The organism is Corynebacterium sp. H113 (assembly GCF_037572315.1).
In the GTDB taxonomy this organism is placed as follows: Bacteria; Actinomycetota; Actinomycetes; order Mycobacteriales; family Mycobacteriaceae; genus Corynebacterium.
In genome coordinates, this window is the sequence record NZ_JBBHKZ010000005.1 from 57,672 (window position 1) to 115,342 (window position 57,671).

The following is a 57,671-nucleotide window of genomic DNA, read 5'->3' on the forward strand; positions in this document are numbered from 1 at the left end:
CGGGTAGCGGAGATTGCCGCAAGTCGGGATGTCATTCTCACCATCGGTGCTGGTAGCGTCACAATGCTTGCCGACGAGATCCTCGCTGAGCTTGGATCCGTGAAGGAGGACAACGCTGGTGTCTGATCCCACTGATAACGATGAGCAGCTGTTGGATCCAGCAACCGATGACACTGCAGCAGACGATGCAGATGACACTTCGTCGCGTGCTCGCAGCGCCAAGCGAGTAAAGCGATCTGGCACTCGTGGTGGTAGCCGCGTACGGGCGATCGGAGCCGCTGTCGTTGCACTCATCGTGATCATCGCGGCTGTATGGGCCGTGCTGTGGTTCACACCGGTTGCGACAGTGAAGCAGATCAACGTGGAAGGTGTCGTCAATGGCAATGCTGAAGAAATTCGTATTGCCTCGGGGATCTCTGAAGGGACACCAGTAGCTCGCGTAGATACAGTGTCTGCTGCGCGCAATGTCGCCTCGCAACCGTGGGTTGACGCTGTGACTGTTGGACGAAAGTGGCCATCCGCGATCACCGTGAAAGTCACCGAGTTCACACCAGCCCTGATGATTCGGGCTTCCGATGGCGCCCACATCATCGATACTAACGGCGTGGAATTTACGACGATCGACTTTGCAGCACCTGCGCCGGTTGGCGCAGTGGAGTTGACTGGAGCTCCTCAGGTAGATGCACCAGAGCCAGGAAAAGTTGGAATCGACCCAGGCGTGCTGGAATCGGTATTGGGCGTTGTCAACGCGATGCCACAGGTTGTTCGCGAGCAATTGGCACGAGTGGAAGCTCCCGGTGCAGCTGAAGTCACTTTGCAAATGAAGGACGGACGAGAATTCTTCCTGGGTTCATCGGATATGGCAAAGGAAAAGGGTAGAGCTGTGGAACTACTCCTGCCTCGTGAAGAGCAGAAGTGGAATGTCTCGAATCCACATGAACCGACGGTTCGCCTCTAGTACAAAAACTTCGACGACTCTCGTTTGCGATAACGGGAGTCGTCGAAAAGTTTGTGGAGGATTTTCTTGAAATATTTTTCGGTGTCGTAATTCAGACTAACCGTGGCTGTTTGCCCGCAATCGTGTTGCCAGCGTTACTCATGTGAAAATCGCAGCGTATTGATGAGATTAGCCCTCAAGTTTGACTTGAGGCTAGCGACACGCCGGGAGTGTGAGTGACAGACATTTTCGGGTTGAATCAACGAAGATGGACGCAACAGCAAGCAGGGATCGTAAACAATGAAGAAAGGGCGAGAACAACGCAATGACCTCCCCGAATAACTACCTCGCCGTAATTAAGGTCGTCGGAGTCGGCGGTGGCGGTGTCAACGCCGTCAACCGAATGATCGAGGAGGGGCTAAAGGGCGTCGAGTTTATCGCCGTCAATACCGACTCGCAGGCTTTGATGTTCTCCGACGCAGACGTCAAGCTTGATATCGGTCGTGAAGCAACCCGTGGTCTTGGCGCTGGCGCTAACCCAGAGGTCGGCCGTACCTCTGCGGAAGATCACAAGGATGAAATTGAGGAAACCATCAAGGGTGCGGACATGGTGTTCGTTACTGCTGGTGAGGGTGGTGGAACCGGTACCGGCGCTGCTCCTGTTGTCGCGAATATCGCTAAGAAGTCCGGCGCGCTGACCGTTGGCGTTGTTACCCGCCCATTCTCCTTTGAGGGACGTCGTCGCACCAAGCAGGCACTCGAGGGTATCGAGGCTCTCAAGGAAGCTTGTGACACGCTGATCGTTATTCCTAACGATCGCCTGCTGCAGATCGGTGACCCAAACATTGGCATCATGGAAGCCTTCCGCGCTGCTGATGAGGTGCTGTTTAACGGCGTCCAGGGTGTAACCAACCTGATCACCACCCCAGGCGTCATTAACCTTGACTTCGCAGACGTCCGCTCAGTCATGGCTGATGCGGGTTCGGCACTGATGGGCATTGGCTCGTCTCGCGGTGAGAACCGTGCGCGTGAAGCTGTCGAGTTGGCAATCAACTCGCCACTGTTGGAAAACACCATGTCCGGCGCTCGTGGCGTGCTGCTGTCGTTTGCTTCTGGCTCGGACTTGGGTATCCACGAAGTCAATGAAGCTGCAACCATCGTTGAAGAGCTCGCAGACCCAGATGCGAACATCATTTTCGGTACCATCATCGACGACAACTTGGGCGACGAAATTCGCGCCACAGTCATCGCGACCGGTTTCGAAGACCTGCACGGCGACCAGGCGAAGCCAGCTAAGCCAGCGCAGACTGCACGTCCAGCACAGTCCGCTCCACAGGAGCAGCCGACACGAGTTAGCAACGAGATCCCTGGTGGAGACAACCTTCGCTCCACCGAACGCCCAGCTGCACGCCCAGAGCGCAATGAGCCAGCTCCAGCGGATTACCGCGATGAGCGTGAGCGCGAGCCACGTGGCGACCGCAACGAGGACCGCTACGACCAGGATCGTTTCACCCCGCGCACGAACGTAAGCTCCCGTTCCGGTGGCCTGTTCACCGATAACGGCCTGCGTGACCGCGACGAGAACTACCGCGGTGCGCATCGTATGGATGATTCTCGCGACGACCGCCGTTACGACGACCGCCGTGATGACCGTCGTGACGATCGTCGCGATGACCGCCGTGATGATCGTGATGACCGTCGCGGTGGCTACGACCCAAGCAGCGATCTGCCACAGTGGGGCTTCTAAGCTTCAGCGGCGCTAGGCATTCCTAGCTGCGACCTTGCTTGAAGAGCCCGCCAGCTCCTGAAGGGGAGACGGTGGGCTCTTTTTCTGTATATTTCAGCTATGACCTCTCATTCTGATGATCGCCGGCACCGCAAAATCTTTACAACCCGGCACGGCGGTTATTCGACGGCCCCATTCGATTCCTTCAACCTCGGCGACCATGTTGGTGACGATCCGGAAAACGTTGCTAAGAATCGGCGTCGTCTAGCAGAGGGGTTGGGAATTGCGCCTGAAAACTTCGTCTACATGGAGCAAGTCCATTCGAACAATGTCACTGTGATCGACGGCCCTGTTAACGAGCCCGTGGAAACCACAGATGCTCTCATCACCGCAACCCCAGGGCTGGCGTTGGTGGTTCTGGTCGCGGACTGCGTTCCGGTACTGCTTTCCGACGACGATGCCGGCATTGTTGCCGCTGTCCATGCAGGGCGGATGGGTGCGCGAAATGGAGTCGTCCGCAAGACAGTGGAGAAGATGATCGAGCTGGGTAGTAAGCCAGCCAATATTCATTGTCTCCTGGGGCCAGCGGCTTCGGGAGCGCATTACGAGGTTCCCGAGTCGATGGCGATCGATGTAGAAAATCGCCTGCCCGGTTCGCGCACCCGGACTAAAAAGGGAAGCCACGGTATTGATGTCCGTGCTGGGATCATTCATCAACTCGTCGGCATCGGGGTTAGCAACATTAATGCCGACCCGCGGTGCACGATTGATGACCACAGCTTTTTCTCGTACCGCCGTGAAGGAAAAACTGGCCGTCAAGCTGGGGTTATTGTGCTCACCAGCTAAGAGGAAACTGGCGGAGAAAATTCTGTCCTGGGCGTGTCTGCACCGTGAAAGGCATACCTAAACGGTACGTTGGGTGGCAGTACTGATTGAGCCGATCAGATGACACCACCCACGTAAGCCCTACAACGAAAAGAAGGACGTCAACATGGCCAACATGATGCGCAAGGTATCTGACTACTTTGGTCTGACCCCAAGTGACAACGAGCGTTACGAGGCTGAAGGATACGATGACTACGATCGTCGTGAAGTAGATACCTACGCTGACGAGTACCGCAGCGATCGTGACCTGCGTGATCGTGAGGACATGCCACGTCGTGAAGAGCGTGAAAGCCGTTACGAGTCCCGTCGCCCAGTAGATCTGCGTCCGATGGACACGCCAGTTGAGCCACAGCACATTTTCGTTGAGCCAAAGAGCGACTTCCAGGATCGTTACTCCAATGCTCCAGAGATTGGTCGTCACTTCCGTGATGGCGATATTGTCACTTTCGATCTGAGTGAGCTGGATCCAGCACAGCAGAAGCGTTACCTGGACTTCGCTGCAGGCTTGGCATTTGCTTTGCGTGGTCGCATTAAGGCTGACGGCCCAGTGATCTCTCTGCTGCCAGAAGGCGTGTCGCCAGCCGATATCGAGCGCGACCGGATGTCTGTCTAAACTAGCTACCGTGCAATTAATTCTTGGCGTTCTACTAATTCTCGTGCAGGTATTTACCTACCTGCTGCTGATGCGAATTGTGATTGAAATGATTCAATCCTTTTCTAAAGCGTGGCGACCTGGCAGGTTGTTCTCTAGCATTGGTGAGATCATTTTTGTGATCACTGACCCGCCGGTCAAATTGCTGCGTCGGCTCATTCCGCCGTTGCCAATGGGTGGTGTTTCGGTGGATATGTCTGTGCTCGTTTTGTTCTTCATTCTGATGATTCTTCAGATGGTGTTGCAGAGCGTCGCACTTCAAGGCGCACCTTTCTAAGCGCCGGGGGTAATCCGGGGGCATAGACGGCAAGGGATCCTGACCAAATGTGGTCGGGGTCCCTTTTTTGTTGGGCGCAGCTTTCTAAACCCGCAGGGTAATGCAAAGGTTGAGGGGTTCCCAGACGTTCACGTAGATTGAACGTAGCTAACGCCGGTGTTCAATCTGTACGTCAGCCTGAGAGTTTTCACAGGTTATAGGTAACATGGACTCGGTAATAGCTATTATCGCTGAAAACGCTCCACTTGAAGTGAAGGGGAACTCTCCATGCGGCTGACTCCAGCTGATGTGCATAACGTGGCCTTTAGTAAGCCACCAATTGGCAAGCGCGGTTACAACGAGGACGAGGTAGATCAGTTCCTCGACTTGGTTGAAGAAGCTCTCGCAAATCTTCAGGATGAGAATGAAGAGCTCCGCGCCGAGGTCGAAGAGCTGAAGGATCAGGTCAAGAGCGGCGCTGTTGCTGATTCTTCCGATTCTGACTCCACCGGTGCTGTTTCCGACACTGACGCTGTTGACGAAGACAAGCTCCGCGAGGAGATTGAGGCACAGCTGCGCGAGGAATACGAAGCTCGCTTGGCAGAGGACACTGAGCGCATCAAGGCTGACGCTGACGAGCGCGTTCGTTCCGCACAGGAGCGTGTGGAAGAGGCAGAGAAGCGTGCTGAGGAAGCATCTGCAGGCGAGTCCGCACAGCCAATGGCTGCTGTCGCAATGCCAGCTGCTGCACCAGGTGAGCCAGCAACCCCAGAAACCCACATGCAGGCTGCACGCGTGCTTGGTCTCGCACAGGAGATGGCGGATCGCCTGACTTCTGATGCGAAGAACCAGTCGGACTCCATGCTGACTGAGGCACGCACCCTGGCGGACACCACCGTCACCGACGCGAACAACGAAGCAGAGCAGACCCTCACCAGCGCTCGCAAGGAAGCTGAAGAGACTCTGACCAGCGCTCGCAACGAGGCAGAGGAAACTCTGACCAGCGCTCGCCAGGAAGCTGACGAGACCCTGACCAACGCTCGCGAGACCGCTAACAAGCTGGTCACCGACGCTCAGATCGAGGCGGAGAACACCCTCACTGACGCTCGCCAGCGTGCAGATCAGATGGTCACCGACGCGGACAACCGCTCGAACGCAACCATCAAGTCTGCGGAAGAAAAGGCTATCGCACTGCAGGAAGATGCAGAGCGCAAGCACACCGAGATCATGACTACGGTCAAGTCTCAGCAGTCCGCACTCGAGGGTCGTATCGACGAACTGCACACCTTCGAGCGCGAGTACCGCACTCGTTTGAAGACCTTCCTGGAATCGCAGCTGGAGGATCTCCACACTCGCGAATCCGCTGCACCAGCAGAGGGCTACAACAACTAAGGTGCTGATTGCCGAGGGGCGTCGTAAAGCGATGGCGACTCGGCAATAGTACGGACGCAATTTTGCGTTTTCGGCGAATAGCTTTCCTTACCGCACGTGGTACTCCTTTCGGAGTACACGTGCGGTTTGTTGCATTTATGGAAAAGTTGCAGAAGCGGGCTATAATCAAGCGTCATACACGTGTTGATCCGGCTATCACCGGGGAGCGTCCCGGAAGAACGGTCACATTACGCGGACGGATGTAATGCCAGCGCGAGTGTGGCTCAGTAGAACTGGGCGGGTGGAGTCCGGCAGGTAACTCCAGCGATGAGCGGATGTGTCTTCGGGCATATCAAGCGGGGTGGTACCGCGCCGATTGGCGTCCCCGTGGTTGAACTTAAAGAAGCAAACCATGGGAAAGAAGAGAACCACTGTGAATAAGCCGACTCCTGCTGGTGGCGCATACCCACGCTCAACTGAGTTTGGAACAATTTCTGGTAGCCCAAGTTTTCCGCAATTGGAAAGTTCTGTTCTCGACTTCTGGGCCAAAGATCAGACTTTCCAGGAGTCTGTTTCTGCTCGTGATGGCGCAGATGAATACGTCTTCTACGATGGTCCTCCGTTCGCTAACGGTCTGCCACACTACGGTCACCTCCTGACCGGTTACGTAAAGGACATCGTCCCTCGCTACCAGACCATGCAGGGCAAGCAGGTACAGCGTGTCTTTGGTTGGGACTGCCACGGTTTGCCAGCGGAGCTGGAGGCTGAGAAGCAGCTCGGCATCAAGGACAAGGGCGAGATCGAGGACATGGGTCTGGCCAAGTTCAACGACTACTGTGCATCTTCCGTTCTTCGATACACCGAAGAGTGGAAGGACTACGTCACGTGTCAGGCTCGTTGGGTTGACTTTGATGGTGGCTACAAGACCATGGATCTCGATTTCATGGAGTCGGTCATCTGGGCTTTCAAGGCGCTCTACGACAAGGGCCTGATCTACCAGGGCTTCCGTGTCTTGCCATACTCGTGGGCGGAGCACACACCACTGTCGAACCAGGAGACTCGCCTCGACGACTCCTACAAGATGCGTCAAGATCCAACTCTGACCGTGACGCTGCCAATCACCGGCGCCGCAGCTGGTTCTGCTGCAGAAGAAACGCTTGCCGACGGCGGTGAGGTAGCGGAAGCGCTGACCGGTGCTGCTGCTCTCGCGTGGACGACGACCCCGTGGACTCTTCCATCCAACCTGGCCTTGGCTGTTCACCCTGAGATCACGTACGCCGTGGTCAAGGTAGGCGAGGAGGGGCTCGAAGAGTTCCGTGGCAGCAGGTTCTTGTTGGCTGAAGCTCTTGTCGGCCAGTACGCCAAGGAACTGGGCAAGGACTTTGAGGTCGTGGCCACCATGCCTGGTGCTGCGCTTGTCGGCCTGCAGTACACGCCAATCTTCGACTACTTCGCTGATGAACCAAACGCTTTCCGCATCGTTGCTGCCGACTACGTTTCGGTCGAAGACGGTACCGGTATTGTTCACCAAGCTCCGGCCTTCGGTGAGGACGATATGGAGGTCTGTAAGGCCAACGGAATCGGCGTTGTCATTCCTGTCGATATGGATGGCAAGTTCACCTCTCAGGTTCCTGAGTACGAGGGCCAGTTGGTGTTTGATGCAAACAAGAACATCATCAAGGATTTGAAGGCGAAGCAGCGGGTTGTTCGCCACCAGACCATTGAGCACTCGTACCCACACTCGTGGCGCTCGGGTGAGCCTCTCATCTACATGGCGTTGCCTAGCTGGTTTGTTGAGGTCACGAAGTTCCGTGACCGTATGGTCGAGTTGAACCGGGAACAGATCAATTGGATCCCAGAGCACATCCGGGATGGCCAGTTTGGTAAATGGCTTGAAGGTGCACGCGACTGGAATATTTCGCGTAACCGATACTGGGGTGCGCCAATTCCTGTGTGGGTGTCGGACAATCCTGAATACCCTCGCACCGATGTGTACGGTTCGTTGGACGAGCTGGAGCGCGATTTTGGCGTCCGCCCTGAGTCTCTGCACCGTCCATACATCGATGAATTGGTTCGTCCGAACCCGGATGACCCAACGGGCGAGTCCATGATGCGTCGTGTTCCTGAGGTGTTGGACTGTTGGTTCGAATCTGGTTCCATGCCGTTTGCACAGAAGCACTACCCATTCGAGAACAAGGAATGGTTCGACGAGCACTCGCCAGCTGACTTCATCGTCGAGTACTCGGGTCAGTCTCGTGGTTGGTTCTACACCCTCCATGTCTTGTCGACGGCGCTGTTCGATCGACCAGCCTTCAAGACAGTTGTGGCGCACGGCATTGTGCTGGGCAATGACGGTCTGAAAATGTCGAAGTCGAAGGGCAACTACCCGAACGTCAAGGAAGTCTTCGATCGCGATGGTGCTGACGCGATGCGTTGGTTCCTCATGAGCTCGCCTATCTTGCGTGGTGGCAACCTCATTGTCACTGAGCAGGGCATTCGTGAAGGCGTCCGTCAGGCACTGCTGCCAATGTGGAATGCCTACTCGTTCTTGCAGCTCTATGCTTCAAAGCCAGCGGAGTGGTCCACGGATTCCGAGCATGTCTTGGATCGGTACATTCTGGCGAAGTTGGCTGCGACGGTTCGTTCGGTCACGGATAAGTTGAACGAGACGGACATCGCTGGTGCAACCGACGATATTCGTTGGTTCTGTGATGCATTGACGAACTGGTACGTGCGCCGTTCGCGTGACCGTTTCTGGGCTGGCGATGTCGAGCACCCAGAGGCATTCAACACGCTGTACACCGTCTTGGAGACGCTGACCCGTATCGCAGCGCCCCTGCTGCCAATGGCGACCGAAGTCATTTGGAAGTCGCTGACGGGTGGCCGTTCGGTACACCTGACCGATTGGCCAGATGCTGATTCCCTCCCACAGGACGATGCGCTGGTGTCTGCAATGGACATCGTTCGCAACGTGTGCTCGGCAACGTCGCGTGTACGTAAGTCGAAGAAGCTGCGTAACCGTTTGCCACTGCCGAAGCTCACCGTTGCGGTGCCTGAATCAGAGCAGCTGTCCGCATTCGTGGACATTATCCGCGACGAGGTCAATGTCGATGAAGTCGAGCTGACGTCTGACGTCGCTGCTGTCGGTACCTTCGAGGTGTCTGTGAATGCTCGTGCGGCCGGACCTCGGTTGGGCCGTGACGTGCAGCGGGTTATCAAGGCTGTGAAGTCGGGCAACTACGAAGTGGTCGATGGCGTTGTCGTTGCTGACGGTATTGAGTTGCAGGAGGGTGAGTACACTCGCAACCTCGTCGCAACGCATCCGGAAACGACCGCCGAAATCGACGATGTCGATGGTCTGGTTGTGTTGGATATTGACTTCGATGAGTCTCATGAAGCTCGTGGTTGGGCAGCGGACCGCGTGCGTGGTTTGCAGGATGCACGTAAGCAGGCTGGTTTGGACATCAGCGACCGTATCTCGGTGACCATGCAGGTACCTGCGAAGTACGAGGCGTGGGCTAACGAGCACGCTCAGACCATTGCTGGTGAGGTCTTGGCAACGTCATTCAATGTCACCGTTGGTGAAGATGCGTTGACCTACGACTTGGGCGACGCATGCACTGCTGAGGTAGCGAAGGCATAAAATCGGTTTCGGTTCGCTTCACGACGGCCCGCTAACTCTCCTTTGTAGAAAGGGGAGCAGCGGGTCGTTTGTTTTCTGGGAAGGTCGAAGAATCAGACTTATGGCAATCGCGGGTTTTAGAGATTCGCTAGTGCGTAGTCAGCTTCTTCTGTAGTGAACTGCTCGCCGTAGTCAGAAATGAGCTGGTCGTAGATGGCATCTGGAGACATTGCCATTGTGTCTTGGTAGCTACGAGCCTTTTCGAGAGCGTTCCTATTCCAATCTGCTTGGACGTTATCCACGGCATACTGCGCAGCATCCGGTGAGAACTTCTCGCCGTACTCGGAAGTGAGCTGGTCATAAAGGCCAGCCTTAGACATATGCATCATGTTTGCATACGTATCTGCCTTCTTCAGCGCAGATGTGTACTCGGTAGGAACGTTCTGATCAGCCTTGTTAGCGGATTCATCGCTGTCTGTGGCCGCTTCTGTGGTGTCTTCAGCGCCGTCGAGTGCTGGGGCCGTAGCTACGATGCCTGCACTGTCCGTATTGCTCGACGCGGAATCCGTGCTATCGCTACCTCCACCCATCGCAGAGCCAATGGCAGCCAACACGATGATGCCCGCCGCGATGCCGCCCCATTTGAAGCAACCACCCTTCTTCTTTGCTGGCGGTTGTGGCTGCATTGGCTGACCCGCAAATTGCCCTGGCTGCTGCGCATACGGATTCTGCTGACCGTATTGAGGCTGGTTTCCATTCGGGAATTGCTGTGCCTGGAAGTCTCCGGTTGAATTCAACTCCGACATTTTTCTGACTCCAATATTTCGGAAAGAAGGGGCTCGTCGAATTTCGAAGAGCTCAGCATCACTTGCTGATGGTCCACATAGTGACGCATGACGCGGATTGGAGATGTGGAGGTTTCGAACATCTATTTGGCAACGTCGAAAAGCAAGCGAAAGAAAGCGCATTGTGGAGTAGCGATGGCTGTGCCTGAATATGAATATATAGCCGAGAAACAGTCGTGTTTCATCGGTTTTAAATACCAAAAATCCGTTAGAAAATTAGCTCACAGGCGCGTTTCTATCCACAATTGCTGTATTGATTGATGCCATTGCCCCTCTTGAACTCTGCCTATCTTGCTAAAACTGCCAGTGGAAATTGTTAAGTGTCGTTCTGTTGTGAAGTTATTAGCGTCAATGGAGCATTGGGGGATGTTTTCATGCAAGAACTGTCGTTTCCAGTAATGAGCTACGAAGCTGGAGAGCTGGAAAATCTCATGGTTATCGACGAGTGTGTGCATAAGATGACGGAATTGTTGGGGCCCGTTTCTGAATGGGAATGGGCGACATTACGCCGGAATACTTTGGCTGAATGTGTATTGGATGTCGTTTTTTCGATTCGTATGCGACATAGTGTGGTTGACGGAATTATTGAGCGCTGGAATGCGTGGGCTTCGGGGCGAGACATGCCGATGGCGAAATGTGCGTCTGTGCTTTGCGACGTCCACGGTGTGGAAGGTCCTGCGTCTGCAGAGCTGCCGGAGATCCTTGACGGGATTCTGCCGAGGAATCGCGTCGCCGGGCGATTAAAAACTGACGTTGTTGCTGACATTGCCGGAAAGCTGTCACAAGAAGGTATTGAGGACATCGCTGACTTTCGTGACGCGGTTCGGCGCGATTGCGCAACGGTGCGTCACTTGTGGCTAGGCGTGAAGGGATTGGGGGTTGGCAGCTGGAATCAGCTGCGCTTGATCTCCGGGTGCGACGTGGTTGATGTGTCGCCCGCTGTCCGGCGGCAGTTGGGTTGTGTATCAGATGCGCCAATCGAAGAAGTCGAAGGCGTGCTGAATGGGGTTGCACAAGAGCTTGGGGTCTCGGCAGTTGTGGCAGAGTACGGGTTGTCAATGATTGCCAATGCTCGGAAGTCGGTCGCCTAAAGGACACGTATTGCCGTACTTGTGAAATCTCACTCTTTCGCACAAATAGGCGAATCGCCGTAAATCTGGCTACACTTATGCCTTATGCAACGCTGGGTCTTACACATCGATATGGACGCATTTTTTGCGTCGGTCGAACAGCTCACCCGGCCAACATTGCAAGGTCGTCCAGTGCTAGTGGGAGGACTGGGCGGTCGTGGCGTCGTTGCTGGTTGCTCGTATGAGGCCAGAGCCTACGGGGCTCATTCCGCAATGCCGATGATGCGGGCGCGTCGACTCATGCCACCCGGTGCGGTCGTTGTTGCACCTCGAAAGGGCATCTACGGGCATGTCTCCAAGCGGGTGTTTTCAATCATCCGTGAACGGGTTGATGTCGTCGAGCAGCTATCCGTCGACGAAGCATTTATGGAGCCACCCGAACTGGCTGGGGCAACCACCGATGCTGTTATAGCTTGGGCGGAGCAACTCCGCGCAGATATCCGTGAACAAACAGGGCTACCGTCGTCGATAGGTGCAGGGCCGGGGAAGCAGTTTGCGAAAATAGGTTCCGGCCTGGCAAAACCCAACGGTGTCTTCGCGATGCCAGCCGATAAGAAGGCTGAGCTGCTGGATCCGCTGCCCGTCGGAAAGCTGTGGGGTGTGGGGCCGGTGACCGCAGCGAAACTGAATGCGATGGGGATTTCAACGATCGGTGAGTTTGCCTCGCTACCGTTGCGCGATGTCGAGATTTCATTGGGGAAAACTGTCGGTCCCGCATTGTGGTCAATTGCGCAGGGCATTGATGAGCGTCCGGTGAAAGAACGAGATGTCGCGAAGTCTATTTCTTCCGAGTACACGTACCCCGAAGATTTGCATTCGCAGGCCCAAATGGATGCGGCCATCAATCGAGCCCTCGACAAATCCTTCGAGCGATTGTTGAAAGACGGTCGTGGTGCTCGAACAGTTACCGTTAAGGTCCGATTGGCGGATTTGAATATCCATACCCGTTCGGAAACGCTTCTGTATGCAACGCAAGACAAAGCTGTGCTGTCTGCCGTTGCTCATCGACTTGGTTTTTCGCCAACCGTTATCGGCCCAGTGCGACTTGTAGGTGTCGGCTTTTCCGGTTTGGACGAGAACATGCAATCGGTTCTCTTCCCGGAACTGGAGCAACAGGGCGCCGGGAGTGTTGTGACAGAAGATTCCAACACGATCGACACCTCCTTGGCAGACGAACCCGCCGGACTTGTCGAGCTCACCGGCAGCAGCGAACTACCCACATTCCGCGCCACGGACTCGACGTGGCTGCCCACTTCGGATGTTCATCACGCGGAGTATGGACATGGATGGGTGCAAGGCGCAGGACACGGCATCGTCAGTGTCCGATTCGAAAGCCGCAGCACAGGCCCCGGGCGGATGCGAAGCCTCAAAGAAGACGACCCCAATCTTCAACCGTGCACACCAATCTGCAGCCTCGACTGGAACGACTGGTCACCCGTACCCTTAGATTCATGACGGACTCACACGCTAGCGACCACGCCTCCACAGCAACCCCGAAGCTCACTGCATCGCTACGCAACACCGGGCGAACATATGCGCCCACCATCGAAGAACTTGACGACGGCCGCACGCCCTTCGAGCACATGGTCTCAGGCGATTGGTATATCGCGGATAGCGAAGAACTGACTACGCTGCATGCTCGGGCGATGCAACTTGGCCGAGAATTCGCAGATGCCTATGTTAGGGACCAGGTTGCGGCACAGGAGATCGTCGCAAAGCTTGTGGGAAGTTGCGGAGAAGGCACCGTGGTGCGCCCGCCGTTCACTGTTGACTATGGCGTGAACATTCACCTGGGAAAACGGACGTTTATCAACTTTGGTTTGGTAGTACTTGATATTTGTCGCATCGACATTGGTGATGACGTACAAATCGGTCCGAATGTGCAGCTGCTGGGTGCAGTCCACCCCTTGGACCCGGTCGCTCGAAAGAAGTACATTGAAGCCGGCGATCCCATCGCTATTGGCAACAACGTGTGGATCGGTGGTGGAGCCATTGTGCTGTCCGGTGTGAAGGTTGGTGACAACGCAGTCATTGCGGCTGGGGCAGTGGTGACGAAGGATGTTCCCGCCAACGCGATTGTGGGCGGGAACCCGGCGAAAATTATCAAGTACGTCGATTAGTGCCCTGAACGTTCGAGCACGACTGTTGGTTTAAAACAGAGTCTGCGGGTGAGTGCCAGTCGCAATTGCGGCCGCCAGGATTACTCGCGCCTGTGGTGCATGAACGCAGCCCGCGCTGATTACACCCTGCTGTTGCAGCGATGCGCCACCGCCAAGACCGCCATACGCTGCGAAGACATCTCCTCGTGGAACGCGAGTACACATCACCACAGGAATGTCGGCCTGCACTGCACGAGCAACCGCTTCTGCAAACTGGGTGGGGACATTACCTGCGCCGAGACCCTCGATGACCAAACCACGGGCACCCGCAGTGATTGCTGCATCCACCATCGAACCATCCGCACCTGCATAGGCAGGGACAATATCGACTCGGACGTCAGCCAAAGGGTGCACTGGCAACGCTTCCGGACGAAGCGGTTCCTCCGGCGCATTTGTCGCAAATGCGAGCGCGTCAGTAGTGTGCCATTTCGTTGCGCCACGAACAGGCAAAACAGCATGGCCAAACACGATCAGAGTGCCAATGCCACGCGCAGACGCATCGATGGCGATAACACAAGACTCGAACAAATTGCCCGGACCATCAGCTTCTGGATGATCTGCTGCACACTGCGCCCCAGTAAACACAACCGGTCGATGATCCGAATGAAAAACATCGACTGCCATTGCCGACTCTTCCATCGTGTCCGTTCCATGCGTGACGACGACGCCATCAACCTCGGGATCGTCCAATGCATCATGGACAGCCTCGATAATCGCGTCGATATCGGAAAAAGTCACTGCCGATGAATCGATGTTCATGAGTTCGCGAACCTCGATATCGACGACTCCGGCTTCAAATCGAGCAGCGATGGGACGTAGCAGCTCCTCACCACTAATAGTAGGAATGAGCTGTCCCTGCTTGTCCGTGGTGCAAGCAATAGTGCCACCAGTTGTAATGACAACGAGATGAGCGGTCCGAGTCTGCTCCTCAGACTGCTGCTGTGCCTGGTCAGTGGTGGCCTGGTTTTGCGTGCTATCCGCGCTGTTTGTCATGTCTCATACCTTACGGTGATGGTCCGATCGGACTAACTCATGGATGCACCTTGATGGCGTTTCTAGTTTCCCACCTGCAGTGATAGGGATTCTGTGTAATGTTGGTCATGTTAGGCCGAATCCATTCGACCCACATGACGAGGTATGAAATGAAGAATTTGCGAAGCATGACTGCACTTGTCATCGCCGGAATGACTGCTTTGACGTTGGCAGCATGTGGCGATGATGAGCCGGCGACACCAGAATCGTCAAAGGAGACTTCTAAAGAGAAGACTTCAACCAGTGAAGTTGCCGTATTGCCTTCTGCCAAGGAGCTCAACGACCTACTGATGAAGGTCACTGATGGTGCTGCTCCAATTGAGGAACGCACTGCATTGGTGGAAACTGGCGAAGAAATGCCAGATCTATTTCCGGCAATCGTACGTCCACCTGAAGGCGGACCAAGCTTCAACGTCATTGAGCCAGTCATGCCGGGATTCACTGCAGATTCGGCACTCGCTGGTGTGGATGTGAACTACCCCGATCAGGAACCACAGCGCATTGAAGGCGTTGAGTTCATGAGGGTCGACGGTAAGTGGCGTTTGTCCAAGGTCTGGGCGTGTACTTTGGCGCAGACCATGTCTCCAGACAGTGTTCCGCCGGTATGTGCCCCAGAGGGCGAAGTTCCAGCTCCACCAGCTGAGGAACAGCCACCTGCTGAGGTGCCACCTGTGGAAGCTCCGGCTCCAGAGGCGCCACCAGCTCCGGAGGAGCCTGCGCCAGAAGCACCACCTGCACCACCAGCGCCGGAAGCGCCAGCGCCTGAGGCGCCACCAGCTCCACCAGCTCCAGAGGCACCTGCTCCGGAAGCGCCACCAGCACCTCCGGCTGACGCCCCACTGCTGTAGTGAGCAGTCGTGATTAGCGGCTAGCTGGTTGCCAACAGCTAGCCAGCTTTACTGGAACTGCAACGCTCGGTGGGCTTGTTGCACAATTCGGGTATCGCTGGCACCGTCGCCGTAAATCACTTCGGTGACGTAGTCGATGGTGCCTTCAACGGGCAGTGGTTTCGTCACATCGATGACGAGCCTTCCCTCGCGGGTTTCTGTCTTCGCGTCAACGACAGTCAGCTTCGCGCCCTCACCAGCATCAAGCTCCGTCACAGCTGGCGCCTGCTCCACTGCGACGTTGAGAGTCAACACATCTCCTTCGCGTTCTTTTAACGTGTAGGTGATTTTTTGTTGCATCGCGGTGCTGCTGGAAACTTCGTTCTCGACAGTCCATGACGCGCCCTTACCAATTGCCTCATCTGGGAACACAACAGGCACATCATTGAGCTGATGCAGCGCAGCCTCGATGCCCGCACGTGCAGTCTCCGATGCCTTGTCCGGCGCACCGACCTTCATTTCCTCAATGAGCCCAGTGTCTTTCGCTGTCCACTCCATGACGAAACCCTCGGCTGTCCCGATATCTTCGTTGAGCTCAGCGTTGGAACCAAACGGCTTGCCGACGGTCGCAGTAACGGCACGAGACTCTCCAGCGGTCGCCTTCGTCGTCAGTGGCATTTCTAGTCGAGTATCAGGGAACGTCGAATCCGATTGCTCATCGGCGCCCTTTTGCACAAACCCCTGGGTGATAATCACGCTGTTGGTTTGCTCGGCGCCGTCATCGTGCCAACGGACTTTGGCGGTTTCGCCGTCGCCGTCGTCAAGCAGAGTGACCTTAGGCGAGGAGATCTCGATTGGCATGGTCTCAGGGACCGCGGTATCAGAGCTACAGCTGCTTAACGAAAGTCCGGCTACGACGGGAATCCCGGCGCATAAAGTGATGATTCGACGCTTCACGGCCACCAGGCTACCGGCGAATGAGGAAAAGACCTAAGATGGCGGGGTGACTAAACCCGCCGACACAACTCAGAATGCACGATTAAAGCCCTTGATTGGTCTTTTGATCGCCACCATTGTGGTGGTGGCGGTGATCGATCAAATAAGCAAGATCGTGGCGGTGGGGCAGTTAGAAGGAAAACCACCGATCGATGTGATCGGGGATTGGTTCCAACTCACGCTGCTGCGTAATCCTGGAGCTGCGTTTTCCATGGGTGCAGAATCAACGTGGATTTTCACCAGCATTCAGATCGTGTTTATCGTGCTCGTCGGTGTTTTCTCGAAGTATCTGGTGACTCGTACTGGAGCCATTGCTGCCGGTATGGTCGCGGGCGGTGCGCTGGGAAACCTGATTGATCGACTTTTCCGGGATCCCAGTTTTTACGTCGGCCATGTGGTGGATTTCTTCTCGGTGAAGCATTTCGCAGTGTTCAATGTTGCCGATGCAGCGATTACGGTGGGCGTCATCGTGTTGGCAACGTGGATCGTATTCTCCAAGGATCTGGATACCGCGTTTGAAAAAGAGGCAGAAGACGCAGATGACGCGGAGGCTGCCAATGCGTGAGACTCGACAAATGCCAGTTCCACCTGGGCTTGCCGGGATGCGCGTTGATGCTGGTGTCGCAAAGTTGCTCGGTTTATCGCGCACAGTTGTCGCCGAGCTCGCGCAAGCTGGAGATATTACGGTTGACGGGGCAGTCGTAGGTAAGTCGGATCGGTTACCCGAAGAAGCATGGTTGGCAGTGCTTTTGCCGGAAGTGAAAAACACCTTGATGCCTAAGGAAGAGCTGGTAGAGGGCATGGATGTCCTGTATCACGACTCAGACTTGGTAGCTGTGCACAAGCCTGTTGGGGTAGCTGCGCATCCATCGGTGGGGTGGGAAGGGCCAACGGTTGTTGGCGGTTTGGCAGCAGCAGGCTTCCGTATTTCTACCTCGGGCCCGCCAGAACGCCAGGGAATTGTGCAGCGTCTCGATGTCGGTACCTCAGGCGTCATGGTGGTGGCGTGCTCGGAACGTGGTTACTCAACGCTCAAGCGGGCTTTCAAGAACCGCGATGTACAGAAGACATATCACGCATTGGTGCAAGGACATCCTGATCCGTCGTCAGGCACTATCGACGCTCCGATTGGACGGCATCCTTCGGCGGGGTGGCGGTTCGCGGTGCGCCAGGATGGCAAGCATGCGGTGACACACTACGAAACAATTGAGGCGTTTGCGCCCGCGTCGCTTGTGAAGATCCGACTAGAAACGGGACGCACACACCAGATTCGTGTGCACTTCTCCGCGCTGAATCATCCATGTGTTGGTGATCCGATGTACGGTAGCGACCCGGCGTTGGCGAAGCGAGTCGGACTGAACCGCCAGTGGCTACACGCCGTGGAACTGGGCTTCCATCACCCGGCAGATGGTCGTTGGATGACCATTGAATGTCCATACCCTGATGACTTGTCGCACGCACTTGATGTTTTGAGGACCTAGTTTTCATGTCTGCTTCTTCCAACCGCTCATCGACGGTGTCTCCGCTGCTGGCAGCGATTGCCTTTCTGTGCGTCATCGGCATGGCCATTCTCTTCGTTTACTTGTCCAACTCGGACCGCATGAGCAAGCCACAGAACATCAATGGCGACATGCTGGGACCTGAGGTCACGGAGTCTGCACCTGCCTATGTCAAGCGTGCCGACGACTCCCTGAACAACAGAGAAAAAGAAGAAGCAGAGCTTCGTGACCCGGGGGCAGCTGGGGTACACCCCAAGTATTGGGCACTGGTGTCGTTTGACACTCCTGGGACTACTCGCACCGCCGCGGCATCAGTCAAGGGAATCGAGGATCTTCGTGTTGCATCCATGGTGGTGGGGCCAATGATGACACGGGACCTTCCGGAGCCCGTCGGCAAGGAGCAACGGCTGGATGTGCTGAACCGGGAAATGGAGATCGTGTATGAGTCTTCGGGCTTGGCCAAGGACGATCCGAATGTCACGGTCAATGGGCTCATTGTGCATGCAGATTTGGCAACACTTCGCGATATTCGGGACAACAAGGGTGTCTCTGCAGTCGAGGCACTACCTGCCGATGCTGCGCGAGGCCGGTTTGGCATCCGACCAATGCTTCCCTCGCAAGAAGACGGCGAAACCACCAGCACTACCAACAGCCCCGCAACTGGCCCAACCAACGGCCCAGCTATGGAGAATTAGGAGTTCTTGACGCGTGCTACAAGCAATTGGTGCTTATCTGCTGTGGGGACTGTTCCCGTTCTATTTCCCACTTTTGAAACCTGCCGGACCCGTCGAGATTTTGGCGCATCGCTTCGTCTGGACCTGCGTGCTCATGGCGATCGTCGTGACCATCATTGGTGGGTGGCGACGCATTCGTGCCATGAGCAGGAAAACGTTTCTCGTTGTTGCGGCTGCGGCAGTGTTTATCTCAGTGAACTGGGGCGTGTACGTTTACGCAGTTAACACCAACCAAGTGGCAGAAGCCGCTTTGGGCTATTTCATTAACCCGCTGGTCAGCGTCGCATTAGGCGTGGTGTTCCTCAAGGAAACGCTGACGCGATTGCAGACCGTCTCGGTTCTCCTTGCGACGATCGCCGTCATCATCCTGACCATTTCTATTGGTACTCCGCCGATTATCGCGCTGTCTTTGGCGTTTAGCTTCGGGTTCTATGGTTTGCTCAAAAAGCAGGTAAACCTCAGTTCTGCTGAGTCGTTGATGGCAGAATCGGCGATCATCACGCCGTTGGCCATTGCCTACCTCGTATGGCTGCAGACGAAGGGAACTAGCACCTTCCTCAGTGAGGGGCCATCGCACATGGGGCTGCTGATGTTTGCTGGCGTTGCCACGGCATTGCCATTGCTGTTGTTTGGCATCGGCGCGAAAAAGATTCCGTTGTCTACCATCGGGCTGATTCAGTACATCACTCCATGTATGCAGATGATTATCGCAGTGGTAATTAACAAGGAGCAGTTGGAGCCAGCGCGATGGGCGGGCTACATCATCATTTGGGTAGCAGTAGTCCTGTTCGTCGCAGACATTCTGATCTCGATGCGGAAAAGGCGCAAACTACGCACCGAAGAGCTCACGCAAGTGCGAGTTGAGGAATAGGCCCTGCGGATCCAGTTGGGAGCGAAGCTTTGCGACGTCGTCGAAAAGCGGGTAACGCTCACGCAGGTCAGCACTATTCAGAGTGTGCAGTTTGCCCCAATGCGGGCGTCCACCTGCTTCCTTGAAAATAGGTTCGATGAGATCGAAGAAGTAGCGCGCGTACGGTTCCTTCCAGTAGCGATGAACTGCAATGTAGGCGCTATCGCGTTGGTACGCGGTCGATAAAGCGACATCGTCGCTCTTTGCTGCGCGAATCTCTAGTGGGAATGACACCCAAGCCCGATGACGGTCAATGACCGAACGGATCTCACCGAGCACCTCGGGGAGATCGTCAAGAGCGATGGCGTACTCCATCTCGGAAAAACGAACACGGCGTGGCGAAACAAACACTCGATGCGATTCGTCCACATACTTCCGTCGGCTCACAGTACTGGCAGCAAAGCGGTTCAGCGCTCGGGTGCTCCGCGGCATTGCACGTGATAGTTCACAGATTCCGAGCAATCCGCCGTTGTTCAGGACTTCCTCTGAGAAAAAGGAACTTGTCGACGCAGCCATCCGTGCTGCACCCGAAGACTGGCTGGTAGGAGAGTCACTCGGCAGGGAATGCGTGGCACGCAATTCTGGCAGGGCGGTGTTCAACTCTGTATCGGGGATGCGGGTGTTCTCTTTCACCAAGGCGGTCGAAGTCCCGGGGAACCAGTAGAACTCCATGTGGTCGACAGCTTTCACCCGCTCGGTGAAGTTGATGCGGACATCATCGAAGTCTTCTGGGTGTTCGTCGGCAGCAAGATGAAAAGCAGGTACGCAGTCGAGGGTCAGTTCTGTGAGAACTCCAAAGACCCCTAGACCGAGGCGTGCGAGGCGGAACAACTCCCCGGCACGACCTTCAGCTCCTTCGTAACAGTCGTATTCGACTGCATCGGCACAGATGATGCGGAATCCTCGGAGCATGCCCGCGAAACCAGTGAAATTCAGACCAGTGCCGTGAGTACCCGTCGATACAGCCCCCGCCACTGATTGCGGGTCAACATCGCCTTGGTTAGCCAAAGACAAACCCAACGGACGCAAAAGAGCAGGGACGTCGCGAAGGCGCGTGCCTGCACGAAGCGTAACTGTCATGGCCTCCCGGTCAACATGGAGCAACCCCGACATGTTGTCCAGCTGCACCCGATGCCCAGATGTTGTTGCCACAGGAGTAAACGAATGGCCTGCACCGAGCGGTCGCACCTGGCTGCGCTGAGCTGCAGCTGCCCGAATTACCTCGGCAATGTCGTGCGTCGATTCCGGACTATGCACGCGCGCTGGTTCACACGTCTGGGTACGAGACCAGTTACTCCACAGCCGACTTTCTGTGTCGTGCCCCTCGTGCTTCGTGGCAAACGGATTGTGTAGCGAACTCATGTGAACAACAGTCCCTTTCCTCGGTACGTTGGCCAGCGATGAATAATCTCGCCACCTGCAACGATTAGTGTCTCATTGGCATGTTCAGCGATCTCTCCGGCTTTTGCGTGTCGGAACCAAACGGCATCACCGATGCCAAGCGACTTCGCTGCCTGTCCAGTCAGAGGCGTCTGTACTTCGCCTGGGCCCTCATCCGGCACGTACTTGAGTCCCGCCGGATACACCGGCGTTGGCAATCGATCGGCTCCCGCGGGGCCAGAGGCGATTCGGCCTCCACCAGCTACCGTCGCAATCGAACGATGAGGCTTTCGCACCACTGGCACGACAAACCATGCTGCAGGGGTCAGGGTGAACGCACGGTAGCCGTCGAAAAGTGTGGGGGCCAGGAAGCCAGATCCCGCAGCCACTTCCGTCACCGCAGATTCAACACACGTTGACTCAAGCGAACCGGTGCCACCGCCGTTAACGAACTCCAGCGGGCCACTGTGCTTTTCGACGGCTGTCACTATAGCTTCTCGACGCTTCGCCAATTCCGCACGCGAGCGACGCTGCATCACTCGGATAAGGCGGGAACGCGCGGAACGGCCTTTGTCTCCGACACCTGCGATGTGGCCTTCGTACATCATGATGCCGGACAGCGCGAGCCCCGGAGTGTCGGCGACAAGCTTCGCAAGGCGGACAGCGTCTGCAGATGAGTGAGCAGGAGAGCGGCGAGTGCCAATATGGACGCCAGGTGCAGGTCGCCAGGACGCATCGATATCTAGGCACACGCGGATAGGTGTCGCATCTGTGGCGTGTCGTGCGATGAGAGCGATGTGTTCAGGGGAATCCACCATGAGGCAGATTGCTGCTCGGGCAGCGGGGTCGTCGGCAAGCTCAGTGAGCGCGGTCGTGTTAACGCTGGGGTACGCGACGAGAATGTCGTCGGAGATGTCGTCCCGAAAGAGGGCCAGTGCCTCGGGGAGTGTGTACGCGAGAATGCCTTGAAAACCAGGCTTGTTTAGTACATAGCGTAAGAGTTCGGGGATACGTACCGACTTGGAGGCCACCCGAATAGGCATGCCATGGGCGCGGTCAAGCAGTGACTGTGCGTTGGCGTCGATGGCTTCGAGATCCACAACGAGAGCGGGCAGTTGCTCGTGTGCGATCGCAGACCGAACTGCGTCGGGGACTGCTGGGGAAAACATGTCGCAAATATAACGAGATTAACTACGGTTCGTTGTGGTTTTAGAAAGAAAACCCGTAGGCGAAAGCCCAGATGCTGACTTCTATCGCTGGCGAGTACTGTCGCCGAAGTTCATCGGGGCAAGCGGCGCTAGACGAGCCAGCTGTAACGAGCTTCGGAGGACTCGAATTCGATGACATCGCCGTCAACCAGGTAGCCAGCTGCTACTGGGCGACGTTCCATGGACTCCAAAACCTGATCGAGCTTGTCGGTGTTGAACATCGAGTAGACGCCCTCTGGGAGTGGAGAGAACATAGGTACGTTCCTTTCGCTATGGAAAACGTGAGAATGTCCTCAAGTATTAGGTAGAGGGTGGGCGAAAGTAAAGACACTGGTGAGTGAAATTCAACACGTCTGTAAGTATCGATATCTCATCATCTCTGACCAGGGGCTTGGCCTTCGATCCGGCTGTCAGCCTACAATCTGGGATCATGGCTAACTCTTCGTTCGTGCACCTTCATAATCACACCGAGTATTCAATGCTCGACGGCATGGCGAAGATCGATCTTCTGGCTGATGAGGTGAATCGACAAGGTATGCCGGCGGTCGGCGTGACCGACCACGGCAATATGTTTGGTTCAAACGCCTTTTATCGGCAGATGACCAAGAAGGGCATTAAGCCCATCATCGGCATTGAGGCGTACATGGCTCCCGAAAGTCGATTCAACAAAAAGCGTATTCAGTGGGGCGAGCCACACCAGAAGGGCGATGACGTCTCGGGTCGTGGTTCCTACTTGCATCAGACGATGCTGGCTCTAAATTCACAGGGCCTGCGAAATCTCTTCTACTTGTCCTCGATGGCATCGTACGAAGGGCAACTGGGTAAGTACCCGCGAATGGACGCAGAGCTGATTGCCGAGCGCTCCGAAGGCATTTTGGCCACCACGGGTTGCCCGTCCGGTGACGTTCAGACGCGCCTTCGCCTCGGCCAGTTTGATGAGGCCTTGAAGGCTGCCGGCATGTGGCAGGACATCTATGGCAAGGAGAACTACTACCTTGAATTGATGGACCACGGGTTGGATATCGAAACCCGGGTTCGCAGCGAGTTGCTGGAAATTGGCAAGAAGCTGAATCTGCCGCCCGTCGTCACGAATGACTGCCACTACGTAACCAGGGATCAAGCTAAAGCCCACGAAGCGATGTTGTGTGTGCAGACCGGCAAAACTCTGCACGATCCAGATCGCTTCAAGTTCGATGGCGACGGCTACTACATCAAGTCTGCCGAAGAAATGCGTGCGACCTGGGATCACCTGGTTCCTGAAGCGTGCGACAACACTTTGCTCATTGCCGAGCGCGTCGAGTCGTACGACGAACTGTGGGAGGAACACACCCACGATCGAATGCCACTTGCCGACGTGCCGGAGGGCGAAACCCCCACCACTTGGCTGCGCCACAAGGTGATGGAGGGGCTAGAAAAGCGATTCGATGGGCGTGAAGTCCCAGAAGAATACATCCAGCGCGCCGACTATGAAATTGAAGTTATCGATGGCAAGGGGTACCCGTCGTACTTCCTCATCGTTGCCGAGTTGATCGCGCATGCGCGTGAAATTGGCATCAAGGTGGGCCCAGGTCGTGGTTCGGCTGCTGGTTCCTTGGTTGCGTACGCAACATGGATTACCAACATCGACCCGATTGAACATGGCCTGTTGTTCGAGCGATTCCTCAACCCAGAGCGCCCATCGGCACCTGATATCGATATCGACTTTGACGACCGTCGTCGTGACGAAATGATCCGCTACGCTGCTGATCGCTGGGGCGAGGACAAGGTCGCGCAGGTGGTGACCTTCGGTACGGTGAAGACGAAGCAGGCACTGAAAGACTCTGCGCGCGTGCAGTTCGGGCAGCCGGGCTACCAAATTGGTGACCGCATCACGAAGGCGCTGCCACCAGCCATTATGGCGAAGGATATTCCGCTGGGTGGCATCATGGACCCTCAGCATCCTCGTTACGGCGAGGCTGCCGAGGTGCGTCAGTTGATCGAAACAGATCCTGACGTAGCCAAGATTTACGAGACTGCCCGCGGTCTGGAAGGCGTAATTCGCCAGACTGGTGTACATGCGTGTGCGGTGATTATGGCTTCGGTGCCGTTGCTGGATCACGTGCCAATGTGGAAGCGCCAGGCTGACGGTGCGCTCATCACGGGCTGGGACTATCCGGCATGTGAAGCCATCGGTCTGTTGAAGATGGACTTCCTAGGCCTGCGAAACCTGACGGTTATTGGTGACTGCCTGGAAAATATCGAAGCGAATCGAGGAGAAAAGATTCTTCTCGACGAGCTGCAGACCGACGACAAGAACGCCTACGAGCTGCTTGCTCGTGCCGATTCGCTGGGTGTGTTCCAGCTGGACTCAGGTGGTATGCGTGAGCTGTTGAAGCGCATGCAGCCGACAGAGTTTAACGACATCGTGGCCGCTCTCGCGCTGTATCGACCAGGACCGATGGGTGTTGGCGCGCACTTGGCTTATGCCGACCGTAAGAATGGACGCAAGCCCATCGAACCAATCCACCCTGAGTTGGAAGAGCCACTCAAGGACATCTTGGGCGAGACATACGGTCTGATTGTGTACCAGGAGCAGATCATGAGGATCTCGCAGAAGGTCGCAAACTACACCGCTGGTCAAGCAGATGGCTTCCGTAAAGCAATGGGTAAGAAGAAGCCGGAGGAACTTGCTCGCCAGTACGCAACCTTCGAAGCGGGCATGAAGGAAAATGGTTACTCAAAGGAAGCACTCGATGCGCTGTGGGGAACCATCGAACCATTCGCGTCGTACGCGTTTAACAAGTCCCACGCTGCAGGTTACGGACTGGTGTCGTACTGGACGGCGTACCTCAAGGCGAACTACACGGCTGAATACATGGCTGCTTTGTTGACATCGGTGTCGGACAATAAGGATAAGTCTGCAATCTATCTTTCCGACTGTCGCCATCTTGGTATTCATGTGTTGTCCCCGGATGTCAACGAGTCTGCAATGAACTTCCAGTCGGTGGGCAAGGATATCCGTTTTGGTCTTGGCGCTATTCGTAACGTGGGCCATGATGTTGTGGACTCGATCGTCGCGACGCGAAAGGAAAAGGGGAAGTTCAAGGACTTCTCGGACTACCTGGACAAGATCGATACTCTGCCGTGTTCGAAGCGAGTGACAGAATCCTTGATCAAGGGCGGTGCGTTCGACTCGCTTGGCCACCCGCGTAAGGGATTGGCACTCATCCATGAGGATGCCGTCGATGCAGTCCTGCCAACGAAGAAGGCCGCTGACAAGGGACAATTCGACTTGTTCTCAGGATTCGGTGGTGAAGAAGACGAAGATGCTGTCAATGTTTTCCAGGTAGAGATCCCGGACGAGTCGTGGGAGCGGAAGCACGAACTCGCACTCGAGCGAGAGATGCTGGGTCTGTACGTGTCTGGTCACCCGCTGGACGGCTATGAAGAATCGTTGGCGCAGCAAACGGATACGGCAATTACGACGATCGTTGGTGGCGAAGTCCCTGACCGTACCGAAGTCGTCATTGGTGGCATCGTCTCGAGCGTGGATCGCCGAGTGAATAAGGACGGCTTGCCGTGGGCCATCATTGGTTTGGAAGACCATAACGGAGCCTCGGTGGAAGTGCTTGCGTTCCCGCGCACGTACGCAATGGTGTCGACGATGGTGGCGGAAGATGCAATCGTGCTGGTGAAGGCGCGCGTGCAGTACCGGGATGATCGCCTGAGCATTGTGTGCGATGACATTAAGGTGCCAGATCTCGGGCTGAACGGTGCATCCGGAATTCCGCTTCGGCTGCAGTTGCGCACCGAACAGTGCACGCCGGAGTTCATTGCCAAACTCAAGCGCGTTCTGCAAGACAATCCAGGTGAATCCGACGTGTACCTGAATCTCGTCGATGGCAATAATTCCACGATGATGGTGCTGGGCGAACACTTGCGAGTCAACCGTGCAGCAAGTCTTTTCGGAGATTTGAAAGCCACCCTCGGCCCAGGCATTTTGGGACAGCAATCCTAAAGGGTGGGACATTGGCGGAGGTTGTGGTTTGCCCGAATGTCGTCCTGAACTGGGATGACGGCGCGGTTATGCGCCGTAGCTGAGGGGGAGTTGCCGTCCCAATGTCATTGTTTGGGTTGGTGGCGGTAATGTAAATCAACATGACCGACTTTGCCGCTCCCTCCACAGATACTGCCCGCCGCCTCGTCCACGCGGCTGATATTCAGGTCGCTCAGGCTCGAATTTCGGCAGTCATTGCGGCAACACCACTGCAGTACTGCGCTCGGCTGTCGGAAAAGACCGGCGCGAAGGTATTTCTCAAGCGCGAAGATTTGCAGGACGTGCGCTCGTACAAGATCCGTGGCGCGTACAACGCGATGGTGCAGCTTTCCGAAGAGGAGCGCGCAGCGGGTGTCGTTGCCGCGTCGGCAGGCAATCATGCCCAGGGCGTTGCATATGCGTGTCGTACACTCGGGGTCAAGGGGCGCATTTTCGTGCCGAGCCAGACGCCAAAGCAGAAGCGCGATCGCATCGCGTACCACGGACGGGATGCGGTAGAAATCATCGTTACTGGTGACAGCTTTGATGAAGCAGCAGCTGCTGCTCGTGCGGATGCACAGAAGTCAGGCGCAACGATGGTTGAGCCTTTCGACTCGTTCAATACCATCGTCGGCCAAGGCACTGTTGCTGCGGAAGTAGTGGCCCAGCTTTCGGCTCAGGGGCTGACTCCGGATACCGTGTGCGTCCCAGTCGGCGGTGGAGGATTGCTGTCGGGCGTCGTCAGCTACTTCGCAGATATGTCCCCACACACTGCTGTCATCGCGGTCGAGCCGCAGGGCGCACCATGCATGCAGGCAGCTCTGGACGCGAATGAGCCAGTGACACTGCCAACTGTGGATCCATTTGTCGACGGCGCTGCAGTCAAGCGTCTTGGAGATCTACCGTTCCACATCATTGAGGCAAATAGGAGCCGGATTCATCCACTTATTGCGCCAGAAGGTGCTGTCTGTGAAGCACTCCTGGACTTGTACCAGGACGAAGGCATCATTGCGGAACCTGCGGGTGCATTGTCAGTAGCTGCTCTCGAACAACTCAACTTCGCGAAAGACGAAGTCGTGGTGTGCATCATCTCTGGTGGCAACAATGATGTTCTGCGTTATGCGGAGATCATGGAACGCTCCCTTGTCTACCGTGGTTTGAAGCATTACTTCTTGGTGAATTTCCCGCAAAAGCCAGGACAGCTCCGAATGTTCTTGTCGGATGTCCTAGGTCCAGATGATGACATTTCCCAGTTCGAATACCTCAAGCGCAATAACCGCGAGACCGGCGCTGCCCTTGTTGGTATCGAGTTGCGTCGTGCTTCGGATCTCAACGCTCTGCTTGAACGAATGAAATCATCGCCACTCGACTGCCGTCGCCTCGTTCCGGGTACTCCGGAGTACGATTTCCTTACGTAGGAAACCGTAGTCACCTTGGGTGGTGGCGTGTCGTGAAGCGCAGGAAAGTGAGTGCATGTCTGCAAGTTTCTCGTCGGCGCAAGAGTCAGCTGCTCAGGGTGTAGAAGGCGGATCTACTCAGTCAGTTCAGGCACCGCATCCACATCGTTGGTGGGCCTTGGCAGTGTTGGCATGCGGAATCGTCATTCTTGCAGTCGACATGACGGTCCTGAATTTTGCGCTCCCGGCGATTTCTCGGGATCTGCAACCTAGCGGTACTCAGTTGCTGTGGATCATTGATATCTATGCGTTTGCGTTGGCGTCGCTTTTGATCACGATGGGCACACTTGGCGACCGTATTGGTCGCCGGAAATTGTTGCTCATCGGTATTGCTGGTTTCGCGGTGGCCAGCGTCATCGCGGCTATGGCGACTTCATCGCTCATGCTCATCATTGCGCGCGCTTTACAGGGCATTTTTGGTGCAACGTTGATGCCGTCGACATTGTCGATCATCAAGGCGATGTTCACAGATCCAAAGGAACTGTCGCGCGCGATTGCTGCATGGATTTCCTGCTATTCACTTGGTGCCATCATTGGCCCGGTGCTCGGTGGCTGGTTGCTAGAACACTTTCACTGGGGTTCAGTCTTTCTCATTAATGTTCCGGTGGCAGCGATCATTTTCATCGGCGGCGTGTTCATTATTCCTGAATCCGTATCTCGCGCGCCGGGCCGTTTCGATGTTGTTGGTGCGGTTCTCTCGATCACCGCGCTATTCGGGCTCGTCGGAGCGTTGAAAGCAGTGACTGCAGGGTTGGCACTGTGGGTTTCGCTTGGTTTGCTAGTTGTGGCAATTGGCCTGGGGGTGCTATTTGTCGCACATCTTAATAACACGCAGTTTCCGCTTGTCGACGTCCGCCTGTTGCGCAGCTCCGCGTACTCGACTGCAGTCATCGTCAATTTGGTGAGCTCGTTTTTACTTGTGGGCGTGATGTTCTATCTCACGCAGTATCTCCAAGTAGTTCTGGAACTCAGCCCAGTGCATGCAGGTTTGTTACTGATGCCAGGAATGATCGTGTCGATGGTCTTCACCGTGGTAACCGGTGAGTTGGTCAGCCGCGTTCCTGCACGCCGCTTGCTGGTGATTGCCCTTTTGCTAACAGCTTGTGGCCTCAGCATGCACGTCATAGAGGCTTTCGGTCAATGGGAAGCTATTCCTAGCGGGCCGCTGGTGAACTGGTGGTTTGGCGCCTCATTCATGATTATTGGAGCTGGCGTGGGCATGCTGGATCCGGTAACCAACACCATCATTTTGGGCGCAGCGCCCCCTGAACAATCAGGAGCAGCATCAGCATTGTCTGAAACTGGCTACGAGCTCGGCGCGGCCTTTGGTGCAGCTGTGCTAGGTGCTGTCTTGATTTCGGTGTACAGCTTTAACGTGGTGAAGCATGACTTTGGTGTGGATGCCAGCGAGCTCAGCGCGATTTCCAGCAATGTGAATAATGCTCATGCTTTTGCTGAGTCGCTGACCCCGGAAGCAGCAACCCAGGTTGTCTCCGCAGCGAATGATGCCTTCGTCACAGGAATGGGCGTGACGGCAGCCGTTGCTGCCGCATTATGCGTGGTCGCGGCAGTTGGTGTGCGCCTGGTGCTGCCGAATCTCGGCGTGCACGAGATGGCCGAATCAGAGCGTCATTAGGCATACCGTCTAGGATGGAAAATCGGATGACAAACTGCCCTTAGAGCTCGTGGCGGTTGCAAGGCAAAAAGTTCCGTTTACTAGGGGAGATGGCAAACCAGTTATGGCCGACGTGTCGCAAAAACGTAGTTCGCAGCGATTGAACGATGCCACCATGGTTGGATTGTGGCTTCAGGCTGCTGACAGCGAGATGCGCGAACGAATGCAATCGTTGGTCGCATCAGCCACGGAATCTGATCTGGAAGCTCTACTTGCGTGGTCAGGACTACGCATGGATGAGGTTGAGCGGATCGATACCTTCCTTGGCACTTTGCTTGCCCATCATTTGGCAGACTCCGCCGTCGAGGAAGCAAAGAGCGTTATAGATTCTTTCCCAGCCGTAGTGTTCGCTTCGGTTGTTGGTCGCGCTGCTCGTATTGCTGGTCCTCAGGACATCTGGCTCGATTGGCCGGCAGGTATGCAGCTCGATCCACGCGCCGATGAGACTAAGGCTGTGGTGGAGCACCTCATCGAAAAGCTCCCAGAGTTCGTTACGGACTTCGGGCTTGTCGACGTCGCAGTTCTCGACGGCGCCGCAGCTGAGGCAGGAACCTCGGAGGATTCCGCTCGATTGGCATTGCTCCACGCTGGCATGCAGCAGTCGGTCATGCCGCTGCTTATCGAACGCCTAGAAGACGAAGCAGGGCTTGGTGACATAACTGATCCGTCGCCAAGCGATGTCGTGCAGACGCTGGCCACCGTCAAGAACTCGGTGGAAGCGATGGTGAGCGGGTTCGGAACGGATGCGGGTGGTGATGTGCCACGGGCGCTGCGGCTGTTGGCTCAGTCTGCGCCGAAAACGGCGGTCGCTCTGGTTAACGCAACGCTTGGCTATGCGATGGCAACGGCAGCGGATCCTGCGAACTGGGAATCGCGCGATGATCTCGGACCTGACACCACAGGTATCCCACCAATTTTGCTCGATGCAGCTCGCGAAGAATTGCGATTGCGTCCAGTGGGTACGCAGTCACGACGAACCGCGGTTGGCGTTGTAGCTACCACTGGCCGGCCACAGTTGTACTTCGACGAGATCACGCAGCGCATCGGCATCCAGCTGCCAACTCCTGCAGCGCCCGCGAATCGCGACTGGCTTGTTACCTATGGTGGCACCGTTGTGTCGAAGCAGGCTGTTGGTTTGGAAGATTCGTCGTCACGCCCTGTCGTGCCGGTAACTGAACCAGTGCGTTCGGTGCTGGTTGAGCTGGGCGAAGATCAGCATTGGCGGGTGCCCGCCATTGATACGGATGACCCGGTGCTGATTTTCGGTGCCGATGGGCAGTCGATCACTGACAAAGTGTCGCTTCATTCGGATGCCGTGACGGTTGTTTACCCCAACGATGCTCGTCTGGTGGATCCGGTTACTGGTGAGGATATTCCACTGCTCACAGAGCCACGTCCTGCTGAATGGCAGTTGTGGCACGTCGCGGAAGTTGATTTACGTGATGTGCATGCAGTCCAGATTCGTCGCGGTGGTATCGCTGGCGAAGTGCGTTCTGCCTCTCCGGTGCGTCGACCGCAGCTGACATTGCCACACGCGCGTCTCGATGGAGCGGTTACGCAATTTGGCACGCCCGTCTATGCAGGTGGGCCGGTGGCAGTGTTCCCGCCGACGTTGTCTGGAAATGCGGAGACATGGCGAGCGCAGATTGCTGAATTCTCGGGTTATGGCAATTTCGCTGAAGAAATGATCATGGTCTACGACCTTGAAATCCCTGCAGCTGGCGGTAACGTCGACATTCTGACTGACGATGATTACCCATGGCTCGGTGAGTTCGTCGTACGCTTGACGAACCCACGCGGACGGAGCTTCCAGAAGCACTTTGCTGTCGCGGAGCAAGCCGAGCTGTCGGTCACGTACCGCAATGGTGGCGATGGGTTCCGTATCCCAACTGAAGAAGGCTTGAGCCCTGCTGAAGTGCGGGTTGTTTCCGGCGAGAAGCCGTTGGAAGCCGACCCAGCAGTGTTGCGTCTTGGTGAAGATGAAACGAAGGGCACCATAGAACTATCCACCGAAGAGGGCGCTTGGCTAGAACTATTGGTGAAGCCAGGATTCCTCGAGTTTGAGGTTCCCCTGTCCGACGAAACTGTAGCGCGACGTAAGTTCACCCTGTTGACTCGCCCGGGACGACTCGATGTTCACGGTCGCTTCAAGGTCATGGCACCCGGCGAGTTGCGCCATGCGCACCTAGCTGTTGCGTCCGGTGAGCGTGACATTTGTCGAGTACCGATTTCTCGCAATGGCGACGAAGGTGTCGCGGACTTTGGGTCTTATGCTGATCGTATTGCGCTGCTGAAGTCGGTCTCAGTCAACTTGGACTGGACGCGAGTGACGGGTCGTCGCCGGTTGTCCGTTCCGTTGGTGTCAGCTCCCCAGGTTGATCCAGTGCAGTCTATTGCCTGGGCAGAGGATGCACCAGGAATTATCGAGGTTGAGCACAGCGCATCGGTTGCACATGTGCCAATGACACTGTGGGTGTGGTGTGCCCGAGCACCGTGGCTGAAGCCAGTTGGTTTGCGCGTCATCGATAGTGAGTGCGAATTGCCAGAGGAACTGCTGCCACATGGCCCGTTTGTGGTGCAGGTGACCTTCGGCGTCGAGAAGGATCGTCGCCCGGTGTGGCCAGCACTAGAATCGGTCATTCTGCCGGAAGTGGAGGGCGAGGAGGCGAGTTCCAGCCTTGCCGATGTCGTTGGTGACTTGAAGGTTGACCAGTTGGCTCAATTGTGGTCGTTGTTCGCTGCCATGCGGTCGGGTAGTGGCACGATAATGGCGCAGGCAAACGACGAGTTAACGCCAGACAATCTGCGGACTGTGCTGACGGCGGTGCCACGAAAGAATCTGTCGGCGCTGAATTCGACGTCTATCAAGCTTGACGATCAACCGGGCATGCTCATTTCTTCCGGCCTCGTGCTGCGTGATTTTTCCATGTCGGAACCGACTCCAGGTCGTCGTCGCGTGCCATGGCTGGGCGCACTGGCTGCGATGAGTGATGTCGTCACCGATGATGCGGTTACACACAGCGAACAGCTTGAGTATCTTCGCGCTACCGGTGGTGAAGCGCTGCTGCGTGCGATGGCTACAGGTCAGGATGCGACTTTGGAGTCCGCCTGCATTGACCAGTCATCCGTCCAGATCACGGCATTGCCCGAAGCACAGGCAAACGCGATTCTGGGGCAGTTCTTCGATGTGCACCGGATGGTTCCGGGTCCACTTACTGACGACGATGCTCGCTTCACCGCCATTTACGAAGTGGTGCAGCATCGCAATGAGATTGTGGATTCGGGCATCATGACTGGTTTGGCTGCTGCGTCCCGCAAACTCTTCCAGATTGTCTCTCGCACCTCGCCAAAGCTGAGGAAAGCCGTGAACGTGCGCTTCCACAAGCTTGACGGCATCGATGCCTATGAGCCGTCGTTGCACTGGACTCTTGTGCCTGGAACCTCACTGCTCATTGCCGTTGCAGCTCGAGCGTTGGCGAGGGCGAAGGCAGAGACCCCTGATGTCGATGACTCCGTTTTGGCTGAGCTCCTGCCACTGTGGGCGCAGCTCGCGGATCTGGTGCCAACGCTCGTCATGAGTGACCTTCTCATCGCCGATGCGTTGGTGACTTTCGCTCTGCACGGCGACCGTACCCTGCCGATTGAAGTCGCAGCTACCGATGACGACGATCCCGCCGCGGAAACAAGTTCGGATACCAACGGTGACGAGGCGAGTGCAGCCGAAGCCAGCGCCGATGAGGCACTGGCTGACGCAATCCTCGGTGGCTCTGCAGACGCTAGCGACTAATTAGTCACCAGCAGTAGAGCTACTTTTCTCCGACCAGCGCGTATCCCCATGCAGGAAGCGTGACGACGCCGTCGTCAAGTGTTGCCGCCGCAGAGGGGAACGTGCTGAGTACAGTTGGCGAGCCGTGGGTGGTGTCGCCGAAACGAGCGACTGCTGCGTCATACATTACGTGGGAGTTTTGCGGTGACAGCGGGACTGTGACTTCCTCGTCCGAGAAGTTGGCCACAAGCATGACAGGAGATGGTGTTGTCGTTGAGAATGCTCCCGCAGCCGTGTTTGTGCGGGTGAGCTTGAGCCACCGTCCGTCAGCGTCGGTTTCTGTTGCCACGGACACTGCCCAGGGGCTGCGAAGCTGTGGGAGGGATCGGCGAAGAGCAAGCAGTTCTTGGTAGGCAGACAGAATTTCTGCGTGTGGAGCAGAATCCAGTTCCGACCAGTTCAACTTGGAGTTGGTGAACGTGTCGATGGCGATCGGGTCGGCGACTTCGTCTGGATCCCAGCCTGCCCGAGCGAACTCACGGAGTCGACCTTCTCGGGTTAGTCGCTGCAGTTCTGGATTTTCGTGCGAGCAGAAGAAGGCAAATGGAGTCGATGCGCCCCACTCTTCGCCCTGGAAGAGCATCGGAGTAAACGGGGACGCGGCGACGACTGCGAGTTTCAACGCTTGCTGAGCAGGAGTGAGATTCATCGATGGGCGGTCGCCCGTAGCGCGATTGCCGGTCTGGTCATGCGTCGTCGTATACGTGACGAAGGAGCTCAGTGGCTGGACATCGAGGTTGAAGCCACGGCCATGGGTACGACCTCGGAATGTGGACATACGGTTCAGGTGGAAAAACGCTTCGTTCAATGTCTGTGCGAGAACATCGACAGTGCCGAAATCGCCGTAGTAAGAGTGCTCTTCGCCGGAGACGAGCGTATGAATTGCGTGGTGAACATCGTCATCCCACTGTGCTGTAAGTCCGAATCCACCCGCGGCACGAGGTCGCACAATCTTTGGATCATTCTGATCGGACTCAGCGATGAGTGAACGAGGAATGCCCGTTTCAGCGGAAACGGACTCGGCGACAACCTGCATTTGTTCGAGGATGTGGAACGCGCCTTCGTCGTGAAGTGCATGAACCGCATCGAGGCGCAGGCCGTCAATGTGGTAATCAACGAACCACTGACGAATCGCATCCAGAATATAGGCGCGAATCTCATCGGAGTGATCGCCCATCAGATTGACGACTTCACCCCAGCCGGTTGAACCACCAGAGGTGTACGGGCCGAAGAACCCAACGTAGTTTCCATCGGGACCAAAGTGGTTGAACACTACGTCCATAATGACTGCTAGGCCCTTGTTGTGGCACGTATCAACGAGCTTTTGGAGGCCGCGCGGGCCACCGTAACCTTCGTGGACTGCGTGCCAGCTGACACCGTCGTAACCCCAGTTGCGATCGCCTCCGAATGGCTGCACGGGCATGAGCTCAATATGGGTAACGCCGAGGGAAATAAGGTGATCCAGGTGTTCAACCAGGCCTTCGAAGTCGCCAGACTCGGAAAATGTGCCGACATGCAGTTCGTAAATCACACCACCCGGCAGGATCCGGCCGGTCCACTGTGCGTCTTTCCAGGCGTAATCGGAAAGGTCGACAATCTCGGAAAAGCCATGTGGGCCGTCCGGTTGCGACTGTGAACGCGGATCCGGAAGCGGGATAGTCCAGTCGCTCGGGTTCTCTGGAGTGTCGTCTTCGGAAGCGCCGTAGCCCGAATGTGCCCGTATTTGAAATGCGTATCGATCGCCAGGTGCCCGTGCTACGTCCGCTTCGAACCATCCCTCAAGAGCGCTATCTGGAAGCATTGGAAAGACCTGTGGTGCTTCCGGATCGCCAAGGAGGAGTTCAACTTCAGTTGCGTATGGTGCCCAGACTCGATAGTTACTCATGTTTTCCATGGTAAAGGCCTAATAGCGACTCTGTTGGATTACACAAGGAGGGAATAGGGAACAATAGGAGACATGTCTGATCCCAGCGCGCCCCTGATTGTGCCCTCGCCAGGCGAAATCGCTACTGATGAATACGAAATCAAACGATCTCGATTCATCACGTGGATCACGCGTGCCGACTCCGAAGAAGAAGCCCGCGACATTCTCGCACTCGCTCGCGCGGAGTATTCAGATGCTCGCCATCATTGTTCTGCATACATTCATGAAGTGGAGGGCTCGAATCGCGTTGAACGCTCCTCTGACGACGGTGAACCCTCCGGAACAGCTGGCAGGCCAATGCTCGATGTCCTCATTGGGTCGGGGATGACGAATGTCGTGGCGGTCGTCGTCAGGTATTTCGGCGGGATCAAACTCGGCACAGGAGGACTTGTTCGAGCATATTCGGATGCAGTATCTGGGTGCTTGCCAAAGGTTTCAAAGAACACACGGGTGCGTCGCGAGCTGCGCAGTATCGAGGTCAATCCAGGTGACGCCGGGCGGGTCGAGTCGGAATTGCGCAATCGAGGCTTCGATGTTGTAGATACCGCGTGGTCGGCACAGGTGACTCATACTGTGGCAATCGAACCGGGAACAACTGAGCTTCTCGATGGAGCCCTGCAGGCCCTCTCTCACGGCGAGCTCTTGTCAGCCAAGGCGGGGACACGTTGGGTCGAGCTGCCACTGCGATAGCCTAGGCGAAATCGCAGAAACACCCGCGTCGTCAGTTAGTCACTGGTAACTCTAAGTGCATGACACAGCAGCCTGATTCTTCCCAGCAGCCAGCACTTCTCGTCGACCGCGAGGGGTACATTGAGACATGGACTATCAATCGAGCGGATAGTCGCAATCCGATTTCTGCACCGGATGTCATTGACGCGATTGTCGATAACGTCGCTCGGGTCAACATGGACCACGATGTTCGCGCTGTTATCCTCACCGGCGCCGGGTCCGCATTCTCTGCTGGTGGCAATGTCAAGGACATGGTTGACAAGACGGGCATGTTCAGTGGCACCCCATACGAACTTCGCGACGGCTACCGCAACGGCATCCAGCGCATCCCAATGGCGTTGTACCACTGTCAAGTCCCTGTTATCGCTGCGGTCAACGGTCCCGCGGTCGGAGCCGGGTGTGACTTGTCACTGATGTGTGACCTGCGAGTGGCATCAACGAAGGCGTGGTTCGCAGAGAGCTTCGTTGGTCTCGGGATCATTCCTGGCGATGGTGGCGCATGGCTGTTGACCAAGACCATTGGCCCAGCGCGGGCGGCAGAAATGGCGCTGACCGGCGACCGAATTACTGCGGACAAGGCCGCAGAATGGGGCATGGTTAACGAGGTCGTCGAGCCGGACGAACTGCTCGATGCGGCGAAGAAGCTAGCGGGTCGCGTCGCAAAGAATCCTCCACATGCAGTGCGAATGGCAAAGAAGTTGCTTCGCGAGTCGCAGCATCAGTCTTTGGCTAGCCTGTTGGAGTTGTCGGCGGCAATGCAGGCGTTGGCGCACACGACTGAGGATCATCGCGAAGCTCTGAACGCATTCATGGAAAAGCGGCCGGGTTCCTATTCTGGAAAGTAGTCGTTTGCTAGTTGTTGGGCGTTCCGCTATCAGCGAACAAGGTGCACTACGCTTTCCGCGATGTGCTGAAGATGAATAAGATGAAAGCATGAGTTACCTGCAGCCTTATCAGCAAAACCCGATTGAACTGCGCAAACAAGCGGTTCGTAAGCACTCGCGCAATGCAGTGTTGTGGAGCACCGGTGGCATTATCGGCGGTGTGGCCATTGGTTTGATGGCACAGAGCTTTGTCTTGATGGCCATGATCATTGGTATTGGCATCATCGGCGGTCTGGTGAACTGGCAGAAGGTTCAAAAGATCGTCAATCATAAGGACAATCAGTAGTTCACCCACGGGTTGGCGCGGCAGATGTGCCCGCGCAACCATGTGGTGCAGGTAGTTCATGACGCAGCATCTAGATGACGATAAGCCAGTCCGCATCGACGCCTGGCTGTGGGCAGTGCGGTTACTCAAGACGCGCTCTCAGGCTGCGGAGGCGTGCCGGGGTGGTCACGTCAAGCTGAATGGTAACGCCGTCAAGCCTGCGACGATCGTCGCGCCTGGCGACGAGATTCGTGTGTGGGCGAATCACCGCGAAACAATTGTTGAGGTCACGCGGACAATCGCCAAGCGAGTTGGCGCACCGATTGCGAAAACGTGTTACATCGATAAGTCGCCGCCACCGCCGCCAAGGGAAATCTTGGCGTCTATTCCGATGCGAGATCGGGGAGCAGGGCGTCCGACAAAGAAGGAACGTCGGCAGATTGATCGACTTCGCGGTCGATAACCCCTGTTTCGGTGACGGCTTCGGCCTTGTCCAAAATTGCGAGGCGCACTTTCATTCGCTTCACTCGCGCTTCTGGGTGCAGACCGAGGTGCTGGGTTTGCGTGATGTGATCTTCACCGAACTCGGCGAGGAGACAATCGTCGATAATTCGGGCGTGACCTGGGGTGAAACGATAGCGCATCGCTTTGGACACCTGGTCTACGCGACGAGGCTCTAGCAGTTTGCGCAACTCTCCCACGGTGTCGACTCCATTGGCATCAAGGATGTCTTCTAACCATGCGTAGTGTTCAGACTTGGATCGAGGGATGCGTGGCAGGAACAGGGTGAGCACGCCCGGCAGAGTTTCTGCATTGATTTCGACGTCGTCGGCACGATTAGGAGAGCTGTCTCTCCCTGTTGCATCGGACGTCGTGCTGTCTGAGTCTTGGGCAGATGCCGCTTCTTGTTCTTGCTCGTCAATGATGGAGGCGATCTGGTCGAACTGTTGGTCGGCAAGTTCAATCAGACCGGCTGCGAGAGCAAAAGCACGGTCGATGCGTGGATCGACTACACCCTCGGCTGACTTGTATCGAATATCGTGCTCGAATTCTGCCCACGCATGTTGGAGTACCGTGCGCACTTGAATCTCGAATTCAAGACCTTTATAAGGCTCGAGGATATTCGGCGCGTTCTCGCCGATTCGGCAGACCAAATGATGCGAGCCGTACCCTAGCTGCCCGCTGATTCGCGTTTCTAACGTTTTGTCCGTTGTGCGGAGGATGTCGAGGTCATCAGCCAGGACTTCAAGCACACTGGGGATCTCGGTAGAGTGGTACGTGGTGATACGAGCACCGACGAGATCATGAATATCGGCCCACGGGTCGGCGTAAACGAACGAGCCATCGTCGCGGCGACGCATCGCTTTCATTCGAAGCGAGCGCCATGTCTTCACTCGCGCTGTGACCTGATCGAATGCGAGGCCGGAGTCAGCGAGAATTTCACTGATTCCGTCTGCGAAGTCAGCAGCAGCCGTCGGGTGCGCCGCTAGCCACGAGTCGTACTGTGACTGCAGCGTGCGCATCCGTTCGCTAATTTTGCGACGCTTCTTTCTCGTCTGTGGACGAGCTGGTTGGTCTTGTTGCTTAGACATCTACTTCTTCTGCAACGAGCAGAGCCACAGGGTAGGTATCAAACATGCTAGAAACGACGACGGTTCCTGACCAGGTGCGACCAGTGAAGCGGTCTGTCCAGAATCCATCAGGCAAAGTTACTGTGGTGTCGCCCCAACCTCCATCGCGCTCCAGACCGATTGGACGGCGGGTAACCAAAGCGATGATGTCTTGGTCTTCGCCCTGTGGGCCACGTGCAGCACCGACCAGGTAGCGTTCGCCGACACCTTCGGCAAAAACTGGCTGGTAGGTGCCGCCGACGAACGAGTCAGGTCGTTCAGCACGCAAAGCCAAACCATGGTGGGTGACCATCAGCTTGACCATGCTTGCATCCGCCGCAGTAAAGCCTTCAGGCAATGTCGCCGGAGTCTCTGCGGAGCTCACCGCAGTTGGAACCTCACCTCGGCGTACCTGGTCGAGTGCTACGCGACGGGCATCGTAATCTACGAAACGACGATTGTCTGGGTCCACCAACGAGTCTTCGAGGAACTCCGTGCCCTGGTAGGTGTCAGGAATACCTGGTCCTACGAGCTGAAGCAGCTTTCGCGACCAACTCGTCGTCATGCCTGCTGGAGCGATGGACTGCACAAATTCAGTAATGCGGTCGGTGAGCGGGCCGTCGAGGAGGCGGTCGATCCAGCGCATTACACGGAGTTCCATCTCCTCGTCCGGTTCGGTCCACGTGGTGATGGAACTAGCCTCGCGCATTGCTTTTTGCGCGTATGCGTGGAGACGGTCGCGGAGTTCGTCCGTGATAACCCCATCTGCGGGCCATACGCCAACGATGTTCTGGATCAAGAAATAGCCAGTTGCAGCGTCTGGAGCTGGGGTAATGGCATTCCAATCGCGAATGTTCTCGGCCCAGTCACCAGCGATATCCGAAAGTTGGATAATGCGAGCACGGACATCTTCGCCTCGCTTGGTGTCGTGCGTGGACAATGCCGTCATCGTTCCTGGCCATAGACGGGCACGCTCCGACTGCAGGAGATGGTACTCGGCAGCTGAGACACCATAGCGGCTTGGATCGCCACCGACTTCGTTCAAGCTGACCAGTCGGCTTGCCCTGTAGAACGTCGTGTCTTCGACTCCCTTTGCCATCACAGCACCACAGACCTGCGCAAAGCGAGTGGCGGCTTCCCCCTGTGCGATCAGCCCAGCGGCAATCAAGTCCAGGGCAAACACACGCGATGGGAAGCGTGCGGCCATTTCCTGGATGACCGACGATGCCACGCGAGACAGCGACACATAGTCCGAGCGATAGACAGGCATAGCTGCGACGAGCTCGCTGATGGTGTCCATCAACTCTTCCTCGGTGACATTGCCACCGTAGGTCGACCAGTTATCGCGGCGAAGTGCGCGGGCTAGACGACGTACCTCCGCCGTCAATTCGCTCTTTGCAATTTCTCGCTTCAGCTCTCGTTCCGTCGCCTTAACTGCCTGCTTGTCCCACGTAGAGCCCGATTCCTGTAGCGCAAGCATGCTCATAGTGTCGCGTGATTCGCGGTTCATGAAAACGTTGTCGAACTCACGCAGTGCGTCGTAGCCGGTCGTGCCATCCACCTGCAAGCGAGGATCGAGTGGCTCGGTAGCACCGAGAATCTTCTCGATGACCAACCACTTGTCGTCGCCAAGCAAGCGACGCAGCTGCGACAAGTAACCGAAAGGATCCGACAAACCATCGGGATGGTCAACTCGGACACCATCGATGATATCGGCAGCAATGAGCTCGCGAACGATCCGATGAGTGTGCTCGAAGACAACCGGGTTTTCCTGGCGAATACCCGCGAGCCCGTTCACACTAAAGAATCGACGGTAACCGATAATGCCATCGCGCCAGAACATCAATCGGTACGACTGGCGAGCATGCACTTCTTGCGGCGTACCCTCCTCGGTGCCAGGGCGGATCGGAAACGCATGATCGTAGTACTTGAGCAGTGGCTCATCACCGCTGAGATCAACCTCAAGCTTTTCGACGTCGTCCTCAGAGCCCAAAACGGGCAGGCCCATTTTGCCGTCAGCGCCGTTGTCCTCGTGCCAATCGATATCGAAGTACGGTTCGAAATCGGAATCTTGTCCGTATGTAAGGACATCCCACCACCACTTATTGAGCTCTGGCTGCTCGACACCAAGGTGGTTAGGGACGATATCGATGATGATGCCGATGCCAGCCTCGTGCGCAGTTGCAGCGAGCGACTGCAGTCCCTTCATGCCACCCAACTCAGGGTTTATGGTGGTGGGATCGATGACGTCGTAGCCATGGTTTGACTCGGGAACCGACGAGAGAACTGGCGATAGGTAAATGTGGGAAACACCGAGCTCGGCAAGGTAAGAGATCTGTTTCTCGGCATCCGCGAAAGTGAATGCGCGGCCGTTTGGATCCGCCTTTGGACCGCGCAGCTGAACACGGTAGGTGGACGTAATTGGTCGTCGATCCATGGAAACGAGATCACTCGCCTTTCTGTCAAGGTACGACTAGTTCACCTCCACCTTAGTGGGCGTACGCCCAGAAAGTTGGATATAAAACTTCGCCAGTAGCGAGCGCGCAAGCCTCAACGTGGGCGCGATAGTCCGGACGGCTGCCCGCCGGAGTGAATAGAGCTAGTCGATCGCCCTCTCGCATGAAAGCAAGTGGCGATACCCGTTCGGCGGAGCGTTTCCATCTCTGTGCTGCCCATGCGTAACCACGTCGAAGGTCGACGTTGTGAGGAAAAACCAAAAGTGAATCTACCGTTGCTGGAAAGTACACCGGAGTGTCACCAAAAAGCCGGCACAAGTGCCCATCCAGCTCTAACAGCGCAGCCGTTGCAGCAAGCCAACCAGTGACGTGGTGCACGGGGCTACCCAGTTCCAATCCATGCACAAGGTCGCGGCGAGCGGGGCAATGGCCTATGGCCTTACGCACCACATCCTGCTGGCGAGCCGTACATAGCCGAGTAGCTTGTACTCCCGTTGCAGCTGCCGCGGGGCGTGCGACTACATGCAGTTGCCCCGTTGAGGTATGACGGTCGATCAATTCCTGCCCAGCTGTTTCCATTGAAAACCCCGGTCCAGTGACCACACCTATCAGCCCGGCCCCCACGTCGCGCCAATCTATATCTGATGGCGCATCACGTAACCACTCTGCCGGACGCAATTCCGGTACTGGTCGAAGCATTGCTAAGTCCCCCCACGTTCAGTCAATGCAATTTTGATGAAGCAGTTCTACTGCAGCCCTAGTGCAGCAGGAGGCTCTACCAACAGCCTCCCTTACCTACACTGACGCTCCAGGAATGGCATTGGTTCCCGAGGTTTTCGCAGAGGGGCACGAGAGCACGCATATTCGCGTGATGAGGTGTTTTAGAACGGTGGTTCGTCGTCAAGAGGGAAGCCGGCTGCAGCATTGTCATCGAATGAGCCTTGTGCATACGCGCCGCTTCCGAAGACTTGAGCGTGGGATTCGCGCGCCTCGGCTTCATCCAGCCCAAGTGCAGCGAAGAGCTGCTCTTTTGTCCAGATTTCGATATCCTGTCCCTGCTCCTGCAGCTCTCGGGCACGCCTTTCTTTTGATGTCACCGAATCCCACGGTCCGGCCACAAGAATGGTGGTTTTCTTGGTGACTCCCTTATTAATGTCCGCTCCCGCATCAGCGATCTTTTCCCACAACTGGCCTTTGTCGAACGGGTCGAAGTCTCCAGTCAGCGTCACTCGCTGGCCGAAAAGCAATCCCTGGGGATCAGCATGTGGATTCGGCTTGGGGATAGTTGTCGGTGTCTTCGCCGCATCCCACTTTGCGTGCCGACGAGCCCCTTGATTCCAATTCCCGCCACGACCAGCAACTCCAGAAGTGGTGCCTGATTTATACCTGACCTGGCGCAGCTTGCCTCCACTAATCTCGCCGAGACTCAGACTCAGAGTTTCAGACAACTCTTGGACGCTGGTGGAGTCCTGCTTGTGCATCAGCCATGTGGCGATATGAGCACAGGCAATGGCATCCGCCGTGGCATCGTGGTGTTCGGTCAAGTCGTAACCAGCAGCGGCAGCTAAGGTCGGCAGCTTCAAATTCCGCAATCCAAGCTCTGCTTGCCGAGCCCACCTATACGTGCAGCCGAACTTAACTTCAGGGGCTTCGATGCCCGCAGCCTGGCAGCCTTCATACATCGCAGTGAAATCGAACTTCGCGTTATGCGCGACGATGGGCATGGTTCCAACGACTTCGGTGAACTCCTGCACTCGTTGGGTAAACGAAGGTTGGTCTGCAACATCTGCTGGCTGGATGCCATGCACTGCGATGTTGTCCTCCGAAAACTCTTCCAATCCTGCAGGAGGTCGACACAACCACGAGTACGTGCTGTCGATTACACCGTTCTTTACGACGGCCAGACCCATTTGGATCACGGAGCCGAACGCAGCGTTTGCAGTCTCGACATCGAACGCAACGAAATCCTCCAAGCTACGATCGTCTGAACCTGATGTGTCTTCCTTTTGCTCAGACATGAACGGAAGCGCACCAGATTCTGCAATCTGCGTGAATTCTGGTGTGGGAGCAACTGCAGACATTGGGGCAGGGGTATCGATGATGACGTCAACGCCGTGGGTGTCTGTGTCTACGAGGGCTTGTGCTTCAGCCGCAAAGTCACCAGCTTTTGCCGCCGTCACGAGCACAACAAGTCGGTTGGCGGTGTCCACTGCAGCTGGTGTCACGCGAATCGCTGGAGCGTGAGGTCCAAACTTCACGAATCCTGGTAAAAGCGCTGTTGGAGCAGTGAAAATGAAGGATGGAGCTTCCACCGCGACGTCGTCAAGCGGAACGCGGACGGGGCCATTATCGGAGCTGTGAATACGAGCCCGTCGATCAACGGTCACGAATGATTCGGAAACGTGCACGATGAAACCGGAAAGCTGGAAGGCGACCATCATGGAAACCAGGGTAGCGGTCGGTGCGGATTGGCTGATCGACACGCCCTTTTGGGGGAGTAAGCGGAAGTGGAAAACCACATTCGACACGCGATTGGCGTCCGTATGATTTTTGATCGGACATTACCTATAATTCAGTCGCCTGCTAAAGATGATGGGAACAGAAATATATTTCGCTGAGCGGACAATGTTCTGTGACCGGAAGCTCGTGCAGGGGCGCGAGGAGCACGTAAAAATGTGACACGCGTCTCATGTTTTGGCCCCCTGAGACAGTTTGTTGGGTAATAATACCTGTGGGAAGCAACATGAATTCGTGCATAACCTGCATCGAAAACATGCAAAACCCACGTAAACCTGTTGTGTTTTCTACCGACTGCCCCTAGGACATCAAGGAAATAAGGAGCATCCGCTTGACCAGTGCTATTCCTGTACACCCTGGTTCCATCCTCAATGACGAGTTTCTGACGCCACGTAAGGTGTCCATCTACCGCCTCGCAGTAGGCATTGGAGTGCCAAGCTCAACGCTCGAGCGTTTCCGTAACGGTGACACCGCTGTCACCGAAGATCTTGCGCAGCGCCTGGCCGACTATTTTGACACCGACCCTGAGTACTGGATGAATTACCAGCGCGACTTCAATAGCAGCGCGGCCTAATCCCTGTTGTCGATTCGTAGGACAATGTAAAGAGTCGGCACCAACAAGAAAGCCCAACAACCATCGTGGTTGTTGGGCTTTTCTCATGCCTTCGCGCAGTGCGCTTCTGGTTAGTGCTTTTCGATCAAGATAATGACTGATCGGGCTGGCACTCGAAGCTCGCCTTCAGGCTCGACAATGCGCTCCTTGGCTGGGCGTCCTGTTATTTCAGACGTATCCACAATGATTTCCCACTTGGATGCGTATTCGGTACCTGGAATCTGGAACTGAATATCTTCGTGGTGGGCGTTAAAACACATCAGGAAAGAATCGTCCTTGATGCGCAGGCCACGCAGGTCCGGCTCCGTGATAGCCTCGCCGTTCAGCCAGACCATTAGTGACTTACCGAAGTCGAAGCCCCAGTCTTCCTGAGTCATCACGCGGCCCTTGTACGTTAGCCACGTGATATCGCGATCGTCTGTCTCTGCGCCAAGAGGTCCGCCACGCAAGAAGCGACGACGACGGAACACTGGATGATCGGCGCGCATCTCGATGAGGAAGCGAGTGAAGTCCACCAACTCAGAGTTCGTACGGGTCTGATTCCAGTCGATCCATGCCAGAGGATTGTCCTGGCAATAGACGTTGTTATTACCCTTCTGGCTGCGTCCCATCTCGTCGCCGTGGCTCAACATTGGCGTTCCTTGCGAAAGTAGCAGCGTCGTCAAGAAATTGCGGCGCTGACGTGCGCGGAGTTGCAGAATGCGCTCGTCGTCGGTAGAGCCTTCGACACCACAGTTCCACGAGCGATTGTGTGATTCGCCATCGCGGTTGTCTTCACCATTCGCTGAGTTGTGCTTCTCGTTGTAGCTGACCAAGTCGTTCAGCGTAAAGCCATCGTGAGCGGTAACGAAGTTGATCGATGCGGTCGGGCGTCGATCATTGTTGGCGTACAAGTCGGAGGAACCGGTGATTCGAGATGCGAACTCGCCCAGGGTTGATGGTTCGCCACGCCAGAAGTCGCGGATGGTGTCGCGGTACTTACCGTTCCACTCGGTCCACTGAGGTGGGAAGTTGCCGACCTGGTAGCCACCTTCGCCGACATCCCACGGCTCGGCAATGAGCTTGACCTGGCTGACAATTGGGTCCTGCTGAACCAAGTCGAAGAATGCAGCCAATCGGTCGACGTCGTGGAACTCGCGGGCAAGGGTGGAGGCGAGGTCGAAGCGGAAGCCGTCGACATGCATCTCGGAGACCCAGTAGCGCAGCGAGTCCATGATGAGCTGCAGCGAGTGTGGGTGGCGTACGTTCAGGGAATTACCGGTGCCGGTGTAGTCCATGTAGTGCTGCTTATCGCCATCGACAAGACGGTAGTATGCCGCGTTGTCAATGCCACGGAAGCAGATGGTTGGACCCATGTGATTGCCCTCGGCGGTGTGGTTGTACACCACGTCGAGGATTACTTCGATGCCGGCATCGTGGAATGCGCGAACCATTCCCTTGAACTCGCTGACGGCACCACCAGGTTTGGATGAAGCTGCGTAATCCTGGTGCGGAGCCAGGAAGCCGAATGTGTTGTAGCCCCAGTAGTTACGCAAACCCAGGTCGCGAAGGCGATCGTCCTGGAGGAACTGATGTACTGGCATCAGCTCAATGGCAGTAACGCCCAAGTCTTTCAGGTAATTGATGATGGCCGGGTGGGCCAAACCTGCGTACGTGCCACGCAACGTCTCCGGAATATCCGGGTGCTGCATGGTCATGCCCTTGACATGCGCCTCGTAGATAACTGTTTCGTTGTACGGAGTGCGCGGGGAGCGATCTGCAGCCCAGTCGAAGAAGGGGTTAATGACGACCGACGTCATCGTATGCCCAAGGCTGTCTTCCTCGTTGCGCTTCGACGGGTCATTCAAGTCGTAGCTGAAAAGCGAAGAGTGGCCATCGAACTCGCCGTCAAATGCCTTGGCATATGGGTCGACCAGGAGCTTGTTTGGGTCGCAACGGTGACCGTGCGCCGGATCGTAGGGGCCATGCACTCGGTACGCGTAGCGCTGTCCCGGCACGATTCCCGGCAGGTAGCAGTGCCAGATGTGAGCATCTACTTCTTCGAGCGGGATGCGGGTTTCCGTGCCTTCTTTGTCAATAAGGCAAAGTTCAACCTTCTCTGCAATGTCCGAAAACAGAGCGAAATTCGTGCCCGCACCGTCGTATGTCGAGCCCAAAGGATACGGTTCTCCTGGCCAGACTTGGTATCCGCCGACAGTATTAGCTTGATTCATGGTGAATACCTTAGTGCTAAGGCGCGAGAATAGGTGGAATTAAACAATCAGACACTCATCAAATTATGTCGAATTGGCGCGCCTACCTCAGTTGAAATGCATTCACTGCCGGTCGTTTTCGCGTGTCGACGTCGTCGTCGATCAGCTTTTCGACATGCCGGTGGATTCCCGTCGTGAATGTTGGCGACCAGTTATTGCCCGCAGGTACGTCGAATTAACCCGAACTGTGGGGGAGCCAATCGTGTCAAACGGTGTTTCTTCAACGCTCGCATGCTGTGTTTCGTGGTTGTCGACGCGCGAAACTTACTGAACCGGTTTAGATTCGTAATTATGAGTCAGCGAACCATTGGAGTAACCGAAGTCGCCTTGCGTGATGCTCATCAGAGCTTAATGGCAACGCGCATGGCAATGGAAGACATGGTCGATGTCTGCGAAGACATGGACAAAGCAGGCTTCTGGAGTGTCGAGTGCTGGGGCGGAGCAACGTTCGACTCCTGCATTCGATTCCTGAATGAGGATCCATGGGAGCGTCTACGCACCTTCCGTGAACTCATGCCAAATAGCCGCCTGCAAATGCTGCTGCGTGGACAGAACCTCTTGGGCTACCGCCACTACGAGGACATGGTCGTCGATAAGTTCGTGGAGAAGTCCGCGGAAAATGGCATGGACGTGTTCCGTGTATTCGATGCGTTGAACGACCCTCGCAACCTCGAGCATGCGATGACCGCAGTGAAGAACGTGGGCAAGCATGCACAAGGCACGATCTGCTATACGACGTCGCCATTGCACGACATCGACGGATACATCAAGCTTGCAGGTCGTTTGCTTGACATGGGCGCGGATTCCATCGCGCTGAAGGATATGGCTGCGTTGCTGAAGCCACAGCCTGCATACGACATCGTCCGTGGTATCAAGGAAACCTACGGCGAAGACACGCAGATCAATGTGCACTGCCACTCGACCACGGGTGTCACCTTGGTCACGTTGATGAAGGCTATCGAAGCTGGAGCGGATGTCGTCGATACCGCGATCTCGTCGCTCTCCTTGGGGCCTGGCCACAATCCAACAGAGTCTCTCGTTGAGATGCTCGAAGGAACCGGCTATGACACCGGCTTGGACATGAACAACCTCATCAACATTCGTGACCACTTCCGCACCGTACGCCCGAAGTACGCAGAGTTTGAGTCCAAGACGTTGGTCAACACCGACATCTTCATGTCTCAGATTCCTGGTGGCATGTTGTCGAACATGGAGAACCAGCTCAAGGCGCAGGGCGCTGGCGACCGCGTGGAAGAAGTAATGCGCGAGGTTCCAATCGTCCGCAAGGATGCGGGCTACCCGCCACTGGTCACACCGAGCTCACAGATCGTCGGCACGCAGGCTGTGTTCAACGTCCTGATGGGGCGCTACAAGGTCATGACTGCCGAGTTCGCTGACTTGATGTTGGGTTACTACGGCGAATGCCCTGGCGAACGAAATCCAGAGCTGATTAAGCAAGCCGCGGAGCAGACCAAGAAGGAAGCCATTACGTGTCGCCCAGCAGACTTGCTTAATCCTGAGTGGGATGACTTGGTTTCCCAGGCAGCTGCACTCCCGGGTTACAACGGCACCGACGAGGACGTCCTGACCAACGCACTGTTCCCATCTGTCGCGCCGGGCTTCTTCGAGTCGCGTGCTGAAGGGCCAAAGAATGTTGGTAAGACGGCCGAGCAGATGAAGCGCGAACAGGATCAGGCGACCGGCGCAGCGAACGCTATCCGCGAGCCAATCAAGTACAAGGTCACCGTGGGTGGCCGCTCGCAAACCGTCCAGGTCGAACCGGCCTAAGCAACGGCAGAACTACAACACGTAAAAGATTGTGAAGAGCTGATTTATATGTCTAACGAATCCTCTAACAACGCTCCTGCAGCTGTTGCTGACGCCTCTATGGACGAACGCCTCGAAGTGCTCTACGAGCAGCGCGCACGCGTCGCAGCTGGTGGTGGCGAAGCTCGTCAGGAAAAGCAGCGCGAGCGTGGCAAGATGACCGCCCGCGAACGCCTGGAAGCGCTCTTGGATGAAGGTACGTTCCACGAAACCGGAATGTTCATCACCCACCGCACGACTGACTTCGGCATGGACAAGGCTGATGCCCCGGCTGATGGCGTCGTCACGGGTACCGGCGCAGTGCTTGGTCGCCCTTTGCATATCGCATCGCAGGACTTCACCGTGATGGGTGGCTCTGCCGGCGAAGCACAGTCCAAGAAGGTTGCGGCCATGATGAAGGCATCCGCAGATACGGGCACCCCATTCGTGTTCATCAACGATTCCGGCGGAGCTCGAATTCAGGAAGGCATCGACTCACTGTCCGGCTACGGCCAGGTGTTCTACAACAACGTGCTGCTATCCGGCTTGGTTCCGCAGATTTCCATTATCTCCGGCCCGTGCGCTGGTGGTGCTGCGTACTCGCCAGCATTGACTGACTTCATCATTCAGACGCGCAAGGCACAGATGTTCATCACTGGCCCAGGCGTGATCAAGGCTGTCACCGGCGAAGATGTCACCGCAGATCAGCTCGGTGGAGCTGATGCGCACATGGCGAAGGCCGGCAACATTGACTTCGTTGCTGACGACGATGAGCAGGCAATTCTCATCGCCCAGAAACTACTGAGCTTCCTGCCACAGAACAACACTGAGGAAGCGCCAGTCGTGGACCCGGTATTGGATGTGACCCCGGACAATTCGCTGCGCGATGTCGTGCCAGTAGACGGCAAGAAGGGCTACGACGTCCGCGACGTCATTACTCGCGTCGTGGACAATGCAGACTTCCTCGAGTCTCAGGCAGGTTTCGCACAGAACCTGGTCGTCGGTTTCGGACGTATCGCCGGTCGTACGGTGGGCATCGTTGCAAACCAGCCAGCAGTCATGTCTGGTGTTCTCGACATCAATGCTTCCGACAAGGGCGCTAAGTTCATTCGTTTCTGTAACGCGTTCAATATCCCGCTGGTTACTTTTGTGGATGTCCCGGGCTTCATGCCAGGCGTCGCGCAGGAACATGGCGGCATCATTCGCCACGGCGCAAAGATGCTGTACGCATACTCCGCTGCAACAGTGCAGAAGATCACTATCGTGCTGCGTAAGGCATACGGTGGCGCCTACCTCGCAATGTGCTCGAAGGACATGGGCGCCGACCGTGTCTTTGCATGGCCAACCGCTGAGATCGCAGTGATGGGTGCCGAAGGTGCTGTCAACGTTGTCTTCCGCAAGGACATCGCAGCAGCTGGTTCGGAAGAAGAGCAGGCGAAGGTTCGTAATGAACGCATTGCCGAATACAAGTCTCGATTCTCGACGCCGTACGTAGCCGCCTCCCGCGGACTTGTCGACGATGTCATTGATCCAGCAGAGACGCGTATGCAGATCGCAGATGCTCTAGAAGTGCTGGCCAACAAGCGCGTTGTACGCCCAGGCAAGAAGCATGGATTGGGGCCGATGTAAGCCATGACCACCGAAAACATGACCGGCGCTGGAGCCGGCGATGTTGCCGAACTCCGCGAACTCGTCGCCGAGATGGGGCGTCGCTTGGATGCGACGTCGCAAAGCTTGAGCACTGCGACCGCGCGACTGAAGAAGGCGGAAGCCGAGCTGGTCGAGCTACGAAAGCGCGTCGACGCCGACATTCCGGAAGAAGCAGTCATCGCTATTTCGGCGGCGGTATCGGCGTACTTGGGTAACCGCGGCACCGTGAAGGCAATCCGCTACAACCGTCACCGCACCTGGGCTATGCAGGGGCGTCAAGTTCAGCAGCTCCGACTGCGCTAGCAAACACCGTGTGAATCGAGGACAACCATGAAGTTGAAAGTCACCGTCAACGGCATTGCCTATGACGTCGAAGTTGAAGTTGAAGAAGAACAGAAGCGCCTGTCGACCATCGTGATGGGAGGCGGTGCAACCGTCACCAACACCTCCGAACCAGCTACTGCGAAGCTGTCGGGTGTGTCGTCGAACTCGGTCGTCGCGCCACTCGCTGGCTCCGTCAGTCGCATTCTGGTGGAGGAAGGGCAGCAGATTACCTCCGGCGAGGTTCTGCTCATCCTGGAAGCGATGAAGATGGAAACCGAGATCACTGCACCTCACGACGGCACCGTCGGCAGCATCAACGTTGAGGTCGGCGAATCGGTGCAGGGTGGACAGCCACTCGTATCGGTAGAGTAACCGAAAAACGGCCACGGGCCCTGGTCGGTAAAGAGCATTGCTTGTTGCGTCACATTTGCGGTGATGAAGAACGGTTGAGTTTCATAACGGCATAAGTAATAACTTAGAATTTTTACTATGAATGCCGTTCTTCTCGCCGTTTTGGTGATGCTGATCCTCGCAGTGAGCAGGGTCCACGTCGTTATTTCACTCTTTGTTGGTGCCCTTGTGGGTGGCCTTGCCGGTGGGCTTGGCATCGATGGCACCATGGTTGCGTTCCAGGACGGCCTGTCCGGTGGCGCAAAAATCGCGCTGAGCTACGCCTTGCTCGGCGCTTTTGCTATGGCAGTGGCTAGTTCCGGACTTCCACGTCTGCTGGCAGAGTGGATCATTTCGAAACTGGGCACTGAAAGTGAGACAGCGAAGAGTGCCACGATTGCTCTCACCAAGTTTGGCATGATTGCCGGCATTTTGGCGATGGCCATCATGTCGCAAAACCTGATCCCGGTTCACATCGCGTTCATTCCGCTGATCATCCCTCCACTGTTGAAGATCATGAACCGACTACGCCTTGACCGCCGACTGGTAGCAAGCGTGTTGACGTTCGGTTTGGTCACCACCTACATGTGGATTCCACTGGGCTTCGGCAACATCTTCTTGAACGAAATTCTGCTGGGCAATATTGAAAAGGCCGGCATGAATACGAATGGCATCAACGTCTTCACGACCATGGCAATTCCTGCAATGGGTATGATCGCCGGTCTATTGATCGCAGTATTCTTCTCCTACCGTAAGCCTCGTGACTACGAAGATCTGCCTATTGTTGGCGCAAAAGACACTGAAGACGAGCCAATTTCTCGATACCGGGTCATCGTTGCAGTGATTGCGATTATTGCAACCTTCGCAGTTCAGGTCGTCATGCAGTCTATGGACTTCGAAGCTGATTCGCTTCTCGTCGGTGCTCTGGTAGGCCTGGCGATCTTTATGGTTACGGGTGCCGTGAAGTGGCGTGAAGCGGACGATGTATTCACCGCAGGTATGAAGATGATGGCACTCATCGGCTTCATCATGATCACGGCACAGGGCTTCGCCGCAGTGATGAGCGAAACTGGCGAAGTAGAAAATCTCGTCACCGCCTCTGCGGACATGTTCGCTGGCAACACGGGCGCTGCTGCAGCAGCGATGCTGGTCGTCGGCCTCATCGTCACGATGGGTATTGGCTCTTCGTTCTCAACGTTGCCTATCATCGCCACCATCTACGTTCCACTGTGTACAACGATGGGCTTTTCACCGGCGGCCACTGTTGCCATTATCGGTGCTGCAGGTGCGCTTGGTGACGCCGGTTCGCCAGCATCTGACTCGACTCTGGGACCAACGGCTGGTTTGAACGCAGACGGCCAGCATGACCACATTCGCGACTCAGTGATTCCAACCTTCATCCACTACAACCTGCCGTTGCTGGTATCCGGTTGGATTGCAGCCATGGTCCTCTAACCGCGAGGCACAATCGGGTTCTGACCGCGCCTCGTTCATTGTGGTGCGTCAGATCCGTGTGGCAGTGTTGAGCTAACAATCACGTCAAGGAGGTTCGTCGATAGTGGACATTGATGACCTGGATTTCGAGTTTCCAGAGGGGTCTTTTCGTAAGCTGCTCGGATTCTTCATGATCTGCATCGGCATCCTCGCATTTGTTGTAGCTGCAGCTGCACTCACGGCGTCAAATGTGCAAGGGGCGATTGCTCTCGGCTTCATCGGAGCTGGTTTAGGTCTCGGGGGCTGGCTTGTTGCCAGTGCCCGATGGTGGACTGGCGCGGCAGTGTTCCTCGGCTGTGTTGTCGCCGGCATAGTGCTTTCGCCTTTGACTTCCGCATAAGAACTAAGCCGGGATGGCATCACCGTCCTGGCTTTTCTCATGCAACCACTACTTAACCTGCTGCTTCAATGCCTGCAAGGATGATCTCGCAGCCTAAGCTGATGCGCCGCAAACCCTGCTGCCGGATCTCGTCCACGCTTAACGACGGGTCGTCCTTCGCCAGCTCTGCCATTCGCTCAGTAGTTTGCTCGTCCAGGGTCGTACCAATTGTGAAGTGCACCAATGTCGATGCCAAATCGGTAGCTGAAAAGTTGCTTGGAGCGTCGTCGAGAAGCGGTGCTAGCAGTGACAGCGGTGAAAGCTGCGCAGTGCCCGTGGCCATGGCTGCGGCGACGATCTCAGCACCATCGCGATGATGGGTCAAGCATTCGTGGAATGCAGTGATGAACTTGCTGACATTGTCGCGCCACCCTCCGGTGAATTCGCGAGTGGTGAGCGGAGTGAGGGTGCGGTCAGCAACTGCGCCCAAGAGTGCTTGCTTCGATGGGTAGTGCCAGTACATGGCGCCTGCTGCGACATCGAGATGGCGAGCTAGTCGGCGAATGGTGAGGTCTTGGAGACCGTATTCGTCGAGGATTTCAAGCGCGGCATCCAAGATGATTTCTTTGGTCAGTTGCACAGTGGTCAACCGTAGCTGAAAAAACCGAGATGGTGATGAAAACACCGGGGGATGGCCAAATCACCACCCGGGTTGAACAGTGTTCTAGTATTGCAGTTAAACTAACTCGAGCACTGTTCAATTCTGTTTGACTCTGTTGTGCTTGACCCCCTTTTCCGAGAACTGGAGACATCAATGGCAGCCACCCCTGAAGCAGCAACCCTGGATCGCGACATCATCGAGATCGCCCGCGAGAAGGTCTTGGGTCGTGGTGAAGGTCTGAACTATGAAGAGACCGTTGCTGCTCTGAACATTGATGAAGATCGCATCGAAGAGCTCCTGCAGCTAGCCCATGAAGTTCGTCTGAAGTGGTGTGGTGAAGAAATTGAGGTCGAAGGCATCATTTCGCTGAAGACTGGTGGCTGCCCAGAGGATTGCCACTTCTGCTCCCAGTCCGGTCTGTTCGAGTCCCCAGTTCGTGCGGCGCGCCTCGACATTCCTTCTCTCGTGGAAGCAGCGAAGCAAACCCAGAAGACGGGCGCTACCGAGTTCTGCATTGTTGCAGCAGTAAAGAGTCCAGACGACGCACTGATTAGCCAGATGGAAAACGCAGTAAAGGCTATCCAGGCGGAAGTTGACATCAACGTCGCTGCGTCGCTTGGCATCTTGTCTCAGGAGCAGGTCGACCGCTTGGCTGCTGCAGGCATTCACCGCTACAACCACAACTTGGAAACCGCAAAGTCCTACTTCCCGCAGGTTGTTACTACCCACACGTGGGAGGAACGTGCGGAAACCCTCCGAATGGTTGGCGAAGCAGGCATGGAAGTATGTTGTGGCGGCATTTTGGGTATGGGCGAAACCGTTGAACAGCGTGCAGAGTTCGCTCAGGATTTGCAGAAGCTCAACCCAACTGAGGTGCCAATGAACTTCCTTGACCCTCGTCCGGGCACCCCATTCGAAAACCGTGAGCCACTGCCAGCAAAGGATGCATTGCGCGCAATTGGTGCGTTCCGACTGGCGTTGCCAAAGACCATTCTGCGCTTCGCTGGTGGACGTGAGTTGACCTTGGGCGACCTGGGTGCTGAGCAGGGTCTGCTCGGTGGCATTAACGCAGTTATCGTCGGCAACTACCTGACCACCCTGGGACGCCCAGCTGAGCAGGATCTGGATATGTTGGGCAAGATTCGCCTGCCAATCAAGGCTCTGAACGCCACCGTCTAAGAGCTGTTCAAACAAAGACCAAACGTAGAACTGTCAACCGGCAAGGTGCGCACATGATGAAGACAGCGAACACGGATCTCCTGCAGGCAATCGTCGTGCAAGACGAACCCATTTATGATCCATTCACCGGGGCGCATCTCGCCGCAGGGGAGTTCAAGCAGCGGAGCCATAGCGCTCGTGCAGGCCTCGAAGCTCCTCGTTACTGCCAGCTGTGCGGGCGTCGCATGGTGGTACAGGTGCGCCCCGACGGGTGGACGGCCAAGTGTTCTCGCCATGGCGAGGTCGATTCAGAAATGCTTGAGCGTCGCTGACCGTATTTAGTCACGCTCATTAGTAACACAATTGGGCAACACTGTTCGGCCATGTCGAGACTCTAGTAGATTCTTGGCATGGCCAATTCTCTTCCTACTGCTGCCCTCGGTGGGCCGTCGTCGCACAGCGGTAATACGGACGACGCCAGTTCGCCGGAAACTATGTCAGCTGCAGAAATCAAGAAGCTGAAGAAGTCACTTGTGAAAGATTTTTCTAGCGTCGTGCTGCAGGCCATCATCTTGTCTGCCGGTGCCGGCATTGTCTGGGGTGTTTTGCGACCAACACAGGAAGTCGTGGGAGCAGGCAATGGACAATTGATGATTCCCCAAGAATCCCTCGATGCCAGTTTTGCCACCGTCCTCACCTATGTTGCCGTGATTGCGGTCGCGGGCTTGATTCTCGGAGCAGTGACGTACCGTCGCCTTCCGCAGCGGCGCGGGCTCGTTATGCAGAACTGGGTTGGCCTCTCGGGGCTCGTAGGCGCGGGCGCATTTACTCTCGCCGGTCAGTTCGTGGGATCGTTTCGCACCACGGACGTTGCGCACCTCAAAGTGTGGGAGACAGCGACGATAATCCCTGAATTCTCCACGTATATTGCCGGTTTAGTACTGCCGCTCGTGGCGATGATTGTGTATTGGCTTGGGCTCGTGGTGCTTGACGACGACTCGTCGGAAAGCGAACAGATTGTCTCACAAACGTAGTTTCGTGGCTCCAAGTGCAGAATTGCGCTGCCATCGGACTAAGATTGTGGCCAGCTACCCCCTGATGTCACGGTTGGGTGCGTCTTTGATGCCCGCGAGGGCTGCAGGCCGACTGTGACACCCTTGAAAACTTGTAAGGAAGAGTCACGTGACCAGCCAGCAAGCTACTACGTTGCAGCCAATCGAGTCTGAATTGGCAAAGAAGGTTGTCGACAACGGCACTAACTACGAAGGTGTCGAAGCCACCCCTGAATGGGCTGCTGAAGTAAAGCGACTGGCGAAGGAACGCAACGCCGTCATCTTGGCCCACAACTACGAGTTGCCCGAGATCCAGGATATCGCCGACTACACAGGCGATTCGCTGGGGTTGTCCCGTATCGCAGCAGAGACGGAAGCGGACGTGATTGTGTTCTGCGGTGTGCACTTCATGGCCGAGACCGCGAAGATCCTGAGCCCGGACAAGACGGTGCTTATTCCAGATGAGCGTGCAGGCTGCTCGTTGGCTGACTCCATCACCGCAGATGAACTGCGAGAGTGGAAGGCGGAGCATCCGGACGCATTGGTTGTCAGCTACGTCAACACGACGGCCGACGTTAAGGCTGAAACCGATGTCTGCTGTACGTCGTCGAATGCTGTCGATGTTGTTGCGTCGCTGCCTGCAGATAAGGAAATCCTGTTTAACCCTGACCAGTTCCTCGGCGCACACGTCAAGCGGGAAACTGGCCGCGAGAACATGCATATTTGGGCGGGCGAGTGCCACGTGCACGCGAACATCAACGGTGACGAGTTGGCGCGTCGTGCAGCTGAAGACCCAGAAGCTGACTTGTTCATTCACCCAGAATGCGGTTGCGCTAACTCTGCTATCTACCTGGCAGGCGAAGGCACGATTGCTCCAGAGCGTGTGCACATGCTTTCAACTGGCGCAATGTTGACGGAGGCCAAGAAGGTTGAAGACGCGCACAAGCCAGGCGCCAAAGTTCTGGTGGCTACCGAAGTGGGCATGTTGCACCAGCTGAAGAAGGCCGCGCCAGGTGTTGAATTCGAGCCAGTGAACGATCGCGCATCCTGCAAGTACATGAAGCTGATTACGCCAGCGGCGCTGCTGCGTTGTTTGGCCGAAGGAGTCGACGAAGTTGATGTTGATGCCGACATCGCTGAGCGTGCTCGCAAGTCGGTCGAACGCATGATTGCTATCGGCAATCCTGGTGGCGGTGAATGATCCCGTCACCCTCCGGCTACGACTGGGATCTGTCCTGCGACCTGCTCATTATCGGTGCGGGCGTGGCAGGGTTGTCAGCTGCCCGTCGTGGTCGCGAACTAGGTCTTGATGTCCTGCTCGTTGACAAAGGGGAGTGGCGTACTGGCGCTCGCTCACACCTACGCTTCGACACGGCAGCCACGAATCTGGCACAAGGCGGCCTAGCGGTTGTCGGCCTTGCCGACGACCCGACGGGCCACCTCGCCAACGGCATCGATGATTCCGTCGAATCGCATGTCGCCGATACCCTCGACGCCGGTGCCGGTCACTGCGATGAAGATGCAGTACGCAGCATCATTGGCGGAGCTGGCGAAGCAGTGGAGTGGTTGATCGGCCTCGGCGCTGAATTTGATCCTGATCCGACGCATCCAGAAGTGCTGTCGCGAACTCGCGAAGGTGGGCATAGCGCTCGGCGCATCATTCACGCTGGCGGTGATGCAACTGGAGCCGAGATCCAACGCGCTCTGGAAGCGTCTGTGTCAGGAATTCGAGTTCTGCAGAATGCCGCCGCCGAGGATATCGTCGTTGACGATTCTCGCCGGGCGACAGGCGCGCTCATTCGAGATCCCCGTGGTTTGGGTTGTGTGACATCGACTGCCACACTCATTGCGACCGGCGGAGTAGGTCATCTCTACCGCTCTACGACGGCGCCAGAAGGCGCTTTCGGCGACGGCCTGTGCCTGGCCCTGGACGCCGGCGCAACTCTAGCCGACATGGAGTTCATTCAGTTTCACCCAACTGTTCTTTTTGACCGCGATCGCCGTGGACGTCGCCCACTCATCTCTGAAGCTGTTCGAGGTGAAGGAGCACGACTTGTCGATTCCCGAGGAAAGAGCGTCACCGATGGTGTCGATCCACGCGGGGACTTGGCACCACGCGACATCGTCTCGCGTGCCGTCGCTACACGCATGAGCGAACTCGGCGACGACTGCGTTTACCTCGACGCACGTCATATTCCAGACGTATGTGAACGCTTTCCGACGGTCACCGCAGGGGTTGCCACAGCCGGATTGAATCCGGCGACTGACTTGTTACCAGTCGCGCCAGCGGTGCATTACACCTGTGGTGGCATTGATGTGGATGTGCATGGTCGGACCTGTGTGCCACAGCTGTACGCAGGGGGAGAGTGTTCGCGAACTGGTCTGCATGGCGCTAATCGCCTGGCATCGAATTCGTTGCTTGAGG

The 57,671-nt window shown here is 56.2% G+C and carries 49 protein-coding genes (2 of these 49 cut by a window edge); 36 read left to right on the forward strand and 13 right to left on the reverse strand.

All coding sequences use genetic code 11. The features are described 5' to 3' along the window. The 8 genes from murC to ileS all read left to right on the forward strand — a co-directional run. On the forward strand, nucleotides 1–126 hold the 3' portion of the coding sequence (murC, locus tag WG938_RS10115; protein WP_339980124.1) for a UDP-N-acetylmuramate--L-alanine ligase. 1,365 nt of this gene lie to the left of the window's left edge; only the last 126 of its 1,491 coding nucleotides appear in the window; its start codon lies off the left edge, out of view; it ends in the stop codon at nucleotides 124–126. Beyond that, nucleotides 119–958 (forward strand): cell division protein FtsQ/DivIB, encoded by an 840-nt coding sequence (locus WG938_RS10120; RefSeq protein WP_339980125.1) that lies wholly within the window; start codon nucleotides 119–121, stop codon nucleotides 956–958. Before murC ends, WG938_RS10120 begins: the two co-directional genes overlap by 8 nt. 304 nt (nucleotides 959–1,262) lie before the next feature. Continuing rightward, on the forward strand, nucleotides 1,263–2,684 hold the full coding sequence (ftsZ, locus tag WG938_RS10125; RefSeq protein WP_339980126.1) for a cell division protein FtsZ: 1,422 nt from the start codon (nucleotides 1,263–1,265) through the stop codon (nucleotides 2,682–2,684). 99 nt (nucleotides 2,685–2,783) lie between these two features. Then, nucleotides 2,784–3,509, forward strand: a complete 726-nt coding sequence (gene pgeF, locus WG938_RS10130) for a peptidoglycan editing factor PgeF (protein ID WP_339980127.1) — start codon at nucleotides 2,784–2,786, stop codon at nucleotides 3,507–3,509. Between the two features lie 145 nt (nucleotides 3,510–3,654). Continuing rightward, nucleotides 3,655–4,161 (forward strand): cell division protein SepF, encoded by a 507-nt coding sequence (locus WG938_RS10135; protein WP_339980128.1) that lies wholly within the window; start codon nucleotides 3,655–3,657, stop codon nucleotides 4,159–4,161. Between the two features lie 10 nt (nucleotides 4,162–4,171). Further along, nucleotides 4,172–4,477, forward strand: coding sequence for a YggT family protein (locus tag WG938_RS10140; RefSeq protein ID WP_339980129.1), 306 nt, complete (start codon nucleotides 4,172–4,174; stop codon nucleotides 4,475–4,477). A 267-nt stretch (nucleotides 4,478–4,744) separates the two neighbouring features. Further along, complete coding sequence (locus WG938_RS10145; RefSeq protein ID WP_339980130.1) at nucleotides 4,745–5,848, forward strand: DivIVA domain-containing protein; 1,104 nt, start codon at nucleotides 4,745–4,747, stop codon at nucleotides 5,846–5,848. 391 nt (nucleotides 5,849–6,239) lie between these two features. After that, complete coding sequence (ileS, locus tag WG938_RS10150; RefSeq protein WP_339980132.1) at nucleotides 6,240–9,470, forward strand: isoleucine--tRNA ligase; 3,231 nt, start codon at nucleotides 6,240–6,242, stop codon at nucleotides 9,468–9,470. 116 nt (nucleotides 9,471–9,586) lie between these two features. Here the strand turns inward: ileS and WG938_RS10155 are convergent, their stop codons facing one another. Then, on the reverse strand, nucleotides 9,587–10,255 hold the full coding sequence (locus WG938_RS10155; RefSeq protein ID WP_445292920.1) for an Ltp family lipoprotein: 669 nt from the start codon (nucleotides 10,253–10,255) through the stop codon (nucleotides 9,587–9,589). Nucleotides 10,256–10,668: 413 nt separating this feature from the next. On the opposite strand from WG938_RS10155, the gene WG938_RS10160 reads away from it, so the two are divergent. The 3 genes from WG938_RS10160 to WG938_RS10170 all read left to right on the forward strand — a co-directional run bounded on the left by WG938_RS10160 (nucleotide 10,669) and on the right by WG938_RS10170 (nucleotide 13,544). Continuing rightward, a complete protein-coding gene (locus tag WG938_RS10160) occupies nucleotides 10,669–11,385 on the forward strand; it encodes a hypothetical protein (protein ID WP_339980134.1) in 717 nt (238 codons plus the stop codon). Between the two features lie 84 nt (nucleotides 11,386–11,469). Next, on the forward strand, nucleotides 11,470–12,879 hold the full coding sequence (locus tag WG938_RS10165) for a DNA polymerase IV (protein ID WP_339980135.1): 1,410 nt from the start codon (nucleotides 11,470–11,472) through the stop codon (nucleotides 12,877–12,879). After that, nucleotides 12,876–13,544, forward strand: coding sequence for a sugar O-acetyltransferase (locus WG938_RS10170; protein ID WP_339980137.1), 669 nt, complete (start codon nucleotides 12,876–12,878; stop codon nucleotides 13,542–13,544). The genes WG938_RS10165 and WG938_RS10170 overlap by 4 nt, the downstream gene beginning before the upstream one ends. Before the next feature lie 30 nt (nucleotides 13,545–13,574). Here the strand turns inward: WG938_RS10170 and WG938_RS10175 are convergent, their stop codons facing one another. Beyond that, the gene (locus WG938_RS10175) at nucleotides 13,575–14,576 is read right to left on the reverse strand and encodes an asparaginase (RefSeq protein ID WP_339980139.1); all 1,002 of its coding nucleotides are present in this window, start codon (nucleotides 14,574–14,576) and stop codon (nucleotides 13,575–13,577) included. Between the two features lie 167 nt (nucleotides 14,577–14,743). Here WG938_RS10175 and WG938_RS10180 point away from each other — a divergent pair, with 167 nt between their 5' ends. After that, nucleotides 14,744–15,463, forward strand: coding sequence for a hypothetical protein (locus WG938_RS10180; RefSeq protein WP_339980141.1), 720 nt, complete (start codon nucleotides 14,744–14,746; stop codon nucleotides 15,461–15,463). Between the two features lie 48 nt (nucleotides 15,464–15,511). On the opposite strand, the gene WG938_RS10185 is transcribed toward WG938_RS10180, so the two are convergent. Next, nucleotides 15,512–16,399: a DUF6263 family protein gene (locus WG938_RS10185; RefSeq protein WP_339980143.1), complete on the reverse strand. Its 888-nt coding sequence runs from the start codon at nucleotides 16,397–16,399 to the stop codon at nucleotides 15,512–15,514. 46 nt (nucleotides 16,400–16,445) lie between these two features. Here WG938_RS10185 and lspA point away from each other — a divergent pair, with 46 nt between their 5' ends. From lspA to rarD, 4 genes are read left to right on the forward strand one after another with little or no spacing between them, the layout of a single operon-like run. Beyond that, on the forward strand, nucleotides 16,446–17,003 hold the full coding sequence (gene lspA, locus WG938_RS10190; RefSeq protein WP_339980144.1) for a signal peptidase II: 558 nt from the start codon (nucleotides 16,446–16,448) through the stop codon (nucleotides 17,001–17,003). After that, nucleotides 16,996–17,919: an RluA family pseudouridine synthase gene (locus WG938_RS10195; RefSeq protein WP_339980145.1), complete on the forward strand. Its 924-nt coding sequence runs from the start codon at nucleotides 16,996–16,998 to the stop codon at nucleotides 17,917–17,919. Before lspA ends, WG938_RS10195 begins: the two co-directional genes overlap by 8 nt. 5 nt (nucleotides 17,920–17,924) lie before the next feature. Beyond that, nucleotides 17,925–18,632: a hypothetical protein gene (locus WG938_RS10200; protein ID WP_339980146.1), complete on the forward strand. Its 708-nt coding sequence runs from the start codon at nucleotides 17,925–17,927 to the stop codon at nucleotides 18,630–18,632. 13 nt (nucleotides 18,633–18,645) lie between these two features. After that, entirely contained in the window at nucleotides 18,646–19,542 is an 897-nt protein-coding gene (rarD, locus tag WG938_RS10205; protein ID WP_339980147.1) for an EamA family transporter RarD, read from the forward strand. Here rarD and WG938_RS10210 read toward each other — a convergent pair. From WG938_RS10210 to WG938_RS10220, 3 genes are all read right to left on the reverse strand, one after another. Next, a complete protein-coding gene (locus tag WG938_RS10210; RefSeq protein WP_339980148.1) occupies nucleotides 19,501–20,943 on the reverse strand; it encodes a D-arabinono-1,4-lactone oxidase in 1,443 nt (480 codons plus the stop codon). The two genes, rarD and WG938_RS10210, sit on opposite strands and share 42 nt — an antisense overlap. Next, on the reverse strand, nucleotides 20,940–22,130 hold the full coding sequence (locus tag WG938_RS10215; protein ID WP_339980150.1) for an amino acid deaminase/aldolase: 1,191 nt from the start codon (nucleotides 22,128–22,130) through the stop codon (nucleotides 20,940–20,942). The genes WG938_RS10210 and WG938_RS10215 overlap by 4 nt, the downstream gene beginning before the upstream one ends. 128 nt (nucleotides 22,131–22,258) lie before the next feature. Continuing rightward, nucleotides 22,259–22,423 carry a hypothetical protein gene (locus WG938_RS10220; RefSeq protein WP_339980152.1) on the reverse strand — a complete coding sequence of 55 codons (165 nt, stop codon included), beginning with the start codon at nucleotides 22,421–22,423 and terminating at the stop codon, nucleotides 22,259–22,261. A gap of 173 nt (nucleotides 22,424–22,596) precedes the next feature. Between WG938_RS10220 and dnaE the strand changes: the two genes are divergently transcribed. The 4 genes from dnaE to WG938_RS10240 all read left to right on the forward strand — a co-directional run bounded on the left by dnaE (nucleotide 22,597) and on the right by WG938_RS10240 (nucleotide 33,103). Next, the gene (dnaE, locus tag WG938_RS10225; RefSeq protein WP_339980290.1) at nucleotides 22,597–26,166 is read left to right on the forward strand and encodes a DNA polymerase III subunit alpha; all 3,570 of its coding nucleotides are present in this window, start codon (nucleotides 22,597–22,599) and stop codon (nucleotides 26,164–26,166) included. A gap of 140 nt (nucleotides 26,167–26,306) precedes the next feature. Then, nucleotides 26,307–27,602 carry a threonine ammonia-lyase IlvA gene (gene ilvA, locus WG938_RS10230; protein WP_339980154.1) on the forward strand — a complete coding sequence of 432 codons (1,296 nt, stop codon included), beginning with the start codon at nucleotides 26,307–26,309 and terminating at the stop codon, nucleotides 27,600–27,602. 55 nt (nucleotides 27,603–27,657) lie between these two features. After that, nucleotides 27,658–29,277: an MFS transporter gene (locus tag WG938_RS10235; protein ID WP_339980156.1), complete on the forward strand. Its 1,620-nt coding sequence runs from the start codon at nucleotides 27,658–27,660 to the stop codon at nucleotides 29,275–29,277. A gap of 103 nt (nucleotides 29,278–29,380) precedes the next feature. Next, a complete protein-coding gene (locus WG938_RS10240) occupies nucleotides 29,381–33,103 on the forward strand; it encodes a hypothetical protein (RefSeq protein WP_339980158.1) in 3,723 nt (1,240 codons plus the stop codon). Nucleotides 33,104–33,122: 19 nt separating this feature from the next. Here the strand turns inward: WG938_RS10240 and treZ are convergent, their stop codons facing one another. After that, on the reverse strand, nucleotides 33,123–35,036 hold the full coding sequence (gene treZ / locus WG938_RS10245; RefSeq protein WP_339980160.1) for a malto-oligosyltrehalose trehalohydrolase: 1,914 nt from the start codon (nucleotides 35,034–35,036) through the stop codon (nucleotides 33,123–33,125). Between the two features lie 63 nt (nucleotides 35,037–35,099). Between treZ and WG938_RS10250 the strand changes: the two genes are divergently transcribed. The 4 genes from WG938_RS10250 to WG938_RS10265 all read left to right on the forward strand — a co-directional run bounded on the left by WG938_RS10250 (nucleotide 35,100) and on the right by WG938_RS10265 (nucleotide 37,407). Next, a complete protein-coding gene (locus tag WG938_RS10250; RefSeq protein ID WP_339980162.1) occupies nucleotides 35,100–35,756 on the forward strand; it encodes an IMPACT family protein in 657 nt (218 codons plus the stop codon). A 59-nt stretch (nucleotides 35,757–35,815) separates the two neighbouring features. Continuing rightward, a complete protein-coding gene (locus WG938_RS10255) occupies nucleotides 35,816–36,640 on the forward strand; it encodes a crotonase/enoyl-CoA hydratase family protein (protein ID WP_339980163.1) in 825 nt (274 codons plus the stop codon). Between the two features lie 88 nt (nucleotides 36,641–36,728). Continuing rightward, nucleotides 36,729–36,965 carry a hypothetical protein gene (locus WG938_RS10260; RefSeq protein ID WP_339980165.1) on the forward strand — a complete coding sequence of 79 codons (237 nt, stop codon included), beginning with the start codon at nucleotides 36,729–36,731 and terminating at the stop codon, nucleotides 36,963–36,965. 58 nt (nucleotides 36,966–37,023) lie between these two features. Further along, nucleotides 37,024–37,407 carry an RNA-binding S4 domain-containing protein gene (locus tag WG938_RS10265; RefSeq protein ID WP_339980166.1) on the forward strand — a complete coding sequence of 128 codons (384 nt, stop codon included), beginning with the start codon at nucleotides 37,024–37,026 and terminating at the stop codon, nucleotides 37,405–37,407. Here the strand turns inward: WG938_RS10265 and WG938_RS10270 are convergent. The 4 genes from WG938_RS10270 to WG938_RS10285 form a co-directional block, all read right to left on the reverse strand. Then, complete coding sequence (locus WG938_RS10270; RefSeq protein WP_339980168.1) at nucleotides 37,328–38,536, reverse strand: GTP pyrophosphokinase; 1,209 nt, start codon at nucleotides 38,534–38,536, stop codon at nucleotides 37,328–37,330. The genes WG938_RS10265 and WG938_RS10270 overlap by 80 nt on opposite strands. Further along, nucleotides 38,529–40,991: a malto-oligosyltrehalose synthase gene (treY, locus tag WG938_RS10275; RefSeq protein ID WP_339980170.1), complete on the reverse strand. Its 2,463-nt coding sequence runs from the start codon at nucleotides 40,989–40,991 to the stop codon at nucleotides 38,529–38,531. Before treY ends, WG938_RS10270 begins: the two co-directional genes overlap by 8 nt. A gap of 52 nt (nucleotides 40,992–41,043) precedes the next feature. After that, nucleotides 41,044–41,709 (reverse strand): hypothetical protein, encoded by a 666-nt coding sequence (locus WG938_RS10280; RefSeq protein ID WP_339980172.1) that lies wholly within the window; start codon nucleotides 41,707–41,709, stop codon nucleotides 41,044–41,046. A gap of 182 nt (nucleotides 41,710–41,891) precedes the next feature. Further along, nucleotides 41,892–43,451, reverse strand: coding sequence for an exonuclease domain-containing protein (locus WG938_RS10285; protein ID WP_339980174.1), 1,560 nt, complete (start codon nucleotides 43,449–43,451; stop codon nucleotides 41,892–41,894). A gap of 407 nt (nucleotides 43,452–43,858) precedes the next feature. Here WG938_RS10285 and WG938_RS10290 point away from each other — a divergent pair, with 407 nt between their 5' ends. Next, a complete protein-coding gene (locus WG938_RS10290; RefSeq protein ID WP_339980175.1) occupies nucleotides 43,859–44,101 on the forward strand; it encodes a HigA family addiction module antitoxin in 243 nt (80 codons plus the stop codon). Between the two features lie 110 nt (nucleotides 44,102–44,211). On the opposite strand, the gene glgX is transcribed toward WG938_RS10290, so the two are convergent. Then, on the reverse strand, nucleotides 44,212–46,353 hold the full coding sequence (glgX, locus tag WG938_RS10295) for a glycogen debranching protein GlgX (protein ID WP_339980176.1): 2,142 nt from the start codon (nucleotides 46,351–46,353) through the stop codon (nucleotides 44,212–44,214). Between the two features lie 330 nt (nucleotides 46,354–46,683). Between glgX and WG938_RS10300 the strand changes: the two genes are divergently transcribed. From WG938_RS10300 to WG938_RS10325, 6 genes are all read left to right on the forward strand, one after another. Next, complete coding sequence (locus WG938_RS10300; RefSeq protein ID WP_339980177.1) at nucleotides 46,684–48,180, forward strand: methylmalonyl-CoA carboxytransferase subunit 5S; 1,497 nt, start codon at nucleotides 46,684–46,686, stop codon at nucleotides 48,178–48,180. 48 nt (nucleotides 48,181–48,228) lie between these two features. After that, entirely contained in the window at nucleotides 48,229–49,827 is a 1,599-nt protein-coding gene (locus WG938_RS10305) for an acyl-CoA carboxylase subunit beta (protein WP_339980178.1), read from the forward strand. Between the two features lie 72 nt (nucleotides 49,828–49,899). Then, complete coding sequence (locus tag WG938_RS10310; RefSeq protein ID WP_339980292.1) at nucleotides 49,900–50,151, forward strand: hypothetical protein; 252 nt, start codon at nucleotides 49,900–49,902, stop codon at nucleotides 50,149–50,151. A gap of 27 nt (nucleotides 50,152–50,178) precedes the next feature. Continuing rightward, nucleotides 50,179–50,544 carry a biotin/lipoyl-containing protein gene (locus WG938_RS10315; protein WP_339980179.1) on the forward strand — a complete coding sequence of 122 codons (366 nt, stop codon included), beginning with the start codon at nucleotides 50,179–50,181 and terminating at the stop codon, nucleotides 50,542–50,544. A gap of 117 nt (nucleotides 50,545–50,661) precedes the next feature. Next, nucleotides 50,662–52,017 (forward strand): Na+/H+ antiporter family protein, encoded by a 1,356-nt coding sequence (locus WG938_RS10320; RefSeq protein ID WP_339980180.1) that lies wholly within the window; start codon nucleotides 50,662–50,664, stop codon nucleotides 52,015–52,017. Nucleotides 52,018–52,120: 103 nt separating this feature from the next. Next, on the forward strand, nucleotides 52,121–52,396 hold the full coding sequence (locus WG938_RS10325) for a hypothetical protein (protein ID WP_339980181.1): 276 nt from the start codon (nucleotides 52,121–52,123) through the stop codon (nucleotides 52,394–52,396). A gap of 52 nt (nucleotides 52,397–52,448) precedes the next feature. On the opposite strand, the gene WG938_RS10330 is transcribed toward WG938_RS10325, so the two are convergent. Next, entirely contained in the window at nucleotides 52,449–53,015 is a 567-nt protein-coding gene (locus WG938_RS10330) for a TetR family transcriptional regulator (RefSeq protein WP_339980183.1), read from the reverse strand. A 174-nt stretch (nucleotides 53,016–53,189) separates the two neighbouring features. On the opposite strand from WG938_RS10330, the gene bioB reads away from it, so the two are divergent. The 5 genes from bioB to WG938_RS10355 all read left to right on the forward strand — a co-directional run. Continuing rightward, nucleotides 53,190–54,215 carry a biotin synthase BioB gene (gene bioB / locus WG938_RS10335; protein ID WP_339980185.1) on the forward strand — a complete coding sequence of 342 codons (1,026 nt, stop codon included), beginning with the start codon at nucleotides 53,190–53,192 and terminating at the stop codon, nucleotides 54,213–54,215. Between the two features lie 56 nt (nucleotides 54,216–54,271). Further along, complete coding sequence (gene bsaP, locus WG938_RS10340) at nucleotides 54,272–54,526, forward strand: biotin synthase auxiliary protein BsaP (RefSeq protein WP_339980293.1); 255 nt, start codon at nucleotides 54,272–54,274, stop codon at nucleotides 54,524–54,526. A 78-nt stretch (nucleotides 54,527–54,604) separates the two neighbouring features. Next, entirely contained in the window at nucleotides 54,605–55,228 is a 624-nt protein-coding gene (locus tag WG938_RS10345; RefSeq protein WP_339980186.1) for a hypothetical protein, read from the forward strand. A gap of 193 nt (nucleotides 55,229–55,421) precedes the next feature. Then, the gene (gene nadA, locus WG938_RS10350) at nucleotides 55,422–56,447 is read left to right on the forward strand and encodes a quinolinate synthase NadA (protein WP_339980294.1); all 1,026 of its coding nucleotides are present in this window, start codon (nucleotides 55,422–55,424) and stop codon (nucleotides 56,445–56,447) included. Further along, nucleotides 56,444–57,671: the 5' portion of an L-aspartate oxidase gene (locus tag WG938_RS10355; protein ID WP_339980187.1), read on the forward strand. It continues 359 nt past the right edge of the window; 1,228 of the gene's 1,587 nt are visible here — the first part of the coding sequence; its start codon is at nucleotides 56,444–56,446; its stop codon lies off the right edge, out of view. Before nadA ends, WG938_RS10355 begins: the two co-directional genes overlap by 4 nt.

What these genes read in the sequence shown, in the direction of transcription:
- ftsZ (WP_339980126.1), top strand. Translation starts at nt 1,263, where the DNA reads ATGACCTCCCCGAATAACTACCTCGCCGTAATTAAGGTCGTCGGAGTC.
- pgeF (WP_339980127.1), top strand. Translation starts at nt 2,784, where the DNA reads ATGACCTCTCATTCTGATGATCGCCGGCACCGCAAAATCTTTACAACC.
- WG938_RS10135 (WP_339980128.1), top strand. Translation starts at nt 3,655, where the DNA reads ATGGCCAACATGATGCGCAAGGTATCTGACTACTTTGGTCTGACCCCA.
- WG938_RS10145 (WP_339980130.1), top strand. Translation starts at nt 4,745, where the DNA reads ATGCGGCTGACTCCAGCTGATGTGCATAACGTGGCCTTTAGTAAGCCA.
- ileS (WP_339980132.1), top strand. Translation starts at nt 6,240, where the DNA reads ATGGGAAAGAAGAGAACCACTGTGAATAAGCCGACTCCTGCTGGTGGC.
- WG938_RS10155 (WP_445292920.1), bottom strand. Translation starts at nt 10,255, where the DNA reads ATGTCGGAGTTGAATTCAACCGGAGACTTCCAGGCACAGCAATTCCCG.
- WG938_RS10160 (WP_339980134.1), top strand. Translation starts at nt 10,669, where the DNA reads ATGCAAGAACTGTCGTTTCCAGTAATGAGCTACGAAGCTGGAGAGCTG.
- WG938_RS10165 (WP_339980135.1), top strand. Translation starts at nt 11,470, where the DNA reads ATGCAACGCTGGGTCTTACACATCGATATGGACGCATTTTTTGCGTCG.
- WG938_RS10170 (WP_339980137.1), top strand. Translation starts at nt 12,876, where the DNA reads ATGACGGACTCACACGCTAGCGACCACGCCTCCACAGCAACCCCGAAG.
- WG938_RS10175 (WP_339980139.1), bottom strand. Translation starts at nt 14,576, where the DNA reads ATGACAAACAGCGCGGATAGCACGCAAAACCAGGCCACCACTGACCAG.
- WG938_RS10180 (WP_339980141.1), top strand. Translation starts at nt 14,744, where the DNA reads ATGACTGCACTTGTCATCGCCGGAATGACTGCTTTGACGTTGGCAGCA.
- WG938_RS10195 (WP_339980145.1), top strand. Translation starts at nt 16,996, where the DNA reads ATGCGTGAGACTCGACAAATGCCAGTTCCACCTGGGCTTGCCGGGATG.
- WG938_RS10200 (WP_339980146.1), top strand. Translation starts at nt 17,925, where the DNA reads ATGTCTGCTTCTTCCAACCGCTCATCGACGGTGTCTCCGCTGCTGGCA.
- WG938_RS10210 (WP_339980148.1), bottom strand. Translation starts at nt 20,943, where the DNA reads ATGAGTTCGCTACACAATCCGTTTGCCACGAAGCACGAGGGGCACGAC.
- WG938_RS10215 (WP_339980150.1), bottom strand. Translation starts at nt 22,130, where the DNA reads ATGTTTTCCCCAGCAGTCCCCGACGCAGTTCGGTCTGCGATCGCACAC.
- WG938_RS10220 (WP_339980152.1), bottom strand. Translation starts at nt 22,423, where the DNA reads ATGTTCTCTCCACTCCCAGAGGGCGTCTACTCGATGTTCAACACCGAC.
- ilvA (WP_339980154.1), top strand. Translation starts at nt 26,307, where the DNA reads ATGACCGACTTTGCCGCTCCCTCCACAGATACTGCCCGCCGCCTCGTC.
- WG938_RS10235 (WP_339980156.1), top strand. Translation starts at nt 27,658, where the DNA reads ATGTCTGCAAGTTTCTCGTCGGCGCAAGAGTCAGCTGCTCAGGGTGTA.
- WG938_RS10240 (WP_339980158.1), top strand. Translation starts at nt 29,381, where the DNA reads ATGGCCGACGTGTCGCAAAAACGTAGTTCGCAGCGATTGAACGATGCC.
- treZ (WP_339980160.1), bottom strand. Translation starts at nt 35,036, where the DNA reads ATGGAAAACATGAGTAACTATCGAGTCTGGGCACCATACGCAACTGAA.
- WG938_RS10250 (WP_339980162.1), top strand. Translation starts at nt 35,100, where the DNA reads ATGTCTGATCCCAGCGCGCCCCTGATTGTGCCCTCGCCAGGCGAAATC.
- WG938_RS10255 (WP_339980163.1), top strand. Translation starts at nt 35,816, where the DNA reads ATGACACAGCAGCCTGATTCTTCCCAGCAGCCAGCACTTCTCGTCGAC.
- WG938_RS10260 (WP_339980165.1), top strand. Translation starts at nt 36,729, where the DNA reads ATGAGTTACCTGCAGCCTTATCAGCAAAACCCGATTGAACTGCGCAAA.
- WG938_RS10265 (WP_339980166.1), top strand. Translation starts at nt 37,024, where the DNA reads ATGACGCAGCATCTAGATGACGATAAGCCAGTCCGCATCGACGCCTGG.
- WG938_RS10270 (WP_339980168.1), bottom strand. Translation starts at nt 38,536, where the DNA reads ATGTCTAAGCAACAAGACCAACCAGCTCGTCCACAGACGAGAAAGAAG.
- treY (WP_339980170.1), bottom strand. Translation starts at nt 40,991, where the DNA reads ATGGATCGACGACCAATTACGTCCACCTACCGTGTTCAGCTGCGCGGT.
- WG938_RS10280 (WP_339980172.1), bottom strand. Translation starts at nt 41,709, where the DNA reads ATGCTTCGACCAGTACCGGAATTGCGTCCGGCAGAGTGGTTACGTGAT.
- WG938_RS10285 (WP_339980174.1), bottom strand. Translation starts at nt 43,451, where the DNA reads ATGATGGTCGCCTTCCAGCTTTCCGGTTTCATCGTGCACGTTTCCGAA.
- glgX (WP_339980176.1), bottom strand. Translation starts at nt 46,353, where the DNA reads ATGAATCAAGCTAATACTGTCGGCGGATACCAAGTCTGGCCAGGAGAA.
- WG938_RS10300 (WP_339980177.1), top strand. Translation starts at nt 46,684, where the DNA reads ATGAGTCAGCGAACCATTGGAGTAACCGAAGTCGCCTTGCGTGATGCT.
- WG938_RS10305 (WP_339980178.1), top strand. Translation starts at nt 48,229, where the DNA reads ATGTCTAACGAATCCTCTAACAACGCTCCTGCAGCTGTTGCTGACGCC.
- WG938_RS10310 (WP_339980292.1), top strand. Translation starts at nt 49,900, where the DNA reads ATGGGGCGTCGCTTGGATGCGACGTCGCAAAGCTTGAGCACTGCGACC.
- WG938_RS10315 (WP_339980179.1), top strand. Translation starts at nt 50,179, where the DNA reads ATGAAGTTGAAAGTCACCGTCAACGGCATTGCCTATGACGTCGAAGTT.
- WG938_RS10320 (WP_339980180.1), top strand. Translation starts at nt 50,662, where the DNA reads ATGAATGCCGTTCTTCTCGCCGTTTTGGTGATGCTGATCCTCGCAGTG.
- bioB (WP_339980185.1), top strand. Translation starts at nt 53,190, where the DNA reads ATGGCAGCCACCCCTGAAGCAGCAACCCTGGATCGCGACATCATCGAG.
- bsaP (WP_339980293.1), top strand. Translation starts at nt 54,272, where the DNA reads ATGAAGACAGCGAACACGGATCTCCTGCAGGCAATCGTCGTGCAAGAC.
- WG938_RS10345 (WP_339980186.1), top strand. Translation starts at nt 54,605, where the DNA reads ATGGCCAATTCTCTTCCTACTGCTGCCCTCGGTGGGCCGTCGTCGCAC.